Annotated in this window: 56 protein-coding genes and 1 tRNA gene (1 of these 57 running past the window's edge); 34 read left to right on the top strand and 23 right to left on the bottom strand. The window is 57.3% G+C overall.

Going from position 1 to position 56,462, the window contains the following annotated elements:
• Positions 1-283: 283 nt before the first annotated feature.
• The 5 genes from rplI to ACQZ5M_RS14765 form a co-directional block, all read right to left on the bottom strand.
• Positions 284-859 carry a 50S ribosomal protein L9 gene (rplI, locus tag ACQZ5M_RS14745; RefSeq protein WP_296019410.1) on the bottom strand — a complete coding sequence of 192 codons (576 nt, stop codon included), beginning with the start codon at positions 857-859 and terminating at the stop codon, positions 284-286.
• A gap of 15 nt (positions 860-874) precedes the next feature.
• Positions 875-1,852, bottom strand: coding sequence for a DUF2232 domain-containing protein (locus ACQZ5M_RS14750; RefSeq protein WP_296040015.1), 978 nt, complete (start codon positions 1,850-1,852; stop codon positions 875-877).
• Positions 1,853-2,033: 181 nt separating this feature from the next.
• Positions 2,034-2,282: a 30S ribosomal protein S18 gene (gene rpsR / locus ACQZ5M_RS14755; RefSeq protein WP_003502063.1), complete on the bottom strand. Its 249-nt coding sequence runs from the start codon at positions 2,280-2,282 to the stop codon at positions 2,034-2,036.
• A gap of 12 nt (positions 2,283-2,294) precedes the next feature.
• The gene (gene rpsF, locus ACQZ5M_RS14760; RefSeq protein ID WP_296019404.1) at positions 2,295-2,738 is read right to left on the bottom strand and encodes a 30S ribosomal protein S6; all 444 of its coding nucleotides are present in this window, start codon (positions 2,736-2,738) and stop codon (positions 2,295-2,297) included.
• Between the two features lie 288 nt (positions 2,739-3,026).
• On the bottom strand, positions 3,027-4,070 hold the full coding sequence (locus tag ACQZ5M_RS14765) for an aldo/keto reductase (RefSeq protein ID WP_296078347.1): 1,044 nt from the start codon (positions 4,068-4,070) through the stop codon (positions 3,027-3,029).
• A 225-nt stretch (positions 4,071-4,295) separates the two neighbouring features.
• Here ACQZ5M_RS14765 and fabD point away from each other — a divergent pair, with 225 nt between their 5' ends.
• The 7 genes from fabD to gmk all read left to right on the top strand — a co-directional run bounded on the left by fabD (position 4,296) and on the right by gmk (position 11,289).
• Positions 4,296-5,240, top strand: coding sequence for an ACP S-malonyltransferase (gene fabD / locus ACQZ5M_RS14770; RefSeq protein ID WP_296078345.1), 945 nt, complete (start codon positions 4,296-4,298; stop codon positions 5,238-5,240).
• 30 nt (positions 5,241-5,270) lie between these two features.
• Entirely contained in the window at positions 5,271-6,008 is a 738-nt protein-coding gene (fabG, locus tag ACQZ5M_RS14775; protein ID WP_296019395.1) for a 3-oxoacyl-[acyl-carrier-protein] reductase, read from the top strand.
• 381 nt (positions 6,009-6,389) lie between these two features.
• Positions 6,390-6,626: an acyl carrier protein gene (locus tag ACQZ5M_RS14780; protein ID WP_027675866.1), complete on the top strand. Its 237-nt coding sequence runs from the start codon at positions 6,390-6,392 to the stop codon at positions 6,624-6,626.
• A 260-nt stretch (positions 6,627-6,886) separates the two neighbouring features.
• Entirely contained in the window at positions 6,887-8,149 is a 1,263-nt protein-coding gene (gene fabF, locus ACQZ5M_RS14785; protein ID WP_296040073.1) for a beta-ketoacyl-ACP synthase II, read from the top strand.
• A gap of 327 nt (positions 8,150-8,476) precedes the next feature.
• Complete coding sequence (gene mltG, locus ACQZ5M_RS14790) at positions 8,477-9,670, top strand: endolytic transglycosylase MltG (protein ID WP_449080244.1); 1,194 nt, start codon at positions 8,477-8,479, stop codon at positions 9,668-9,670.
• A 63-nt stretch (positions 9,671-9,733) separates the two neighbouring features.
• Complete coding sequence (locus ACQZ5M_RS14795; RefSeq protein ID WP_296078343.1) at positions 9,734-10,621, top strand: YicC/YloC family endoribonuclease; 888 nt, start codon at positions 9,734-9,736, stop codon at positions 10,619-10,621.
• Between the two features lie 5 nt (positions 10,622-10,626).
• The gene (gene gmk / locus ACQZ5M_RS14800; protein WP_296019377.1) at positions 10,627-11,289 is read left to right on the top strand and encodes a guanylate kinase; all 663 of its coding nucleotides are present in this window, start codon (positions 10,627-10,629) and stop codon (positions 11,287-11,289) included.
• Positions 11,290-11,726: 437 nt separating this feature from the next.
• On the opposite strand, the gene rsmA is transcribed toward gmk, so the two are convergent.
• The 7 genes from rsmA to ACQZ5M_RS14835 form a co-directional block, all read right to left on the bottom strand.
• Complete coding sequence (rsmA, locus tag ACQZ5M_RS14805; RefSeq protein WP_296078341.1) at positions 11,727-12,557, bottom strand: 16S rRNA (adenine(1518)-N(6)/adenine(1519)-N(6))-dimethyltransferase RsmA; 831 nt, start codon at positions 12,555-12,557, stop codon at positions 11,727-11,729.
• The gene (gene pdxA, locus ACQZ5M_RS14810; RefSeq protein ID WP_449080151.1) at positions 12,557-13,573 is read right to left on the bottom strand and encodes a 4-hydroxythreonine-4-phosphate dehydrogenase PdxA; all 1,017 of its coding nucleotides are present in this window, start codon (positions 13,571-13,573) and stop codon (positions 12,557-12,559) included. Before pdxA ends, rsmA begins: the two co-directional genes overlap by 1 nt.
• 106 nt (positions 13,574-13,679) lie before the next feature.
• A complete protein-coding gene (locus tag ACQZ5M_RS14815; RefSeq protein ID WP_449080152.1) occupies positions 13,680-14,621 on the bottom strand; it encodes a SurA N-terminal domain-containing protein in 942 nt (313 codons plus the stop codon).
• Between the two features lie 389 nt (positions 14,622-15,010).
• The gene (locus ACQZ5M_RS14820; protein WP_296081433.1) at positions 15,011-17,371 is read right to left on the bottom strand and encodes an LPS-assembly protein LptD; all 2,361 of its coding nucleotides are present in this window, start codon (positions 17,369-17,371) and stop codon (positions 15,011-15,013) included.
• Positions 17,371-18,459 (bottom strand): LPS export ABC transporter permease LptG, encoded by a 1,089-nt coding sequence (gene lptG / locus ACQZ5M_RS14825; protein WP_296019367.1) that lies wholly within the window; start codon positions 18,457-18,459, stop codon positions 17,371-17,373. The genes ACQZ5M_RS14820 and lptG overlap by 1 nt, the downstream gene beginning before the upstream one ends.
• The gene (lptF, locus tag ACQZ5M_RS14830) at positions 18,456-19,625 is read right to left on the bottom strand and encodes an LPS export ABC transporter permease LptF (RefSeq protein WP_449080153.1); all 1,170 of its coding nucleotides are present in this window, start codon (positions 19,623-19,625) and stop codon (positions 18,456-18,458) included. The genes lptG and lptF overlap by 4 nt, the downstream gene beginning before the upstream one ends.
• Positions 19,626-19,877, bottom strand: coding sequence for a hypothetical protein (locus tag ACQZ5M_RS14835; RefSeq protein ID WP_296081436.1), 252 nt, complete (start codon positions 19,875-19,877; stop codon positions 19,626-19,628).
• A gap of 41 nt (positions 19,878-19,918) precedes the next feature.
• On the opposite strand from ACQZ5M_RS14835, the gene ACQZ5M_RS14840 reads away from it, so the two are divergent.
• Positions 19,919-21,409, top strand: coding sequence for a leucyl aminopeptidase (locus tag ACQZ5M_RS14840; RefSeq protein ID WP_449080245.1), 1,491 nt, complete (start codon positions 19,919-19,921; stop codon positions 21,407-21,409).
• A gap of 29 nt (positions 21,410-21,438) precedes the next feature.
• Positions 21,439-21,888: a DNA polymerase III subunit chi gene (locus ACQZ5M_RS14845; RefSeq protein ID WP_449080155.1), complete on the top strand. Its 450-nt coding sequence runs from the start codon at positions 21,439-21,441 to the stop codon at positions 21,886-21,888.
• A 14-nt stretch (positions 21,889-21,902) separates the two neighbouring features.
• Here the strand turns inward: ACQZ5M_RS14845 and ACQZ5M_RS14850 are convergent, their stop codons facing one another.
• The gene (locus ACQZ5M_RS14850; protein ID WP_449080156.1) at positions 21,903-22,829 is read right to left on the bottom strand and encodes an SMP-30/gluconolactonase/LRE family protein; all 927 of its coding nucleotides are present in this window, start codon (positions 22,827-22,829) and stop codon (positions 21,903-21,905) included.
• A 33-nt stretch (positions 22,830-22,862) separates the two neighbouring features.
• Positions 22,863-23,576, bottom strand: a complete 714-nt coding sequence (locus tag ACQZ5M_RS14855) for a GntR family transcriptional regulator (protein ID WP_296019358.1) — start codon at positions 23,574-23,576, stop codon at positions 22,863-22,865.
• A gap of 104 nt (positions 23,577-23,680) precedes the next feature.
• On the opposite strand from ACQZ5M_RS14855, the gene ACQZ5M_RS14860 reads away from it, so the two are divergent.
• The 10 genes from ACQZ5M_RS14860 (at position 23,681) to ACQZ5M_RS14905 (ending at position 34,659) form a co-directional block, all read left to right on the top strand.
• Positions 23,681-24,730 carry a Gfo/Idh/MocA family protein gene (locus ACQZ5M_RS14860; protein ID WP_449080157.1) on the top strand — a complete coding sequence of 350 codons (1,050 nt, stop codon included), beginning with the start codon at positions 23,681-23,683 and terminating at the stop codon, positions 24,728-24,730.
• Positions 24,727-25,743, top strand: coding sequence for a Gfo/Idh/MocA family protein (locus ACQZ5M_RS14865; RefSeq protein ID WP_296040040.1), 1,017 nt, complete (start codon positions 24,727-24,729; stop codon positions 25,741-25,743). The genes ACQZ5M_RS14860 and ACQZ5M_RS14865 overlap by 4 nt, the downstream gene beginning before the upstream one ends.
• On the top strand, positions 25,740-26,819 hold the full coding sequence (locus ACQZ5M_RS14870) for a Gfo/Idh/MocA family protein (protein ID WP_296040042.1): 1,080 nt from the start codon (positions 25,740-25,742) through the stop codon (positions 26,817-26,819). The genes ACQZ5M_RS14865 and ACQZ5M_RS14870 overlap by 4 nt, the downstream gene beginning before the upstream one ends.
• 116 nt (positions 26,820-26,935) lie before the next feature.
• Positions 26,936-28,210, top strand: a complete 1,275-nt coding sequence (locus ACQZ5M_RS14875; protein ID WP_449080158.1) for an ABC transporter substrate-binding protein — start codon at positions 26,936-26,938, stop codon at positions 28,208-28,210.
• 57 nt (positions 28,211-28,267) lie between these two features.
• Complete coding sequence (locus ACQZ5M_RS14880) at positions 28,268-29,236, top strand: carbohydrate ABC transporter permease (protein WP_449080159.1); 969 nt, start codon at positions 28,268-28,270, stop codon at positions 29,234-29,236.
• Positions 29,229-30,272 carry a carbohydrate ABC transporter permease gene (locus ACQZ5M_RS14885; protein WP_296104116.1) on the top strand — a complete coding sequence of 348 codons (1,044 nt, stop codon included), beginning with the start codon at positions 29,229-29,231 and terminating at the stop codon, positions 30,270-30,272. Before ACQZ5M_RS14880 ends, ACQZ5M_RS14885 begins: the two co-directional genes overlap by 8 nt.
• Before the next feature lie 21 nt (positions 30,273-30,293).
• The gene (locus tag ACQZ5M_RS14890) at positions 30,294-31,376 is read left to right on the top strand and encodes an ABC transporter ATP-binding protein (protein WP_449080160.1); all 1,083 of its coding nucleotides are present in this window, start codon (positions 30,294-30,296) and stop codon (positions 31,374-31,376) included.
• Between the two features lies 1 nt (position 31,377).
• A complete protein-coding gene (gene araD, locus ACQZ5M_RS14895; protein ID WP_449080161.1) occupies positions 31,378-33,102 on the top strand; it encodes an L-arabinonate dehydratase in 1,725 nt (574 codons plus the stop codon).
• Positions 33,103-33,114: 12 nt separating this feature from the next.
• The gene (locus tag ACQZ5M_RS14900) at positions 33,115-33,915 is read left to right on the top strand and encodes an NAD-dependent epimerase/dehydratase family protein (protein ID WP_449080162.1); all 801 of its coding nucleotides are present in this window, start codon (positions 33,115-33,117) and stop codon (positions 33,913-33,915) included.
• Between the two features lie 33 nt (positions 33,916-33,948).
• Positions 33,949-34,659, top strand: a complete 711-nt coding sequence (locus tag ACQZ5M_RS14905) for a ribonuclease activity regulator RraA (RefSeq protein WP_449080163.1) — start codon at positions 33,949-33,951, stop codon at positions 34,657-34,659.
• Positions 34,660-34,756: 97 nt separating this feature from the next.
• Here the strand turns inward: ACQZ5M_RS14905 and ACQZ5M_RS14910 are convergent, their stop codons facing one another.
• The 3 genes from ACQZ5M_RS14910 to abc-f all read right to left on the bottom strand — a co-directional run bounded on the left by ACQZ5M_RS14910 (position 34,757) and on the right by abc-f (position 38,604).
• The gene (locus ACQZ5M_RS14910; RefSeq protein WP_296075103.1) at positions 34,757-35,683 is read right to left on the bottom strand and encodes a Gfo/Idh/MocA family protein; all 927 of its coding nucleotides are present in this window, start codon (positions 35,681-35,683) and stop codon (positions 34,757-34,759) included.
• 98 nt (positions 35,684-35,781) lie between these two features.
• The gene (locus ACQZ5M_RS14915) at positions 35,782-36,624 is read right to left on the bottom strand and encodes a polysaccharide deacetylase family protein (RefSeq protein WP_296075105.1); all 843 of its coding nucleotides are present in this window, start codon (positions 36,622-36,624) and stop codon (positions 35,782-35,784) included.
• Positions 36,625-36,720: 96 nt separating this feature from the next.
• Positions 36,721-38,604 carry a ribosomal protection-like ABC-F family protein gene (gene abc-f / locus ACQZ5M_RS14920; protein ID WP_449080246.1) on the bottom strand — a complete coding sequence of 628 codons (1,884 nt, stop codon included), beginning with the start codon at positions 38,602-38,604 and terminating at the stop codon, positions 36,721-36,723.
• A 114-nt stretch (positions 38,605-38,718) separates the two neighbouring features.
• Here abc-f and ACQZ5M_RS14925 point away from each other — a divergent pair, with 114 nt between their 5' ends.
• The 3 genes from ACQZ5M_RS14925 to ndk all read left to right on the top strand — a co-directional run bounded on the left by ACQZ5M_RS14925 (position 38,719) and on the right by ndk (position 40,808).
• Positions 38,719-39,477 (top strand): class I SAM-dependent methyltransferase, encoded by a 759-nt coding sequence (locus ACQZ5M_RS14925; protein ID WP_296073779.1) that lies wholly within the window; start codon positions 38,719-38,721, stop codon positions 39,475-39,477.
• A gap of 116 nt (positions 39,478-39,593) precedes the next feature.
• Complete coding sequence (locus ACQZ5M_RS14930) at positions 39,594-40,283, top strand: glutathione S-transferase family protein (protein WP_296073781.1); 690 nt, start codon at positions 39,594-39,596, stop codon at positions 40,281-40,283.
• Positions 40,284-40,385: 102 nt separating this feature from the next.
• Entirely contained in the window at positions 40,386-40,808 is a 423-nt protein-coding gene (ndk, locus tag ACQZ5M_RS14935) for a nucleoside-diphosphate kinase (protein ID WP_062425595.1), read from the top strand.
• Between the two features lie 203 nt (positions 40,809-41,011).
• On the opposite strand, the gene ACQZ5M_RS14940 is transcribed toward ndk, so the two are convergent.
• Positions 41,012-41,542 carry an outer membrane protein assembly factor BamE gene (locus tag ACQZ5M_RS14940; protein ID WP_296022251.1) on the bottom strand — a complete coding sequence of 177 codons (531 nt, stop codon included), beginning with the start codon at positions 41,540-41,542 and terminating at the stop codon, positions 41,012-41,014.
• A gap of 274 nt (positions 41,543-41,816) precedes the next feature.
• On the opposite strand from ACQZ5M_RS14940, the gene ACQZ5M_RS14945 reads away from it, so the two are divergent.
• From ACQZ5M_RS14945 to ACQZ5M_RS14980, 8 genes are all read left to right on the top strand, one after another.
• The gene (locus ACQZ5M_RS14945) at positions 41,817-42,356 is read left to right on the top strand and encodes a ubiquinol-cytochrome C chaperone family protein (RefSeq protein ID WP_449080164.1); all 540 of its coding nucleotides are present in this window, start codon (positions 41,817-41,819) and stop codon (positions 42,354-42,356) included.
• Positions 42,357-42,364: 8 nt separating this feature from the next.
• Positions 42,365-42,928, top strand: a complete 564-nt coding sequence (locus tag ACQZ5M_RS14950) for a YceD family protein (protein WP_296022245.1) — start codon at positions 42,365-42,367, stop codon at positions 42,926-42,928.
• A 99-nt stretch (positions 42,929-43,027) separates the two neighbouring features.
• The gene (gene plsX, locus ACQZ5M_RS14955) at positions 43,028-44,089 is read left to right on the top strand and encodes a phosphate acyltransferase PlsX (protein ID WP_296022243.1); all 1,062 of its coding nucleotides are present in this window, start codon (positions 43,028-43,030) and stop codon (positions 44,087-44,089) included.
• Positions 44,090-44,092: 3 nt separating this feature from the next.
• Entirely contained in the window at positions 44,093-45,064 is a 972-nt protein-coding gene (locus ACQZ5M_RS14960) for a beta-ketoacyl-ACP synthase III (protein ID WP_296022240.1), read from the top strand.
• A gap of 145 nt (positions 45,065-45,209) precedes the next feature.
• Positions 45,210-45,548, top strand: coding sequence for an integration host factor subunit alpha (locus ACQZ5M_RS14965; RefSeq protein WP_296022238.1), 339 nt, complete (start codon positions 45,210-45,212; stop codon positions 45,546-45,548).
• 164 nt (positions 45,549-45,712) lie between these two features.
• Positions 45,713-46,252: a MerR family transcriptional regulator gene (locus ACQZ5M_RS14970; protein ID WP_296022236.1), complete on the top strand. Its 540-nt coding sequence runs from the start codon at positions 45,713-45,715 to the stop codon at positions 46,250-46,252.
• A gap of 153 nt (positions 46,253-46,405) precedes the next feature.
• Positions 46,406-47,116, top strand: a complete 711-nt coding sequence (locus ACQZ5M_RS14975) for a nuclease (RefSeq protein WP_296022233.1) — start codon at positions 46,406-46,408, stop codon at positions 47,114-47,116.
• Positions 47,117-47,179: 63 nt separating this feature from the next.
• Positions 47,180-47,261 (top strand) — tRNA-Leu (locus ACQZ5M_RS14980).
• Between the two features lie 5 nt (positions 47,262-47,266).
• On the opposite strand, the gene ACQZ5M_RS14985 is transcribed toward ACQZ5M_RS14980, so the two are convergent.
• Positions 47,267-48,727 (bottom strand): TrkH family potassium uptake protein, encoded by a 1,461-nt coding sequence (locus ACQZ5M_RS14985; RefSeq protein ID WP_296022231.1) that lies wholly within the window; start codon positions 48,725-48,727, stop codon positions 47,267-47,269.
• Positions 48,728-48,841: 114 nt separating this feature from the next.
• On the opposite strand from ACQZ5M_RS14985, the gene ilvA reads away from it, so the two are divergent.
• A complete protein-coding gene (gene ilvA / locus ACQZ5M_RS14990) occupies positions 48,842-50,092 on the top strand; it encodes a threonine ammonia-lyase (protein ID WP_449080165.1) in 1,251 nt (416 codons plus the stop codon).
• Positions 50,093-50,156: 64 nt separating this feature from the next.
• Complete coding sequence (locus ACQZ5M_RS14995) at positions 50,157-50,465, top strand: HlyU family transcriptional regulator (protein WP_449080166.1); 309 nt, start codon at positions 50,157-50,159, stop codon at positions 50,463-50,465.
• Positions 50,466-50,527: 62 nt separating this feature from the next.
• Here ACQZ5M_RS14995 and ACQZ5M_RS15000 read toward each other — a convergent pair whose 3' ends face one another.
• The gene (locus tag ACQZ5M_RS15000; protein ID WP_296081477.1) at positions 50,528-51,142 is read right to left on the bottom strand and encodes an FMN-dependent NADH-azoreductase; all 615 of its coding nucleotides are present in this window, start codon (positions 51,140-51,142) and stop codon (positions 50,528-50,530) included.
• A gap of 134 nt (positions 51,143-51,276) precedes the next feature.
• Here ACQZ5M_RS15000 and ACQZ5M_RS15005 point away from each other — a divergent pair, with 134 nt between their 5' ends.
• Positions 51,277-52,233, top strand: coding sequence for a LysR family transcriptional regulator (locus ACQZ5M_RS15005; protein WP_449080167.1), 957 nt, complete (start codon positions 51,277-51,279; stop codon positions 52,231-52,233).
• 76 nt (positions 52,234-52,309) lie between these two features.
• Here ACQZ5M_RS15005 and ACQZ5M_RS15010 read toward each other — a convergent pair whose 3' ends face one another.
• Both ACQZ5M_RS15010 and ACQZ5M_RS15015 read right to left on the bottom strand, forming a co-directional pair.
• Positions 52,310-54,301, bottom strand: coding sequence for a bifunctional 2',3'-cyclic-nucleotide 2'-phosphodiesterase/3'-nucleotidase (locus ACQZ5M_RS15010; protein WP_296022217.1), 1,992 nt, complete (start codon positions 54,299-54,301; stop codon positions 52,310-52,312).
• A 163-nt stretch (positions 54,302-54,464) separates the two neighbouring features.
• Positions 54,465-54,932 carry a DUF1203 domain-containing protein gene (locus ACQZ5M_RS15015; protein ID WP_449080168.1) on the bottom strand — a complete coding sequence of 156 codons (468 nt, stop codon included), beginning with the start codon at positions 54,930-54,932 and terminating at the stop codon, positions 54,465-54,467.
• A gap of 161 nt (positions 54,933-55,093) precedes the next feature.
• On the opposite strand from ACQZ5M_RS15015, the gene ACQZ5M_RS15020 reads away from it, so the two are divergent.
• Positions 55,094-55,978, top strand: a complete 885-nt coding sequence (locus ACQZ5M_RS15020; RefSeq protein WP_296100984.1) for a DUF4344 domain-containing metallopeptidase — start codon at positions 55,094-55,096, stop codon at positions 55,976-55,978.
• 40 nt (positions 55,979-56,018) lie between these two features.
• Here ACQZ5M_RS15020 and sseA read toward each other — a convergent pair whose 3' ends face one another.
• Positions 56,019-56,462: the final stretch of a 3-mercaptopyruvate sulfurtransferase gene (gene sseA / locus ACQZ5M_RS15025; protein WP_449080169.1), read on the bottom strand. The gene runs 978 nt beyond the window's last position; the window shows 444 of its 1,422 coding nt (coding positions 979-1,422); its start codon lies off the right edge, out of view — the gene reads right to left on this strand; it ends in the stop codon at positions 56,019-56,021.

Genomic DNA, 56,462 nt, shown 5'->3' on the forward strand with positions numbered 1-56,462 from the left:
CGCTTCCGTGGCCTGATCAAGGTCAGATGGCAGTGCCTCATCGCCGCAGCGGCACAAAACATCAAGAAGATCGCAATGGCGGTGACCAAAACACCTAAAGCTGCGTGGGGATGAGGCGATCAGCCTCAACTTGTCTCCCATTCCCCGTCGCACACGCAGATCAACAAACAGCATCATCCTAAAACAGAAAAACCCGCCGAAAAATCGACGGGTTTGTCAGCGGTCTGACCCCGGATGTCACCATCCGGGGTTTTGTCTTTGAGCCTTAAAACGCTCGCAGAAATCAGTCGTCGTCGCCGTCGCGGTCAGCTTCAGGATCGAAGAAGTCTTCCGGACGCAGTGCGTCTTCGTCAACGCCGTAGATGGCGTCAGCGGAGGTGAGGCTTTCACCCTTGGCCTGACGCTCAGCTTCTTCAGCCGAACGGGCAACGTTCAGTTCAACCTGAAGCTCGACTTCCGAGTGCAGGTGAAGCGTGACGTTGTGCAGACCGATGGTCTTGATCGGCGTGTTGAGTTCGACCTGGTTACGGCCAACGTTGAAGCCTTCGGCGCCGAGGATCTCGACGACGTCACGGGCAGCAACAGAACCGTAGAGCTGACCGGTTTCGCCAGCGGAGCGAACAACGATGAAGCTCTTGCCTTCAAGTGCGTCTGCAACCTTCTGGGCTTCGGACTTACGCTCGAGGTTACGGGCTTCGAGCGTTGCGCGCTCGTTTTCGAAACGTGCCTTGTTGGCAGCGTTGGCGCGCAGCGCCTTGCCCTGCGGCAGCAGGAAGTTACGTGCGTAGCCATCGCGAACCTTTACGGTTTCGCCCATCTGGCCAAGCTTTGCGATGCGCTCGAGAAGAATGACTTGCATCTTCTTGATCCTTTCTCAATTGGAGTTGGTTTCGTTAGTTTGATCGGAGTTCCGCGCAGGAGTGAGTGAAATCGTGCTGCGCACGTCGCTCAATCCCAGGAGGAGTATGAAGAACAGCGGAAACATGAAGACCGCTGATAGGTATGCGAGGACGAGAACCGGCAGGCGCCAATCCTTACCCTTGGAACGGTGATGCAGCGAAGCGTAGCCCGCCATGATGAATCCCGCACCGAACGTGCCGCAGACAACCGCACCGATCATGGCGGGAACGCCGCCAAAAAAGGTGAGGACGATGCCTGCGAGAAAAATGAAGATCGCATTGCGATGCATACGAAGCGCCGCTGCGATATCTTCGCGTGGGCGTAGGCCCTTGCCGAAGGAGCGGACCATGCGGCTTGCAAAATAGTAGGCTGCAAACAAGAGCATCACCCACAGACCGCCCTGGATCATCGGCAGCATCAAAACCAGAAGCGACTTCGTCTGCGCAAGCGCTGTCGGGTCTGGCTTGAAAGAAGCTTCGCTGGCCTGCACGGACGCCATCATCAGATCGACGATTTGGGAGACGAGATCCGGGCCATAGCCGATCATGACGCCGAGGACGACGACGGATACCGTGATCAGGCCGCAAAGATGCAGCACGATGCCGGACAGCGGATACCAAGCCATCAGGTCTTTCGGCCCGCCGATTTCGGTTGCAGGCCGTGCGAGATTGGCAAGATGAGAGAGCCAGCCAGCCGGGATAAGCGTAAAGATTGAAATCGTCACCGCAAAGAGCGGGGAAACCGCAAGTGCACCGAGAAAGGCAGCTGAAACGATGGCAACGATGGCGGCAGCATTGCCCCAGCCCAGGCCGGCGACGAGAACCGGCATGGCAGACGCGGCATAAAGCAGGAACGACATCGACGATTGTGCCGTTGCGCCAAGCGTCAGAAACGCGGCGCATATGCCGGCAAGAATGCCGGTGATCAGCACTGTCTGGTTCAACTGTCTCAACGTCGCTGTCCTGCTTGTTTTCAGCAGTTAGAGGACCGTTCATCTGAACATCGTCCCCAACATGGGATTTGGTCTTTGTCGATCCGCGCCCGACGCGGAAGGAATTGAGAGCTCCTGAAATGCCATACGGGCAGAGCAGGAAGGACCGAGGCCGCGCACGGCGCGACCTCGAAACTTTAAATTACGCTACGACGTAAGGCAGCAGGCCGAGGAAGCGTGCACGCTTGATCGCCTGAGCGAGTTCGCGCTGCTTCTTCTGGGAAACGGCGGTGATGCGCGAAGGAACGATCTTGCCGCGCTCGGAAATGTAGCGCTGCAGGAGACGAACGTCCTTGTAGTCGATCTTCGGAGCATTTGCGCCGGAGAAGGGGCACGTCTTGCGACGGCGATGGAACGGGCGGCGTGCCTGGGAAGAGGATGCGTCAGCCATTATTGTTTCTCCTTATGCACGGTCTTCGCGCGGACGGCGCGGACGGTCTTCGCGGTCGCCACGCGGACGGTCGCCAAAGCCACCTTCACGGGGGCCACGATCGGGACGGTCGCCACGCGGACGGTCGTCGCGGTCACGCTTCTGCAACATGGCAGACGGGCCTTCTTCGTGGGCTTCCACAGCGATGGTCATGTAACGAAGAACGTCTTCGTTGATGCGCATCTGGCGCTCGACTTCGTGGATGGCAGCCGCCGGAGCGTCGATGTCCATCAGAGCGTAGTGAGCCTTGCGGTTCTTCTTGATGCGGTAGGTGAGGGACTTCAGACCCCAGTTTTCGATGCGTCCGACTTTGCCGCCGAACGATTCGATAACGCCCTTGTACTGTTCGACAAGTGCGTCGACCTGCTGGGCAGTGATATCCTGCCGGGCAAGGAAGATGTGTTCGTAAAGAGCCATTTAAGCTTTGCCTTTCTTGCGTTTCATTCATCACCCGGCAACGGCGCTAAGCCTCAACGACTGCTCTTGATCGGAAAACCGGAGGCAAGAAAAGCGTTGTTCGAGACGGTCGAGAGCGGAGACACGGGAGGCCGGAAAAACCTTATGGTTCCTGCTGTTTCGAAATCGAAACCAGCCCTCCGTTCAGCCACCAGCCATAAGACCGGGTGTTGTGAACAGCGCGCTTATACTGAATTTCGCTGCGAATGCAAGCGCGCCGCTCCAAAAAGCCTGGTGAACGGGCTTCGATTAGATCGGCATTGGGTATTGCCGGTGGATGTCCGCAATGCTTTTGAGCGTTTCATCGGACAAGGTGACGTCCGCTGCGGCGATATCGGTCTTCAACTGCTCCATAGTTGTCGCACCGATGATGACGGACGCCATGAAGGGGCGAGTAAGGCAAAAGGCAATGGCGAGCTGTGCGGGATCGATGCCGAGTTCGTATGCCAGTTCCAGATAGGCCTTGACCGGAGCTTCCTGCAAAGGCTGCAGCCGTCCACCGATATCGTGATTGATCGACCCGCGCGATCCTTCCGGGCGCGCACCGTTCTGGTACTTGCCGGTCAAGATGCCGCCTGCAAGCGGCGAATAGGCAAGCAGGCCCACATCCTCGTGATGTGCCACTTCCGCAAGATCGAGATCGAAGCTGCGATAGAGAAGATTATACTCGTTCTGAATCGAGGCGACGCGTGGCAGCCCCTTGGCCTCGGCGATATCGATGTATTTCTGCGTACCCCAAGCACTTTCGTTGGAAAGTCCGATGGCGCGAATTTTTCCGGCCTTCACCAGTTCACTGAGTGTCTCGAGCTTCTCGTTGAACTCTTCGAGGGTCTTTTCTTTGTTCTGCTTGGAGGCATCGAAGCTCCACGCGCCGCGGAAATGGTAAGTGCCACGGTTCGGCCAATGGATCTGGTAGAGATCGATGTAATCGGTCTTCAGACGCGTGAGGCTGGTGTCGACCGCTTCACGAATGGCTGCCGCGTCGATATCGCGCCCGCCGCGAATGTAATCACGACCAGAACCCGCAACCTTGGTGGCCAGGACCACCTCGCTACGCTTGCCGCTCTTCTGGAACCAGGTTCCGATATAGTCTTCCGTGCGCCCTTGTGTTTCGGCAGAGACCGGCGTCGTCGGGTAGAGCTCCGCGGTATCAAAAAAGTTCACGCCATTCTCGAGTGCGTAGTCCATCTGCTCATGGGCTTCGGACTCGGTATTCTGCGTACCCCATGTCATCGTGCCAAGGCAGATTTCCGACACGGAAATGCCCGTGCGTCCCAACGTGTTGTGTTTCATGGAAGTGTCTCGTTTTGCTTGGAAGGTTGGCAGAAAGTAATGCGGAATTGCCGCAGTGCAAGAAAAATATTGCTCTTCAATCTCTGTGGAAGAGGGCGGTCAAACAAGGCGCAAGCGGCCGTCAAACGGCGCAAAGCCTTGACTTTGCGGGCCGAACTGTGAATGGAAAGCGCCAGAATGGAAGTGAAGGCCCAAAAACAGGCCAAAAAAGAAGGACCGCATTCCATGGCTATCGCATTCACATTTCCAGGTCAGGGCAGCCAGGCCGTCGGCATGGGCAAGGATCTGGCAGAGAACTTCGCAGAAGCCCGCGCGGTTTTCGATGAAGTCGACGAAGCGCTGGGACAGAAGCTGTCCGACATCATGTGGAACGGTCCGGAAGAGACGCTGACGCTGACCGCCAATGCCCAGCCGGCGTTGATGGCCGTATCCGTCGCCGTGATGCGCGTGCTGGAAGCGCGCGGCTTGGATCTGGCGGAAAAAGTATCCTATGTCGCGGGCCATTCGCTTGGCGAATATTCAGCGCTTTGTGCTGCCGGCACGTTCTCGCTTGCCGATACCGCCCGTCTCCTGCGCATCCGCGGCGATGCCATGCAAGCTGCTGTTCCGGTCGGTGAGGGAGCCATGGCAGCCATCATCGGTCTTGAGCATGGCGATGTGGAAGCCATTTGCCGCGAAGCTGCAAACGGTGGCATCTGCCAGATCGCCAACGACAATGGTGGCGGACAGTTGGTGATTTCCGGCGCGAAGGCACCAGTGGAAAAGGCGGCGGCCCTGGCTACGGAAAAGGGCGCCAAGCGCGCGATCATGTTGCCGGTGTCAGCACCATTCCATTCAGCCTTGATGGCGCCCGCCGCCGAAGCGATGCGTGAGGCACTGGCCTCGGTCAAGAAGAACAATCCGGTCGTGCCGGTGGTTGCTAACGTGCGGGCTGCCCCAGTCTCCGATGCTGATGAGATTGCATCGCTCCTAGTTGAGCAGGTGACCGGGCAGGTTCGCTGGCGCGAGACGGTCGAGTGGTTTGCCGCAAATGACGTGACCATGCTTTATGAAATCGGCTCGGGCAAGGTTTTGACTGGGCTCGCCCGCCGCATCGACAAGACGGTGACCGGCGTTGCCGTCAACACGCCTGCGGATATTGATGCCGCACTGCAGACGCTTCTCGGCTGAGTTCACAAGATACAACAAAGGACGAACAGAATGTTTGATCTGACTGGCCGCAAGGCTCTCATCACCGGCGCGACCGGCGGCATCGGCGAAGAAATCGCCCGCCTTCTTCATGCGCAGGGCGCAATCGTCGGTCTCCACGGCACCCGTGTCGAAAAGCTTGACGCACTTGCGTCTGAGCTCGGCGAACGCGTGAAGATCTTCCCGGCCAATCTGGCCGATCGCGCAGAGGTCAAGGCGCTCGGCGAGAAGGCGGAAGCCGAACTCGAAGGCGTCGATATTCTCGTCAATAATGCCGGCATCACCAAGGACGGGCTGTTTGTCCGCATGAGCGACGAGGACTGGGACAATGTTATCGAGGTCAATTTGACCGCAATGTTCCGCCTTACGCGTGAGCTGACTCATCCTATGATGCGCCGTCGTTTCGGTCGCATCATCAACATCACCTCCATCGTCGGTGTCACCGGAAATCCCGGTCAGGCGAATTATTGCGCTTCGAAAGCCGGCATGATCGGTTTCTCCAAGTCGCTCGCCCAGGAAATCGCCACACGCAACGTCACCGTCAATTGCGTGGCGCCAGGCTTCATCGAAAGCGCGATGACCGGCAAGCTGAATGACAAGCAGAAAGAAGCGATCATGGGAGCGATCCCTATGAAGCGCATGGGAACGGGCGCAGAAATCGCATCTGCCGTGCTCTATCTCGCCTCCAACGAGGCCGGATACATGACCGGACAAACGCTGCACGTCAACGGCGGTATGGCGATGATCTAATGCATCATGCCGTTAACCCGCGGGTAACTTCGGGCGGCATGATGGGAAGAGACAACAGGTGAAAGCGCCTACCGCCTTTTCAAGATGGCGCTTTCACAGCCTGGCTTTTGATGAGTGGAAACAAGAAAATTGCCTGTAGAGCGCGTGTGTTAGCGTTATTTTAAGGCTTTTTTCCCGCTGGAAACCGTGTTAAGCGGGCGAAGACTGTGAACAGTCGTCCCGGAGTGACAGGCAGCCGTTGCGATTTCTTGCGACGATGTTAGCTTGGCCGGGTTGAACGGGTTTGCCCACGGTGCCTGCCTTGAAAGGCGCTTGGGGGTTTTAACAGGGCAGGGTGCCTGAAGGGGCATTCCTTTCAAAGTAAAGGTCGAGGAAACCGACATGAGCGATATCGCAGAACGCGTAAAGAAAATTGTAGTTGATCATCTTGGCGTTGACGCCGACAAAGTCGTTGAAGGCGCAAGCTTCATCGACGACCTGGGCGCTGACTCGCTCGACACCGTTGAACTGGTTATGGCGTTCGAAGAAGAATTCGGCGTTGAGATTCCAGACGACGCAGCTGACTCGATCCTGACTGTTGGCGACGCTGTCAAGTTCATCGAAAAGGCTCAGGCCTAATCATTGAATGGATCTAGGGAAGGCCGCGATGCCTTCCCGATGTGGCCCGGCCTGTCCGGGCCAATATTTTATCATGCGGCCGTTTTCGGCTGGATGAGGCGTGAATGACGCTGAGCCAGACACCTGGAGCAATTTCGGTGAACAAGGGTTCACCCATACTGCTCTAACTCTTTGTTGTGATGTATTTCCGTATGCAAAAAGCCAACATGCTTTGGCCGGAAATGCTCGAATGATCGGATTATGAGGGCGCAAAGTTGACGTTGAGACGTGTCGTTATCACAGGTACCGGCATGGTATCTCCCCTTGGTTGTGGAACGGAAGTGACCTGGGAGCGGCTTTTGGCCGGTCAGAATGGCGCTCGCCTCGTCACGGAATTCGAAGTTGACGATCTACCGGCAAAAATCGCCTGCCGGATTCCTGTTGGGGATGGTACCGATGGCACTTTCAATCCTGACGACTGGATGGAACAGAAGGAACAGCGCAAGGTCGATCCGTTCATCATTTACGGTATCGCCGCCGCCGACATGGCGCTGAACGACGCCAACTGGCATCCGCAGACGGACGAAGAGCAGATCATGACCGGCGTGCTGATCGGCTCCGGTATCGGCGGTCTGGAAGGTATCGTCGAGGCTGGCTATACCCTTCGCGATAAAGGTCCGCGCCGCGTTTCACCATTTTTTATTCCCGGTCGGCTGATCAATCTTGTCTCCGGCCAGGTCTCCATCAAGCATAAGCTTCGTGGCCCAAACCATGCGGTCGTTACCGCCTGCTCCACCGGCGCGCACGCCATTGGTGACGCAGCCCGTCTGATTGCGCTCGGCGACGCCGACGTGATGGTCGCAGGAGGTGCGGAGTCGCCGGTTTGCCGTATCGCGCTTGCCGGTTTTGCTGCCTGCAAAGCGCTGTCCACCCAGCATAATGATGATCCACAGAAGGCTTCGCGCCCCTATGACCGTGACCGCGATGGTTTCGTCATGGGTGAAGGTGCGGGCATCGTCGTTCTGGAAGAGCTGGAACATGCCAAGGCCCGTGGCGCGAAGATCTATGCCGAAGTCGTCGGCTATGGTCTTTCCGGCGACGCCTTCCACATCACGGCTCCGTCCGAGGATGGCGAAGGTGCCTATCGCTGCATGTCCATGGCGCTGAAGCGTGCAGGGCTGACGCCTGCAGATATCGACTATATCAACGCCCATGGCACCTCCACCATGGCAGACACGATCGAACTCGGTGCCGTCGAGCGACTGGTGGGGGACTCTGCCTCAAAGATTTCCATGTCGTCCACCAAGTCGGCGACAGGACATCTTCTTGGAGCAGCAGGCGCTATCGAAGCGATCTTCGCCACGCTGGCCATCCGTGACAACATTGTCCCGCCGACACTCAATCTCGATAATCCTGACGTCGAGACTGAGATCGATCTCGTGCCGCACAAGGCGCGCAAGCGCGACGTCAATGTGGCGCTGTCGAATTCCTTCGGTTTCGGTGGGACCAACGCGTCTCTGGTACTGCGCCGCTACGAAGGCTGAGGTTGGGATAACCCAACCCAATTCAGGAAGGAGCGGCCCCTTGCCGCCCTTCCAAGAATCGATCAGAACGCTGTCAGCATTCCCGGTCGTGATCCGGGATGACTGATCGACCAGTCCTTTAGAAATGAAGATGCGCAAGCATTCTTTTTAAAGAACTGGATCCTTGGAGTATCCTGTCTTCGTCCACGAAGATGTGTTCGATCCCTCCAGCCTGAGAGAGTGCAGAATAGCCTGCCGAACCTGTTTTTGCCGCATTGCCTGCTCAAATAAGCCGTTGTAATGCCGAACTGAAAAGGACCGCCGGTGAGCGATAATAGAGAGAACAATCTGCCACCCTATGATCGCGACAGCTCCTATGAGAGCAAGGGTGGACCGATCATTCCAAAATCGCCGACCGAGGCTTTGAGACCTGAAAAAGTTCCTGAGCCGCCGAAGCGTTCGCGCAAGGCCCACAGCCAGGCAGTGATCTTTCTGAATTTTCTGATGACACTGATCGTTGCCGTCACGGTCGTGGGTGTCGCTGGCTTCTATTACATGATCCATGCGTTCCACGAGCCGGGCCCGTTGCAGACCAACACCACGATCACGGTGCGCAACGGCGCCGGTCTTGCGGAAATTGCCAACACGCTGGAGCGCAGCGAAGCGATTTCCAACGGCCGCATCTTCCGTCTCATGGCAGATCGCTACATGGCCGCCGGCCAGACACCGAAGCCCGGCGAATATGAAATTAAGGCACATGCCTCGATGAAGGATATTCTGTCTCTGCTAGAATCGGGCAAGTCTATTCTCTATACCGTCTCCTTCCCGGAAGGCCTGACGGTCAAGCAGATGTTTGCGCGGCTTGCTACCGATCCGGTTCTGGAGGGTGACTTGCCGAGCGAACTGCCGCCCGAGGGCAGTCTGCGTCCTGATACTTATCCCTTTACCCGCGGTACCAAGCGTGACGAAATCGTTCGCCAGATGCGCGCAGCCCAGACCAAGCTCGTGGAGATGCTCTGGGAGCGCCGCGATCCGAACCTTCCACTGAAGACGATCGAGGAATTCATCACGCTTGCCTCCATCGTTGAAAAGGAGACCGGCAAGGATGATGAGCGCGGTCATGTCGCTTCGGTGTTCTACAATCGGATGAAGAAGAACATGCGACTGCAATCCGATCCGACCATCATCTACGGTCTGTTCGGTGGCGAGGGTAAACCGTCCGATAGGCCGATTTATCAATCGGATCTTCAGAAAGAAACGCCCTTCAATACCTACATCATCCGCGGTCTGCCGCCTCATCCGATTGCAAATCCTGGCCGTGCGGCGCTGGAGGCAACTGCCAACCCATGGCGGACAGATGATCTCTACTTCGTGGCCGATGGCACGGGTGGGCACGTCTTTGCCAAGACGCTGGACGAGCACAACAGCAATGTGCGTCGCTGGCGCAAGATCGAGGCTGAAAAGGCCGCAAATGGGACCGCGTCCGATACGGTTGTCGATGGTCAACCCGGCGGCAATCAAGCAGAAAAACCTGCCAATTGATGAGACTGGCTTTGTTGCGGTCGCGCTTTGCGTGACCGCATAGAGTTTCTGGGGGACAATCGCATGACATTGCAATCCATGACGGGTTTCGCGCGCAGCGAAGGGACCTCCGGGCGGTACCGCTGGGCATGGGAGTTACGCTCCGTAAACGGCAAGGGACTGGATCTGCGTCTGCGTCTGCCGTCAGGCATGGAGGCACTTGAGACGGCGTTTCGCGACATCGCATCGCAAAGCCTGTCTCGAGGTAACATTCAAGCGGGCCTTTCGCTGTCAGCCTTCGAAACCAAGCTTGAGGCTGTTGTCAACCGTGACGCACTGGATGCGGTCCTTGCCCTTAAGCAGGAATTGGGCAGTGCGATCAGCGATGCGCCGCTCAGCTTCGACACGTTGCTGTCGGTGCGCGGTCTAGTGGAGTTTCGCGAGCCGGTGGAAACAGAAGAGGTTCAGAGCGCGCGCAATGCCGATATCGTTGCTGGCTTCTCGGCTGCCGTTGCGGCCCTGAGATCCATGCGTGAGCGCGAGGGGACATCTCTTTATGCGCTTCTGTCGACCCATATCGACCGGATCGAACAACTGACGTCGGTCATCAATGCTGATCCGTCCCGCCAGCCGGAGCATATTCGCGCAAGGCTGGAAGCCCAGATCGCCCTGATCGGTGACGGCACCAGCGGACTGGATCGCGAGCGTCTTTATGCGGAAGCCGCATTGCTTGCGACCAAAGCCGATCTGCGTGAAGAGATCGACCGGCTGACCTCGCATGTTTCTGCCGCGAGGGAACTTCTTGCCACGGGCGGGCCGGTCGGACGAAAGCTCGATTTTCTTGCACAGGAATTTAACCGCGAGTCGAATACGATCTGTTCCAAATCCAATGCCAGTGCTGTAACCGCTGCTGGTATCGAATTGAAGGTCGTGATCGATCAGTTCCGCGAACAGGTTCAAAATCTGGAGTAGGCTCTATGGTGCCAGCGAATAGCTCTCCCGTCCATATCGCCCGCAGGGGTCTGATGCTGGTCATGTCCTCGCCATCCGGCGCAGGCAAATCCACTATTGCTCGAAACCTGCTGGAGAGGGATAAGAACATAAGCCTTTCTGTGAGCGTCACCACGCGCCAGCGCAGGCAAAGCGAAATCGAAGGCATTCACTATCACTTCATCACCAAGCGCGAATTCGAGGGACTGCGCGACAGCGATCAGCTTCTGGAATGGGCTGAGGTGCATGGCAATTTCTACGGGACGCCGCGTGCGCCCGTGGAACAGGCAATGTCTGAAGGTCGCGACATGCTGTTCGATATCGACTGGCAGGGCGCCGAACAGCTTCAGGACAAGATGAAGGCAGACGTCGTTTCGATATTCATCCTGCCGCCGACGATGACCGAACTCCAATCGCGCTTGCATCGGCGTGCCGAAGACACCGAAGAAGTCATCCGCACACGCCTTGCCAACTCGCGCGCCGAAATAGAGCACTGGCGCGATTATGACTATGTCATCCTCAACGATGACCTCCAGGCGGCGTTCTCGGCGGTTGAAGCCATCGTGAAGGCCGAACGTGTCCGCCGCGACCGACGCCACGGCATGTTCGATTTTGTCAGAGGCTTGCTCGAAGAAGAGCCGCAGCTTTAATCAGCAAAGACGCAGGTCGCCAGCTCTTTATCCGAAGGTTTGTCATCGGTGGCGTCTTTCACCCAAAGGCGACTGCTGTGCGGCTTTCCACTTGAGTGCATCGTTCTAATGGTGGCGGGGCATCGTGCGCGGCAGGAAGCGGCATGACGGGAAAGCCGTAGAGGCTCGGGCGCTCTCGATGTCTTCTGGGGCACAGCCAAGGCAACCGGATTGGTCCTCCCGCAGAACCGCAATTCAGACAAGCCGGCTTAGCTGGCGATCATTGGTCGATTCGAGGAATGGGCCAGAACCAGTGTCTGGCTTGTCTGCTGGATGACACAGTGCGTGGTGCCTGAAGAGTGATCACGCCTGTGTTTAAAACCGGCGCTGTTCAGGACGTCATTATCGGCGCGACTCGACGCGAGATGGATGCCGATCAAGTTGTCGCTCAGCAATAATTACAAGCTGTTTGCCAACCGTACGAACTCTTCGACTGAAAGCGTCTCGGCGCGTCGTGTGGGGTCAATGCCAGCCTTTTCAAGCAGCGCTTCGCCACCAATGCTCTTTACACTCTGGCGCAGCATCTTTCGTCGCTGACCGAAGGCGGCTTCCGTAACCTTCTCAAGCTTCTCCACGTCGCAGGACATTGGCTTTGCCTTCGGCAACAGATGCACGACAGTCGAGGTGACTTTGGGCGGCGGGCTGAAGGCTTGCGGTGGCACGTCAAATGCCATTTCCGGCACTGTGCGCCATCCGGCGAGCACGCCCAGGCGACCGTAGTGATTATCGCCTTCCTCGGCAACGATCCTCTGCCCGACTTCCTTCTGGAACATCAGCGTCATGGACAGCCAGAATGGTGGCCATTCTTTCGGCAAAAGCCAGTTCACCAGAAGCTGCGTGCCGACATTATAGGGAAGGTTGGCGATGATACGGATCGGTTCGCCCTTGGGAACCAACATCTCGAAATCAGTCTTGAGAGCATCGCCCTTGATGACCTCAAGCCTTCCGGGATAATGATCTGCGATCTCCGCAAGCGCTGGCAGGCAACGGCTGTCGCGTTCGACTGCTATCACCTTTTTCGCTCCAAGAGAAAGGATGGCCCGCGTCAAGCCGCCAGGCCCTGGACCAACCTCGAAAACAGTCACGCCGTCGAGCGGGCCCGCGGTGCGCGCGATCTTCTGGGTAAGATTAAGGTCGAAGAGGAAGTTCTGGCCCAGCGATTTTTTCGCGTCGAGACCATGGCGCTGGATGACGTCGCGCAGAGGCGGAAGACCATCGATGGCTGCCATCACGAGGCCTGTCGCTCGGCGATCTGTGCCGCCATCGTCAGCGCTGCGATGAGACTGGACGGATTGGCGATACCCTGTCCAGCAATGCCGAAGGCTGTGCCGTGGTCGGGTGAAGTCCGGATGAAGGGCAGGCCAAGCGTGACATTGACCGAATCATCGAAGCCGAGCGCTTTTGCCGGTATCAGACCTTGATCGTGGTACATGCAGATGGCGACATCGTAACGCTTGCGCGCTGCATCATGGAACATCGTATCGGCGGGCAGCGGGCCGAATGCATCGATACCATCCTTGCGCAGTTGCATGGTCGCCGGATGGATGATGTCGCGATCTTCCAGGCCGATAGCGCCGTCCTCTCCCGCATGAGGATTAAGCCCGGCCACCGCCAGCCGCGGAGCATCCATACCGAACTTGCTCTTCAGATCGTTGGCAACGATGCGGCAGGTGTCGATGATCAAGTCTTGGGTCAAAGCCGACGCGACGTCCTTCAGTGGAATATGAATGGTCACAGGCACGACCCGCAGCTTTGGGCCAGCAATCATCATGACCGGCCTTGCTGCCTGGCCTGTATGCTTCAATGCCAGATCGGCAAGAAATTCCGTGTGGCCTGGAAACCCGAACCCGGCCTCGTAAAGTACGGATTTGGCGATGGGATTTGTAACGACGGCCGCAGTCTTGTTCTCCATCGTGAGCGAAACTGCGATCTCGATGGCTTTTACGGTCGAATGGGCAGCCCCTACATGCGGCTGTCCAGCCTGAACGTCAAAGCCGACGGGAACGGCAAGAACGGGAAGGGCGGACGAAAAGGCAGAGAACGCCTCTTCTGCTTCGCACGTCACCACGCTGACGGGCATGCCGAGTATATTCGCTCTGCTCGTCAGGACTTCTGGATCGCCGATGAACAGGAACGGTGGAACGTCAAGTTCCGCGCGCTTCGCCCAGGCTGCGAGTGCGATATCGGGACCGATTCCAGCGGGGTCGCCTTGGGTAAGAGCAAGAGGCAGCTTGAGCGAAGACAATGCGTTGGAGCTTTCACCTGTTATGCCGTAACCGGCAGGGAGATCCTGCCGACGGTAGCATCTATGTCAATAGAGGGGCGCAGCAGTAAGGAGCGCCGCACTTCACTCACGTTCTGGTAATCTGCGCCTTGCTGCGAAGCTCGTCCAGATACTTCTTTTCATTCGGGTTTTCACCCTTCTCGGCCTTGGTCAGGTCCTCGGCCCGGAAAACGATTTCCGCTGCATAATCGTCGGACACTTGTTGCTTCTTGCAGACCGCGAGATATTCCACGCCCTTGTCGGTCACGAGGGTGCCGGTGGTGCCGCCCACAGGCGCCTTGATGACCATGTCTTTCCATTCTGCCGGCAGTTCCGGTTCAAGAATACGACCGAGATCCTTGATCGACACATCCAGCATCGTCGCTGCGAAAGTCTTTGCCTGTTCGCAGCCGGGGTAACGCTTGCGAGAGGCTTCCGCTTCGCTCTTGCGCTTGCCAACGATGGACTTCTTCGACTGCGGCACCACGAAGATAACCTGTTGAAGGAAATACTCCGTCGTGACGGGCTTTTGCCCGCGTTCCTTGAGCCTCGTGACGAAATCTTGAGTCGACATGCGGTTCTTGCCGCCATAGCGCGCGTTTACAAGGCGCGGCCAGCTCATCTGGATGGCGATAAACGACTTGAAGTGGTCAGCGCCAACGCCTGCCTGGGCCAATACTTTGGTCAATTGGTCTTTCGTCATCTTGTTCGTGGCAGCAAAGCGCGCGAAAGCTGCATCCACATCCGCAGTGCTGACAGACGCCTTGACGCGGGCGATCTCGTCGCGCTTCAGCGCCTCATCGATCAACTGCTCACGCGCCTTGTCGTTGAGATTACCGGATTGGCGCTGTAGTTTCAGGAAAGCGACGCGGCGCGCTATGTCGTCGGAGGTGATTGGCGTCTTGTTGACGACGATCTTAACCGCGCTATCGGCAAAAGCACGATTTGCCTGTGGTGCGACAATCATGGGAACTGCGAAGATCGCAAAGGCAAACGCGACGCTACGCATCGCCTTCTTTCCGAAGTTCATCCTGTTCTCTCCCTCTCGGCATGACGTGGGACGAGTGCCCAGACAGTGCTCTTGAAACTCCCGCTGCATGAAGGTTACAGCCGTACCTTGCGGCGTTGTCTGTCCTTACGCTGCGAACCTAAATATGAACGTGCCCGTGTATATCACTGGAATGATTGCTACGGCAATCGTTCGCCGATACGAGATCGTCGATATCTGCGGCAAAAGCGTGACGAAAGCCTTGGCTGAGAGGGCGTGACCCGTTTTAACGAGAAATCGTCAATCCCGTGGTCCAGCAGGCGCTCTCACACGCATAATCTTTGCTTATCTCTGCTCGCGACTGACGTTTCGGCCATCAAACGAAAACGGCGGGAAAATCCCGCCGCATCCCGATCATTTTCAGCAGTCGATCAGTAAGTGTTCGGTTGCCAGCCAATGTCTGCCTTGCTCCAATCCTCTGCGGCGGAGCCGACGCTGATATCGCCGAGCGTACGGAAGGCGATGCGGGCATTGATCGACCAGTCGTTGGCCGCTTCACGCACCGTGCTCAGATTGCCTTCATCGGAATAGCTGACGGTAAAGATGGTGCATTCGTCCTGATACAGAACACCGATACGACGTTCGCTGGAGAACTTATTATTCAGATCGTAGTTGATCGCCCCGAACAGCGCCCAGTTGTCATTGAGACGAAGCTTGCCGGAGGTCTGGATGATGTCACGATCACGATCATAGCCGTAATTCGGCTGTGCCTTGACCTGCGTGTAGCTGACCTTCCCGGTGAAACGGTTGTCCGCGTAGTGAACACTATTCTCCATGCGGTTGATCTCGAAATTATCCTTGTCGAGACGCAAGCTGTTGGAGAAGGACAGGCCAATCGGTGCATCGATTGCTGCCATGGTCACGTAGTCGGATCGATCAGACTCAAGTCCGGAGTCGGCGCCGACATTGACCAGATCCGTGGATGCGAAAGAATTTTCGCCCGCTAGGTGGTAGGACTGACCCACAATCGCACGAATGCCATAGCCGTTATTGAAGGTACCGTTGTAGCGGAAACCAAGATTGGCGCGTGTGCCGCCTTCGATCCGGTCAAAGCCGGTGAACTTGTCGCGTTCAAAGAGATTGGTCGCGTCAAAAACGAAGGCCTGAGAATCCTCGTTTGGAAGCTGGCCTGCATATTGCTCGTCCGGACGCACGAACAATTGTGCAATCGGCTCGATGACATGGTTGCTGTTCTGAGCAGTGAACAGGATCGGGTAGCGCGCCTCTAGGCCGAATGTGGCCATGCCGCGGAACGCCGCATCGTCGTTGATCATGCTGTTATAAGCAAAACCCTGTGTGCTCATGTCGGTGGAGAAGATGTCTCCCCGAAGCGCTGCAAGCGGTGTCAACTGGACGCCGCTGTCAAATGTATAGGTTCTCTTCCACTCCGCTTCGGTAGATAGTCGCGTATAGGTTCCCTCGAGGCCTGGGAATCGGTTGGATGTTCCAAGCGCATAGGCATCCTGATCACGCCTTGTCAGGCTCGTCAGATTGGTCGTCAGCGAAAGCTCGCCGCCGTAAACCGGGTCCGGTACGAAGTAGCGATAGTCGATGGCCGGGTGAACCATTGCCTGTCGGCGTTCCTCGGCTTCGAAGTCGTCCTTGTCCTGAACGTTGAAGTAGTAGGCATTGGCATCGAAGCTGTTACGGTCACCGAGACCGGAGAGGTAAAGCTTGTTGGTCTGCGTTTCGCTCTTGTAGCCTTTGAGGTCGTAGGTGCGTGCGAAGTTATTGTCCGATTGCACCATGACATCCCAGCCGAAGGACCAGCGAGGATTGATCTTGAAGTCACCCTTGCTGGCTACCATGCCACGACGGTCGTTCAGCGAGTCACTGGTGCCTGCATCGAAGCGGGAAGGGTCCTTTTGATCGATGCCGGCAAATGTGAGCGTGTGCGTTCCCATTTCGAAACGCTGACGCAACTCGCCGTGCAGCAGAAGGCCCTGGGCCGTGTAGTAGGTGGGCGTGACGGTCAGATCGGCGCTATCGCCGAGGATCTGATAGTAGGGAACGCCAATCCCGAAGCCGAGCTTGTCCGTTATGCTCATTTGCGGGAACAAAAAGCCCGACTTGCGCTTTACCCGGTTATCGGGAACCGTGATGAAAGGAAGATAGGCGATCGGCTTGCCAAACAGCTCAAAACGCGCCTTTTCAAGTCGCACGGTCTGGCTCTTGCCGTCCTGGATCACGCGCTCGGCTCTGACCTGCCACAATGGCGGCTTATCCGGTCGTTCGGAGCAGGGAAGACATGCCGTGTAGACGCCGTTGTTGAGGATCATGACATCCTCATTGACGCGCTCGGCGCTTTCGCCTGCTATGCGGGTATTGTCAGTCGTTTCCACCCGCAAGGCATTGACGAAGCCCTGAGAGAAGTTGTCGGTGACATCCAGCTCGTCGGCATAGATACGGTTTCCACCGGGCTCGATCAACTCGATATCGCCGCGAGCAACCACCCGGCCAGTGCCCTGGTTGTATTCGACCCTCTGGGCCACCATGCGGTAGCCCGAATATTTCATGCGCACGCCACCCGTTGCGATCACTTGTTCAGCGTCGCGATTATAGGTGAGTTCATTTGCTGTAAGCAGGAGTTTTGATTGGTCTTGAGCGTCGCCGACCATTACGCCGTCATCAGCAAAAGCGCTGGATGCGGTCGCAACGTATGCGCACACAGAAGCCCCTGTCAGAAGGGCTGCCGCAAGCCGTCTGATATTCCCGCGGTCAAATACCGCCACTAGCCGTCCTCCTGATGAAGCAGAATGGTTGCCCCTAATGCCAACGCTACGATGACTGGAATCCAGACCGCAACGAAGGGCGGAACAACGCCGCTACTCCCGAATGCCCTTACAAGCACGGTTACCACATAAAGCACGAAGCCGGAAAGGATTCCACCGAGAATCACGGAACGAGACTGTGCAAAACGGCTGAACTTTAGAGAAACAGTCGCTGCAATCAAGGTCATCGCTACGAGCAGAAACGGCATCGAGAGCATGAAATGATACTGGGTCTCAAGCGCCTTCGATGACAGGCCAAATGATTTTGCCACTTCGATCTTTCTGGAAAGATCAAAGAAAGCAACGGTTTCCGGCTGCGTCAAACGCTCCTGAACGAATTCCTGTCTCAAATTGGTACTGATTCTCGCTGTTGCCTGATGCGTGGGCACGTGGCCCGGTCGAATCTCTGAAACGTCGTTAAGAAGCCAGTAACCATCTTCCAATTTCGCAGAGCTTGCGTCCTGCCGGAAAAGGATATTGCCGCTCTTATCGAGGTGAATGAGCACCACATCTTTCAACAGCGTGCCGTTGTCCTCGAAGCTCTTGGCGCCGATGATCGTATCCTGGCCGCCGCTGCTTTGACGCAACCAGGGAATGACCTGTTGCTGGCGGGGCCCGCTGCCATCGTTGCGCCATCCTGCTTCAACCGAAAGCGATTTGCTTTCTCCCCACGCCGCTAGAGGATTGAGCGCTGTGATGGACAGAATGCCGAGCAGGATCGCTCCGGTAATAAAGGGGAGCATGAACTGCCAGACGGAGATACCGGCTGCGCGAGTCACGACCAGCTCGTAACGGCGATTGAGCGAAATCAGCGTCGTCATGCCGACGAAAAGTGCGACAAATGGGACGGTCTGCTGCAGAATAAGAGGCAGCCTGAGCGCTGTCAGGCCGAGCGCGGCAGGCACGGAATAGCCGGGAAGAGCCGACATGCGGCGTGCCGTTTCGCTGAAATCGGCCAGAAAAATGATCGAGGAGACGCCGAGCAAAAACCAGAAGGTCGTCACGGCATAGCGGCGAAGAAAGTAACGGGCAAGCGTTCCGAAGATCATGCGCCTTGTCCTCCATTGCCGCTAGCCTTTGGAGGGCTGATACGGCGTTGAAGCATTCTGCTCGCGTGCTGGATGAAGGCTGGCATATGAAGTTTCCGGCCTGTCGCGAGCAGATAGGCGGCAATAAGCCCGCTCACCACCGGTACGGCATAGACAAGCGGTATGAAAACGGCGCTCTGCTTGACCTGATTGGTAAAATAGAAGCCAAGCCAGCGCAGCATGAAGGCGGTCACCAACGCGACCACCATCGGGTGCAGTCGCGCCTCGCGATGGGAGCGCGCATCACCCGCGACGACCAGCGAGATCAGTGCAAAGACAAAGGGAAACATCCAGTCGACGAGACGCCGGTGCAATTCCGATCGGAACGTGCCGGGGTTCTTTTTGTAGCTGTCCAGATCCTGATCGGGCGAGAGCAGGAAGGAGAGGCTGGCATCACTGGCAGAAAGCGACGGCTCCTTGTCGGATTTCTCGGACATGGTTGATAGATCGAAGGCATAGGACAGGAATTTGACGACGGAAACCTTCCCGTCTGGTGTCTTCTGCTGGACCTCTCCGTCGCGCATGGTCAGCGATGTACCGCCTTCGTCAATCATGCCTTCCTTTGCATAATAGATGAGGTCGTAATTCGGATCGCGTCGGTCAGCCACGAAAAGACCGCGCAAGATGCGGCCCTGACGCTGGCCGATCTGCACGTAGAGTCCATCCTGGATCGTGCGGAAAGTCTTTTCTTCGATGACGGAAGACAACAGATCTGCATAGGCCTCCGCCACCATTTGCCGCGCCGCGGCGCGAGCAGGCGGTTCGGCGAAATTGGTGATGCCGAAGGAGACGAGACTCAACACCGCACCGAGAATGAGGACGGGCTTGTATATGATGGTGCGACGAGCGCCGGATGCATCGATGATCGCCAGTTCGGAATCGGTATTCATTGCCGTCAGCGTCTGCGTCACGCCGATGACCAGCGCGAATGGCAAGACGACCGGTATGAGCGTCGGCAACAGCATCGTCGCAAGCGTCATGAATGAGCCCATGGACTGGCCGCTATCGGTGACGAGGTTGATTCTTTGCAGAACCTGGATCGTCCAGATGATAGCCAGCACAGGCATGAGCGCGACGAGAACCATCTGCGTCGTGCGTCGCAATATGTAGCGTTCGAGAAGCGCCATTTAGTCCCTGGTCACATTTTTCATTCTTTTCCCCTCGCAGGGATTTGGCCCTATGTAATCGTATGGATCACGCTTGGCGACTCCGCACCCGCCACAAATTTCTTCTGCACCGTCATTTTTCCTGTCGCTGTGGCTTTTTGTGGAGAGGGGCGAGAAAAACTTTTTCGTCAGTTCCAGGCCACCGCTCTCCATCCACAAATTTGACACTGCAACGCGCCATGCCGGGGTTGCGTCACGGGCGGAAAGGCTCATGATCCGCGCACCCCTTAAAAAACAGCAAGATGAGCATCAAGATGTCCGCCAGTTTCGATATTTCCTTCGCCGCTTCTGCCTCATGTGAGAATGCCACCGCCATTCTTCTTCGCGCGTCCGGAGAAGACGGGGCGGCAGGCCAAGCGCATGTCGATCCTGCTGGCGTGCTGGAAAAGGCCGCGAAGGTATCGGGCTTTGCGGCAAAGTCTATGAGCGTTCTCGACGTGCTCGCACCACAGGGATCCGAAGCCGATCGCATCGTCGTCATCGGTCTTGGCAAGGCAACGAAGCTGACAGCCCATGATTGGCTGAGAGCCGGTGGTAGCGCTGCTGCAAATTTCAAGAAGGCGGAAAAGGTTGTCGTCTATCTCGATGTTCCGGGCCTCGATGTAAAAGGCAAGACCGCTGCCGATTTCGCGCTTGGACTTCTGCTGCGTGCCTATAGCTTTGATACTTACAAGACCAAGAAGTCCTCCGACGAGGAAAAGAAGCCGAAGCGGGTCGATGTGACGATCGTGACGGTTGCCCATGAAGAGGCGAAGAAGGCGTTCGACGCCGCTCAGGCTGTTGCCGACGGCGTGATTCTGGCGCGCGATCTCGTCAATCTGCCGCCGAATGTGCTAGGGCCCGTCGAGTTTGCCGAGAAAGCTGAAAGCTTGAGGAAACTCGGCGTTGAGGTCGAAATCCTTGGCGAAAAAGAAATGAAGAAGCTTGGCATGGGCGCTCTTCTCGGGGTCGCGCAGGGCTCGGTTCGCCCGCCGCGGCTTGCCATCATGCAGTGGAATGGCGGCTCCAAGAAAGATGAGCCGATTGCCTTCATCGGCAAGGGCGTTGTCTTCGACACCGGCGGGATCTCGCTGAAGCCCGGCGCCGGTATGGAAGACATGAAGGGCGATATGGGTGGCGCGGCTGCGGTGACGGGCCTTATGCATACGCTGGCTGCGCGCAAAGCCAAGGCCAATGTCATCGGCGTCATCGGGCTGGTGGAAAATATGCCGGATGGCAACGCGCAGCGCCCCGGCGACATCGTCACTTCCATGTCCGGCCAAACAATCGAGATCATCAATACCGACGCCGAGGGCCGTCTCGTTCTGGCGGATGCGCTCTGGTATACAAACGACCGTTTCAAGCCGAAATTCATGATCAATCTTGCCACACTGACCGGTGCGATCACGGTGGCGCTGGGCAATCTTCAGGCGGGCCTGTTCTGCAATGACGATGAACTGGCCGGTCAACTGATTAGCGCCGGTGAAACCACGCAGGAGAGACTGTGGCGCATGCCGCTCGGCAAGGATTACGACAAGATTATCGATTCGAAATTTGCTGACATGAAGAACAGCGCCGGTCGCCTGGCCGGTTCGGTCACAGCCGCGCAATTCCTCAAACGCTTCGTCGGTGATACCCCGTGGGCACATCTGGATATTGCCGGAACAGCTATGGGTTCGCCTTTGACCGAGATCAACCAGTCCTGGGGCTCCGGCTATGGCGTGCGCCTTCTGGACGAGTTGGTCCGCGCACACTACGAGGATTGAGATAGAAGCATGAAGGTGGCGATCCCCCGATGACGGAAGTTCTGTTTTATCATCTAACGGAATCCAAGCTGGAGGATGCTTTGCCGCCGCTTCTGGAGAAATCGCTGGAACGCGGCTGGAAGGTCGCGGTCCAGACGGGAAGCGATGAGAAGTGCGATGCGCTCGACGTGCTTCTGTGGACATTTCGCGACGACAGCTTTCTGCCGCACGCCACCGATGCCGCCGCAAATTCGTCCGATCAGCCGGTGCTGCTCACCTCAAGCGACGGCAACGTCAATCAGGCAACGGTCCGGTTTCTTGTCGATGGCGCAGAGCCGCCAGCGCTTGAGCCTTACGAGCGAATCGTCTTCATGTTCGATGGCTATGACGCCGGACAGTTGGAGGCGGCGAGGGCACAGTGGAAGAAGCTGAAAGGTGAGGGGCACGCTCTTACTTACTGGCAGCAATCACCGGAAGGCCGCTGGCAGAAAAAGGCGTAGACGCCTGAACCCGTTCAACGACGGAAGCGAAACCCGGCAAAACCGGTCGTGGTTGTCGGAATGACCCACACGCCGCCGGATAATGGCGCCTTTTGCAGCCGTTCGTAAGACATGTTGTGACGGTGCGAAGTCAGGAAAAACGTGCTGAAATCGGGCCCACCGAAGCAGCCCATGGTCGGGTGCGGGACGGGCGCCGCAGTCGCGCCGAGATGCGTGCCGTCGGGCGAAAACGCATTGATAAGCCCAGCGGACACGCCCGAACTCCAATAAATGCCAGAACTATCGACGCAGCCACCATCGGGCCTGCCCGTTTCCTCGGTCATCTGCGCAACCAGTATACCCTCGTCGAAGGTGCCGCCGCTCTTGTCGAAGACGCGGCGCCGGATCCACCGCTGAATGGAATCGCTCTGCCACATCACCGAACCATCTTCAGAGAAGGCAAGGCCGTTGGGGCAGGTCAGGCCGGTTTGCATGCGCTCTGCTCCACTTGCCGTCACCCGCCAAAGTTCGCCGCGTGGCTCCATCTGCGCAAGCGGCACATTGTGCATGGTGCCGACCCAAAAGGCACCATCGGGGCCGATGCGTCCGTCGTTCAGTCGGAAAGGAGCGTCTTCCGGCGAAGGAATGCTGCACAGCGGACTGATGGCACCGCTATCTGGATCGAGGACAACAATGTCCATGCCGCAAGCGATGATGAGGTCGCCATCGTCGCAAAGTCCGAGGCTAGACACCGTGCTTGGGAAAGACCATTCGCGATACTGGCCATGTGTGAGCGCAGCCGATCGCACTGTCTTGCCGAGAATGTCGCACCAGAACAGGACCTGGCGCTTCTCATCCCAGACAGGGGATTCCGCCAGTGTGCTGATCGTGTCGCAGAGCAGTCTTGCCTGTGACATGGCAAGTGTCTCGGCAGGAAGCTGTCCGTAGGGTGCAGTCGTCATGATCATTTATCCAGTGTCGGTGGCGGCGCAGGGTTACTCGAAATAGTCCTGATGGTTGGCAAAGACCTGCGCCAGAATGCCGAGCACGCGTCGCAGATGCTTGCGCAATTCCTCTGCCGCAAGCGCTTCATTGCCGTCCTGGACCGCTCCGTAGACAGCCTCGTGCTCGCTCAGCAGCCCGGCCATATGCGCCTCGTCGGTAATGGCGAGAGCACGCAGGCGATCAAGGCCTGCCTTTTCGCGGATCAGCAGCGTTTCAAGCCTCTCCATGCCTGTGGCTGCCGCAAGTGCGCTATGAAACTGATCGTCATGCATACGAAACGCCTTGCGATCGCCGCGTTGCATCGCTTTGCGTTGACCGTTCAGCGCATGCTCGATCTCTTGCTCCGCCTCGGCTGACAGGCCGATGTGGCACAGTTTCTCGACGGCCGCGACCTCAAGCGCCTCGCGGATGAACTGCGAGCTGCGGATATTCTTCTCCGAAAGTTTGGAGACATAGGTACCACGGCTGGGAAGCGTGACGATCAAACCGTCGTCTCTAAGGCGGCTCAATGCCTCGCGCACCGGCGTGCGGCTTGAATTGAAGGACTGGCCAATCTCATTTTCGGATACCGCCTGACCTGGGAAAAGCTCGCGCGACAGGATGGCGGACTTCAGTGCGGAGTAGATCTGATCCACCACGGGGCGGTTCAGATCCAGCCTCTCCATGGTCGGTACAGAGCCGCTTGTCATCGGAATTTTGGGCATTTTCACTCCAGCGATTTTTAACCGGTATACCGGAACACAAGTGAGTTGACAACCGGCATACCGGTATGCAAATTACGCCGCAATGGGAAGGGAGGCTCCCTAAAATGCAGAATATCAAGACCTGCGTCATAATCGGCGCCGGAATGGTGGCGAAGACGCATGTGCTCGCCTGTGCAGGAAGTTCTGACAAAATCAGGCTGAAGGGTATTGTCGATAGCGGTTCCGGTCGCGCTAAAACGCTGGCTGAAGAGGCCACTGAGAGCGCGGGCTATGACGTTAAAGTCTACTCTTCGGTAGGCGAGGCGGCTGCTGACCAGGACGTTGATTTTGCCATCATCGCGACGCCACCGAATGCGCGCCTGGATATTGTTGAAGCCTTCGCACGCGCCGGCAAGCACATCCTCATGGAAAAGCCAGTTGCCCGTAACACGGACGAGGCTGAGCATCTGGTGCGGCTTTGCCGTGATGCCGGCATCACGCTCGGTATCATCTTCCAGCACCGCATGCGGGCTGCGTCGCAGAAGGCGCGCGAGCTCGTTGAAGGCGGTACGCTTGGGGAGCTCGGTCTCTGCGAGATTTCCGTGCCATGGTGGCGCGCCCAATCCTATTACGATGAGCCCGGTCGCGGCACTCTGGCGCGTGACGGCGGCGGTGTTCTGATTTCTCAGGCCATTCATACCATCGATCTTGCGCTGAGCCTGACGGGTCCCGTATCCCGCGTTCAGGCCATGGCGGCGACGACCCGTTTCCACCGGATGGAAACGGAAGATTACGTTTCTGCGGGCCTTCGCTTTGTAAGCGGCGCGGTTGGTTCGCTGGTTGCGAGCACCGCGAGCTTTCCAGGTTCGGCGGAATCGATCCTCCTGCATTTCGATAACGCCAGCCTCCGGCTCGCTTCCGGTCTGCTGCATCTCGACTGGCGCGATGGACGACAGGAAATATTTGGCGGCGCAGCCGCTGGCACCGGCGGCGGCGCCGATCCGATGGCCTTCACCCATGAATGGCATCAGGGCGTGTTCGAGGATTTCGCAGACGCCCTCGATGAAGCGCGCCCGCCGGTCGTGACGGGTGAAGCGGCTCTTTTATCTCACAGACTGATCGACGCGATCATCAACTCGGCCGAAACCGGCAAGGAAGTGGAACTGCAACGATGACTAAAGCAATCAAATTCGTGGCTCTCGGCATAGAGCACCGCCACATTTTTGGCATGGCACAGAACCTGATGGATGCCGGCGCGGAGTTTGTCGGCTGGTGGACGGAAGGCGAGCCTGACGTGGTCGAAGGCTTCGTCAAGCGTTTCCCCGACGTACCGCGTGCGGCCACCAAGGAAGCGCTTCTGGCGGACGACAGCGTCGATCTCGTCGTGATCGCCGATATCCCCTCCAAGCGCGCAGACCTTGCCGTCGCTTCGATGGAAGCTGGCAAGGATGTCATGACCGACAAGCCGGGCTGCACTACATTCGAGCAACTCGAGCGCATCCGTCAGACAGTGAAGAAGACCAATCGCATCTGGACCGTCGATTTCTCCGAGCGCTTCGAAGTGCCAAGTGTCACCAAGGCTGCCGAATTGGTCGCCGCTGGCGCCATCGGTCGCGTCATCCAGACCATCGGCATGGGCCCGCACCGTCTGAACCGTCAGATTCGTCCGACGTGGTTCTTCGAGCGCGAAGCCTATGGCGGCATCATCACCGATATTGCCAGCCACCAGATCGACCAGTTCATGTTCTTCACCGGCTCCACTGAAGTGGAAGTCGTGTCTGCCACGGTCGCAAACTACGCCAACCCGGGCGATCCGGGCCTGCAGGACTTCGGCGAAGTGCTGCTGCGCGGTGACAAGGGCCACGGCTACATCCGCGTCGACTGGTATACGCCGGATGCGCTGCCCACCTGGGGTGACGGTCGCCTGACGATCTTGGGAACCGACGGCTATATCGAGCTGCGCAAATATGTCGATATCGGTAACAGCGAAGGCACCGACCGTCTCATTCTCGTCAACGGCGATCGCTGCGAATATATCGATGCCTCCGACGCCGGCCTCCCATATTTCGGACGCGTATGCGACGACATTCGCAACCGCACCGAAACGGCAATGACGCATGAACACGTCTTTAAGGTTTGCGAACTGTCGCTCCAGGCTCAAGCCAAGGCCGAAGGAGCAAAGGCATGATTGGCGTCGCCATTGTTGGCGCCGGTATCGGTGCCGAGCATATGAAGGGGTATCTCGCTCTACCCGAGCGCTTTACCGTCAAGGCGATCTGCGATCTCGATGTGGAGCGCGCGCGCGGTGTTGCTAATGGCACGTCTATCCACGTTACGGCGGATCTGGACGAGGTTCTGGCGGATGAGAGTATTCAGCTGATCGACGTCTGCCTGCCGCCGCACTTGCACTTTCCAATCACGCTGAAGGCTCACGCCGCCGGCAAGGATGTCGTCTGTGAAAAGCCGCTTGTCCGTTCGCTGGAAGAGGCGAATGCGCTTCTCGATTCCGTCAAGACGACAGGCCGCAGCATCTTCCCGGTCTTCCAGTATCGTTTCGGCCCGGCGATGCGTCAGCTTTGCGCGCTGATCGATGCCGGCCTTGCCGGCAAGGCCTATGTTGCAAGCTCGGAAGTCCACTGGAATCGCGGCAAGGGCTATTATGACATCCCTTGGCGCGGCACGTGGAAAGGCGAATGCGGCGGCGCGATCCTCGGTCACGCGATCCATGCGCATGACTTGATCTGCCACGTGCTGGGTCCGGTCGAGGAAGTTTTCACCATGGCCGATACGCGCGTCAACACGATCGAGACGGAAGACTGCGCAGCCTTGAGCTTCCGTATGAAGAACGGCGCGCTGGCCACCAGTTCGGTGACGCTTGGTGCGGCGGAAGATACATCGCGTCTGCGCTTCTGCTTTGAAGGCTTTACTGCCGAAAGCGGTTCGCTGCCCTACCGCCCGGCAGAAGACAAGTGGCGCTTCATAGCACGTGCACCAACGACCCAAGATCAGATCGATGCGGTTCTTGCCACAGTCGGCGAAGGCGAAAACGGTTTCACCGGTTTCGTCGAGGCCATCGCCGACGCCATGGAGGGGCGCGGCGGTAAGGAAGTCACCGTCAATGACGGTCTGCAATCCATCGAACTGGTGACAGCCATCTATCGCTCGGCGCGGGAGGGCAGGCCCGTGCGGCTGGCAGAGGCGGCGGAAGGTCAGTGGATCAAGGGTTGGGCTCCACGGCCGGTAGACGCCAACGCATCGGCCTGAAAACCGGAATCGATTTTTCAGAAACCACGATGCGTAGACTCAAAGCAGTAGAGCGTCATGCGGCCCAAAGGAAGCACGACGCTCTAAAGCATAATCATCTAACGGGAGGAAACCAGATGATCAGTCAATACAAGATCGCATTTGCAGCGTTAGCCCTGGGGACGGCGTCTTTTGCCGGTGGCGCTCAGGCCGCGCAGGAAGTCCGCTTCACCTGCGCCTATGATGGCAATGGCTGCGAAATCCTGAAGGACATTCTCGCGCGCTACGAAAAGCAGCATCCGGATGTGAAGATCGTCACCGACGTCGTGCCCTACAAGGCATTGTTGGAAGGTCTGCCGGTTCAGCTCGCCGGTGGTAGCGGCCCTGACTTCGCAACCGTCACCGACCTTGGCGGCCTCAACCGCTATTATCTCGATCTGACGCCCTACGTGGACGCGAAGAACTGGGAAGACAATTTCTCCAACGTGCTAAAATGGTATCGCAGCGGCCCTGACGACAAGGGTATCTACGGCATGCATACCCAGCTGACCATCACTGGCGCCTTCATCAACCGCACGCTCTTCGATCAGGCCAATGTTGCCGTGCCCGGCAAGGACGCGACGATGGATGATTGGGCAAAGGCTGCGACTGCCGTTGCCAAGGCCACCAGCACGCCTTACCCGATGGCGATCGACCGTTCCGGCCACCGTATCGCCGGTCCGGCCATTTCCTACGGCGCCAAGATTTTTGACGCGGAAGGCAAACCGATCTTGGTCGATGAAGGCTTTACGACATTCGTGAAGAAGTTCGTCGAGTGGAACAAGGACGGCACCATGGCGCGTGACGTCTGGGCAGGCCAAGGGGGCAATACCTATCGCGACGCCGGTCAGGAATTCATCAACGGCCAGCTCGCTTACTACTATTCCGGCAGCTGGCAGACAGCACGCTTCGACAGTCAGGTGGGCGACGCCTTCGACTGGGAAGTTGTTCCGCAGCCTTGCGGTGGTGCAGCCTGCACCGGCATGCCTGGTGGGACCGGCATCGTCGGCTTCAAGCAGACCAAGAACCCGAAGATTGTTGCCGATATTCTGAACTTCCTGGCTGAAGACGAAAATTACCTCGACTTCACTGTGCGTACCCGCAACGTTCCGGCCAAGAAGTCAGTCGCGGACAAGGGCGTGACCTATACCGGCGCTACCCCTTCGACGCAGAGGGCCATGAATGCCTGGCTCGATCAGATCCCCGGCATCAGCCCGATTGCCTATACCTATCAGGGCTACAAGAACAATCGCGCCATGTTCAACATCTCTGTCCAGCGCGTCACCCAGGCCATCGTCGGTGAGCTCACTGTCGATGAAGCCATGGCCCGCGCCAAGACGGACGTTGAGGAAATGTTGAAGCAGGCGAAGTGATCCAACGCCTTCCGGCGCGGCCGATACCGCGCCGCGCCGGATCGAAGGAGGAGCCCCATGTATAAATTGATTGCGCCAGTGATGGGCATTGTCGAACTTCCGTTCTCCTTCTTGCAGAAGGTTCTCGGACATCTACGGATTGCCTGGGTGTTTCTCACCCCCAACCTAATCCTCTTCGCCATCTTCGCGTTTCTGCCGATCCTGCTGAACGTCGCCTATTCGGTTACCGGCACCGAGCAGATCATGCTTGCCGATCGGCCTTTCGTCGGTGGCGGGAATTTCTCCGCGCTGATGTCCTGCGGCAATTATCTCGATCCCAATTCCTGTCAGCAGGATCTCTTCTGGCGCTCGGTGTGGAACACGCTGTTCTTCGTCGTGCTTCAGGTGGGCTTCATGGTCGGATTCTCGCTGATAACCGCCATTATTCTCAACCGCGATATCCGCGCTCGTGGTTTCTTCCGCGCCGTGTTCTTCTTCCCGGTTCTTTTGTCGCCCGTGGTCGTGGCGCTGATCTGGAAGTGGATTTTGCAGCGCTTCGGCGTGCTGAACGCCGCGATGGAATCCATGGGTCTGAGTTCGGTAGATTGGCTTCTGGAAGCAAACCTTGCCTTCGGCTGGTCCGTCTTCCTCTCGGTCTGGGCGCATATGGGCTTCTACACGCTGATCCTGCTTGCCGGATTGCAGGCGATCCCGCGTGACGTTTACGAGGCAGCCGAACTCGACAAGGCCAACCCTTGGCGCATCTTCCGCCGCATCACCATGCCGCTTCTGGCGCCGACGATGCTAGTGGTTCTGGTTCTATCGCTGATAAAGGGCGTCCAGACCTTCGACGAAATCTTCGCCTTCACTGGCGGCGGTCCAGGCTCTGCGACGACCTTCATCATTCAATACATCTATCAGACCGGTTTTGCCGGCACGCCCCGCAACTTCGGCCTTGCAGCTGCAGCTTCGCTGCTTCTCGCCGTCGTTCTCGTGGTGCTGACTGCGCTGCAATTCCGGGCAAACAGGAGCAAGGTCGATGGCTAGGATCGTTGCATTTCTGACCCGCACACGCGGTCGCAATGGCAAGCTGCATTGGACCGACTGGCTATCCTACGCCTATCTTGGTCTCGCTGTGATACTGATGTTCGGCCCAGTGGTTTGGCTTGTTCTCTCGTCCTTCAAGACGGAGGCTGATCTCCAGCGCTTTCCGCCACGTCTTCTGCCCTATACGCAGGAGACCCTTGTGGTGGACGGGCAGGCAGCACCGCTGCCCGCCTATACCGATAAGGATGGCAAGACCTACGGCATGATCCGCCGCATCGGGCTTGTCGCGCAGGTCATCGACCCGGCAAAACCGGCAGAAGTCGTGAAGATGCCGTTCAACGAGCTGAAGCCGGCAGAGCGTGTATCGCTGGCGACGGAAAACTACACGGAGCTTTTCCAGCGTTTCAACTTCCCACTCTACTTCTGGAACTCGGTCTTCATCACCGTGACATCGACCGTGATCATGCTGATCGTCAACTCTATGGCAGCGTTTGCCCTGTCGAAATACCAGTTCAAGGGCAGGGGTGCGGTATTGGCGATGGTCGTCGGTACCTTGATGATCCCGCAGACGGTCGTGCTCGTGCCGCTCTTTCTCATCACCAGCCAGCTTGGCATGATCAACAGTCTGTGGGGCGTTATCATTCCGGGGGCGGCGACACCGACAGGCGTGTTCCTTCTGCGCCAATATATGCTGACCATTCCGGATGAGATTCTCGATGCGGCACGCATGGACAAGGCGAGCGAGTGGAAAATCTATTGGCGCATCATCCTGCCGCTCTCTGCTCCGGCCCTTGCGGTTCTGGCAATCCTTGCGGTCATGTGGCGCTGGAACGACTTCCTATGGCCGCTCATCGTATTGACCCGCAACGACAACTTTACACTGCAACTGGCGCTCAATTCCTTCCAGGGAGAGATGACGACGGAATGGAGCAATCTGCTTGCCATGACCGTGCTGACGCTCGCTCCGATCGCGCTGGTCTTCATGTTCCTGCAAAAATACATCGCCACCGGCATTGCGTCGACAGGCGGCAAATAAGCTTCGGGAGGAGACACGACAATGGCAAGTATTGAGCTTCGTCAGGTCAAAAAGACATATGGCGCGCTGGATGTGATCAAGGGGATCGATCTCGATATCAAGCATGGCGAATTCTGCGTGTTCGTTGGGCCTTCCGGCTGTGGCAAGTCGACGCTTCTGCGCATGATTTCCGGCCTGGAAGCCTTGAGCGGCGGCGATATCGTCATCGGCGGCGATGTCGTCAACACCGTGCCGGCGGCAGACCGCGGTCTTGCCATGGTGTTTCAGTCATATGCGCTTTATCCACATATGACGGTGCGCGAAAATCTCTCCTTTGGTTTGGAAAATATCGGCACGCCCAAAAAGGAGATCGTCGAAAAGATCGCCCAGGTGTCCAAGATGCTGCAGATCGATCAGTTGCTGGAGCGCCGTCCCAAGGATCTCTCGGGTGGCCAGCGCCAGCGTGTTGCGATCGGTCGCGCCGTGGTGCGCGAACCGCGCGTTTTTCTCTTCGATGAACCGCTGTCCAACCTTGACGCTGAACTGCGCGTCGATATGCGCGGTGAAATCTCCGCCCTGCACAAGCGGCTTGGCAACACCATGATCTACGTGACCCACGATCAGGTCGAAGCCATGACCATGGCTGACAAGATCGCTGTTCTGCGCGCTGGCAAGCTCGAGCAGTTTGGCGTCCCGCTCGATCTTTATAATCGCCCAGCCAACCTCTTCGTCGCCGGTTTTATCGGCTCGCCGAAAATGAATTTCTTCGCCGGTGAGGTGATCTCTGGGCCGACACCGCAGCTGAAGATCGCGACGGGTGAACTCATTCCGCTGCCGCAGACCGGCTTTGGCTATGCGCCTGGCCAGAAAGTGACACTTGGTATTCGTCCTAACCATGTGAAGCACGGCAGCGAGGGCTCGCTCACAATGTCGGTACGCACAGCCGAGCAACTGGGCGGCGAATCCTATCTCTACGGTAATCTGGGCGATGGTACGCCTGTGACGCTACACCTATCCGGTCAGACTTCGGTCTCCCCTGGAGAAGTGATCCGCATGTCGGCATCAATCGAACACGTTCATCTTTTCGATACGACGAGCGGGCTGACGCTCAGGCAGGATGTTTGACATGACTGAGAAAAAACTCCGTTCCGCTCGTTGGTTCGCGCCCGACGATCTGCGCAGCTTTGGTCACCGCTCCCGCATGATGCAGCTCGGCTACTCCGAAGAGGATTTTGCCGGCAAGCCGGTCATTGGCATTCTCAACACGTGGTCGGAGCTTAACACCTGTCATTCGCATTTTCCCGAACGGGTGAAGGATGTGAAGCGCGGCGTGCTCCAGGCCGGTGGCTTTCCCGTCGAGATGCCGTCGCTCTCCGTCGATGAGAGCTTCACCAAGCCAACATCCATGCTCTACCGCAACATGCTCGCGATGGAGACGGAAGAGATGATCCGTTCCCATCCTCTCGATGGCGTGGTGCTGATGGGTGGCTGCGACAAGACGACACCCGGCCTTGTGCTGGGAGCCATCTCCGCTGGCGTGCCGATGATCTATTTGCCCGCAGGTCCGATGTTGAGCGGCAACTATGCCGGCAAGACGCTCGGCTCCGGCTCCGACGCCTGGAAATACTGGGACGAGCGGCGCGCAGGCAACGTGACCGATGAGGAGTGGCGCGGCGTTCAAGGCGGTATCGCGCGCTCGGCCGGTGTCTGCATGACCATGGGCACAGCCTCCACCATGACGGCGATCACTGATGCTCTCGGTCTGACACTGCCCGGTGCCTCATCGATCCCTGCCGTCGACTCAGGTCATCAGCGCATGTCCGCCGCTTGCGGTCGCCGCATCGTCGAGATGGTTGACGAGAATCTGACGCCTGACCGCATCTTGAGCCCAGCGGCCTTCCGCAATGCGGCGATCGTTGCCATGGCAACCGGGTGCTCCACAAATGCCGTCGTGCACCTGATCGCCATGGCCCGCCGCGCAGGCGTACCCATGACGCTGGACGAGCTGGATGCACTCGGTCGCGTCACCCCGTTGATTGCCAATGTCCGTCCTTCGGGCAAGGACTATCTGATGGAGGATTTTTATTACGCCGGCGGCCTTCGCGCGCTGATGAAGCAGCTGGAAAGCCGCCTCGATTGTTCGGTGCTGACGGTCACTGGGCGGAGCATGGGTGAAAACCTGGAAGGCGCCAAAGTCTATAATGACGACGTCATCCGCTCGCTCGACAACCCGGTCTATGCCGAAGGCTCTCTTGCCGTTTTGCGCGGTAATCTCTGCCCGGATGGTGCGGTGATCAAGCCTGCGGCCAGCGATCCCAAACTCCATGTCCATGAAGGTCCGGCGCTTGTCTTCGACAGCTACCCCGACATGAAGGCCGCGATCGACGATGAGAATCTCGATGTCACCCCCGATCACGTTCTGGTGTTGCGCAATGCAGGCCCGCTCGGCGGACCGGGCTTTCCGGAATGGGGAATGCTGCCGATCCCCAAGGCCCTGATCAAGAAGGGCCACCGTGACATGGTGCGCATCTCCGACGCGCGTATGTCCGGCACCTCCTACGGGGCCTGCGTGCTGCATGTCGCGCCGGAGAGTTTTGTCGGCGGTCCGCTAGCACTGTTGAAAACCGGAGACATCGTTCGCCTCGATCTGCCGGCGCGTCGCCTCGACATGCTGGTTAGCGAAGAAGAGATTGCCAGCCGGCGCGCCGCATGGCAGCCACCGGCGCCTCGCTACGAGCGTGGCTACGGCTATCTTTTCGCCAAGCACGTGACCCAGGCCGACAAGGGCTGCGACTTCGATTTTCTCCAGACGGATTTCGGCCGCAGCGCTGGCGAGCCGGATATCTTTTAAAGGATTGGGTCGATGATGAAGCGTTTGCTGATCACAGGTGCGGGCGGCCAGCTGGGCAGAATGCTGCGCGGACGCCTCGGTCATGTTGCCGAAGTTGTCCGCCTGTCGGATGTGGTTGAGATTGCCGCACCGGCCGGGCCGCATGAGGAAGTAATGCGCTGCGCGCTGGAGGATGCTGAAGCTGTCCATGAGCTGGTGAAAGATTGCGATGGCATCGTTCACCTGGGTGGCATTTCGGTTGAGAAGGCCTATGATCCGATCGAAGACGCCAATTTACGTGGGGTCTACAATCTCTATGAAGCGGCGCGAGCCAACGGAAAGCCACGCATCCTCTTCGCCTCCACCAATCACACGATTGGCTATTATCCGCAGGGCACGCAACTGACCCCGGAGATGCCCTTCTTGCCCGATGGTCTTTACGGCGTGTCGAAGATTTTCGGCGAGGCGATGGCGAGCCTCTATCACTCCAAGTTCTGTCAGGAGACGGCGATTGTCCGCATCGGTTCCTGTACCGAAAAGCCAATGGATTGGCGAATGCTTTCCACCTGGCTCAGCCATGACGATTTCGTCTCGCTGATCGAGGCGGTCTTCCGCGTGCGAAAGCTTGGTTGCCCCATCATCTGGGGCGTGTCTGCCAACGACGATTCCTGGTGGGACAATTTCCATGTCGATTTTCTCCGCTGGGAGCGCCGCGACAATGCCGCGCGCTTCCGTGAGGAAATCGAACGGATCGTGCCGCGGCCCGATCCGCAAGCGGCCATCGCAAAATATCAGGGTGGCATCTTCATCGATGAACCCATTCACAAGGCGTGAAATGCCTTTATCCATCACGACGAGGACACAACCATGAACAGCGAAACCCGCGAGAAACTATCGACGATTTCCGTCGCGACGCTGGCCACAGCGCTTTACAAGCGCGGCCTGCGCAACCAGGTCATTCAGGGGGTTCGCCCGCTTGGCTACAAGGGCAAGAGCATGGTGGGCCCGGCCTTTACCCTTCGTTACATGCCAGCGCGCGAAGACAGAAATCAGCTTGTTGAGTTCCGCAACCCCGCCCATCCGCAGCGCGTGGCAATCGAGACATGCCCTCCCGGTCACGTGCTGGTCATGGATAGCCGCAAGGATGCGAGTGCTGCCTCCGCCGGCGATATTCTGGTTACCCGCCTGATGGTGCGCGGCGGTGCCGGTATCGTCTCCGATGGCGGCTTTCGTGATGCGGCAACGATTGCCGAGCTGGATATCCCGGCTTATCACACCCGTCCATCCAGCCCGACGAACCTCACCAAGCATGAGGCGATCGAGATCAACGGCCCCATCGGCTGCGGTGACGCGCCGGTCTTTCCTGGCGACATCATCGTCGGCGATGCCGATTGCGTGATTGTCATCCCCGCCGACATTGCCGACGAAGTGGCCAACGAGGCGGTCGAAATGACGGCTTATGAGGATTTCGTCGTGGAGCGCGTGAAGGCGGGCGAGACGATCATCGGTCTTTACCCCTGCACCAAGGATGAGCATCAGACGGCCTTCGCTGCGTGGCGCAAGGCCAATGGCCGCTGACAATCAGCCATCTCTTTGAGAAGATTGCGTCAAGGAAAATGGCCGGGGTCTTCCCCGGTCATTTGTTTATCAGCAAAATCTGTCGATGACCTTGTGATCAGTCGTAGAAGGAATCCACGAACTTGTGACGACCGAGCAGGAATGCATCGGCGACGTGAGTCAGCGGTGCAAGATCGACATCGGATGTCTTCGCTTTGATGATTTCGGCAAATCGCTCGTAAAGGGCAGGATATTCACGCTCAGGCTGGGCGAATTTCAGTTCGCCATTGATAGAGAGCTTTGCGCCGCCTTCGGACAGGACCATTTGACCTGCCCCTGTTTCGGCGACAATATCCCAGCTCTGCTTGCCCGTCTGGCGCCAGTCGAATTCGGCATGAACCGGCATCTTCGTCACGTCAGAGAAATGAATGTCGGCTGCAATCGGCGCATCGCGGTTTTCCGGGAATTCCAACGTCGCCTTGGTGATGAAGAGCGCGCGCGGCAGGATATGGGTGATGATGGAGAGCGCATTGATACCGGGGTCGAAAACACCAAGACCGCCGGCCTGCCAGATCCATTCCTGGTTTGGATGCCACTGGCGCACATCTTCTTTCCAGATGACATGAACGCTGTTGATCTTGGTGGAGGCCAGGAAGCTCTTTGCTGCTTCGACGGCGGGCGCATAACGCGAATGCCAGCTGGCAAAGAGCGAAAGGCCCTTTGAGTCTGCTAGGCGAACCAGATCCTGTACTTCTGAAAGGGTTGCGCCCGGTGGCTTTTCGAGGAAGACATGCTTGCCAGCGTTGAGCGCCGCATAGGCAGCCTCGTAACGATATTGCGGCGGCATGCAGAGCGACACGGCTGTGACGTCAGGTACGGCTGCGATCAATTCCTCGATCGTGTGGTAAGAGGGCACGCCTTCCACCGTACCGTGGCGGCTAGCCGTCGCAATGAGGTCGAAATCCGCATTGGCGGCAATGGCTGGAAGATGCTGGTCGCGAACGATTTTGCCGACGCCGACGATGGCAAGCTTGATGGCTGACATGCTTTTAAGACCCGTATGATGCTCTAAAAATAATACTTTATTACTTGTATCAGAAACCGCCGTTCGGGCAAGCTGTTGCTCGATGCTGTCACCGCAAATCAGTTGATGGATGCAACCAGCAACGGCTTCTGAGCGGGTTTTTTGTAGACCAGATGCACCACCTTGTAGCCTTCCGCTTTCAACTGGGTCAGCAGCGCTGGCAGCATGGTGGCAGTGCGCTTGTGAATGTCGTGCATCAGGATAATCCCGCTGCCGCGGTGACGAAGGGCCGCAATCGTGCGTGACGCGACGAGGGCTGGCGTGTCGGTGAAGTAATCCTTGGAATCGACCTGGACATCCATGATGACGAGCCCGCGCTCGGATACCATGCGTCGAAGGTTGTTATTGTCTGCGAGATAGGGGAAGCGGAAGAACATCACGTCAGTATCAGTTGCTTTCGACACGGCTCTTTCACCCTTGGCAATCTCCGCCACTGCGCGGTCGAATGCGAGGCTGCGCAGATTGGGGTGGCTGAATGTGTGGCTACCGATCGTGTGTCCTTCGGCAACGACCTTCTTGGCAATGGCCGGATGCGCCTGCGCCATTTCGCCAACCATCAGGAAGGTAGCCTTCACGCCAAAGTCGTTAAGTGTCGCGAGGATCCGCTCTGTCTTTCCGGGGACTGGGCCATCATCGAAGCTGAGCACGACTTCCTTATTGGCAAGAGCGATATCTTTTAAGGACGACACCTCAATGTCGCGACCGGCAAGCCCCATAGGGTTGCGTGGACGCATCCATGCCGCCGGCGACAGTGCGACAGGATCATGTGCACCTGCAGTTGGCTTGTCGGGCATCGTGGCGGCAAAGGCGCTTTTTAGCGACCCGTCGGCCTGCGGCTTGCCTGCGCAACTGGAAAGGCACAGCGCAATGGCTGCGGACACGAAGAGTGAGGAGAAGCGCATGAAAAGCTCGGCAAATCAGGGATGACGTTTCTGCCGAGCTTTCTCTCATTATGGTTAACGGTGCGTTACTTTCCCGCTGGGGAAGTAACGTTTCATTTATCCACCCATCGCGTCTTCATATTCACTGGACAAGAGCAGCCATTGTTCTTCCGCTGCAGAAAGTTTGGCGGCCGCTTCTCCGCGCTGCTTGACCTTTTCTGCTGCCTTGGCCGGCGCCTTTTCATACAGCGTCGGATCGGCAAGCTCCGTGTCGAGCGTTTGAATCTGTTTCTCAAGCTTCGCCGTCAAGGATTCGATTTCGTTGATCTTTTTCTTCAGCGGCGCAAGTTGCGCGCGCTTTTCGGCGTTGGCTTTGCGCTGATCGGCCTTGGATGCCTGGTCCCCAGCGACCTCGACCTTCTCGTCCTTCTTCTTGCCAGACGCGATGACGATGTCCCGATACTCTTCCATATCGCCTTCGAAGCTCGTGACCGTACCATTGTTCACTAGCCATAGGCGGTCGACGGTTGCCTCTATCAGGTGTCTGTCATGCGAGATCAGGATCACGGCGCCATTATAATCGTTCAGCGCCTCGATCAGTGCGCGGCGGCTGTCGATGTCAAGATGGTTGGTCGGTTCGTCGAGGATAAGGAGGTTCGGCGCATGAAACGCGGCGAGTCCCATCAGCAGACGGGCTTTCTCGCCGCCTGACAAATCCTTGGCAGCGGTTGACATTTTTTCCGTCGCAAGTCCCATCTGTGCCACGCGTGAACGCACCTGTGCTTCCGCCGCCTGCGGCATCAACTTGCGCACATGCTCGACCGGCGTTTCATTCGGCATCAGATCATCTAATTGATGCTGAGCGAAGAAGCCGATCTTCAGACCTGGGGCCAAACGCAAATCCCCCGCTTGCGCGGGAAGACGTCCAGAAATGAATTTGGCAAAAGTGGATTTACCGTTGCCGTTGGAGCCTAGCAGCGCGATCCGATCGTCGTTGTCTATGCGCAGATTCAAGCCTTTAAGGATCGGCTTGCCCGGCTCATAGCCGACGACCCCGCTCTGGATGGCGACGATCGGCGAGGCGGGTTGCTTTTCCGGCTCGGGGAAGGTGATCGGCTGGACGTGATCTTCGATGACGGCAGCAACAGTACCCATGCGTTCCAACGCTTTGATACGGCTTTGCGCCTGCTTGGCTTTGGAGGCCTTGTAGCGGAAGCGGTCGATGTAGCTCTGCAAGTGCTTGCGCGCTGCATCGCTCTTCACTTTAGCCTTCATCTGCAATTCGTCGGCTTCCGCCTTCTGCCGCTCGAAGGAGTCATAGCCGCCGCGATAGAAGGTGAGCTTCTTCTGGTCCAGATGGATGATCGAATTGACAGCGTTGTTCAAAAGATCGCGGTCATGGCTGATGATAATGACGGTGTGCGGGTAGCGGCGGATATAATCTTCCAGCCAAAGCGTGCCTTCGAGATCGAGATAGTTGGTAGGTTCGTCGAGCAGCAGTAGGTCGGGCTCGGCGAAGAGCACCGAGGCAAGCGCTACGCGCATGCGCCAGCCGCCGGAAAATGAAGAGGCGGGGCGCAACTGCGCATCCTGATCAAAACCGAGACCTGCGAGAATGGCTGAGGCGCGCGCTTCCGCCGAATGCGCATCGATATCGACGAGCCGCATCTGTATGTCAGCGATCCGGTTCGGGTCGGTCGCCGTTTCCGCTTCCTGCAACAGGGCCGCCCGTTCTTTGTCGGCGGCAAGCACGATAGAGATCAGCGAATCTTCGGTGCCTGGCGCTTCCTGCGCCACCTGACCGATGCGCGCATGCTTGGGAATGGTGACGGTGCCGCTTTCCGATGCCAGATCGCCAGTGATGACGCGAAACAGTGTCGATTTTCCCGCGCCATTGCGCCCCACAAGACCCGCTTTGACGCCATCAGGCAGCGAGACGCTGGCATTGTCGAGAAGCAGGCGGCCTGCGATACGGGCTGAAAGGTCGGTAATCGTAATCATGCCAGCCTTTTGGCCGAGTTTACGGGAGCTTGCAAGATGGAGAAGCGGCAAGCCCCGCGCCATCGTGAGCTTCTACAGGGTAGGGGGTGTGATGCCGTCAAAAAGAACCCGCCCATGAGCCGTATTCTCCAGCCGATATTTAACCTCCTCAGGCTCGTTCTCTCCCAGGCGATCGTGCTCGGCGGCTTCGTGATCGTTCAGCGCATGGGCTGGCGGCTGCCACTCGGTCTTTTCGAAATCCTGCTGATACAGGGTGTGTTCTCAGCGCTTATCGGTCGTCTTCTTGGACTCTGGTGGTTCTGGGTGCCGGTGCAAATCCTGCTTCCCTTCGCGGTCGTCTATAATGAAGTCGTGCCGGCCTGGGCCTATGGTCTGGCCTTCATCGCCTGCGTGCTGGTCTTCTGGAACGGTGCCAAGGAGCAGGTGCCGTTTTATATGACAAACCGGCAGACCTGGAACGCGATTAGCGGTCTGGTATCCCGGGAAAATGCGAAATCCTGTGCCGATCTCGGAAGCGGTACGGGGGGTATCGTCATCTATCTGGCAAAGGCTCACCCGGGTGTCCGGGTCGATGGCTATGAGACGGCGCCGCTTCTGACGTTGATCTCCAAGCTTCTGGTTGCGATGAACCGTCGCCCCAATTCGGCGATCCGCTATAAAAGTCTCTGGGATGCCGAGCTGTCTCAATATGATCTGGTCTATTGCTTCCTGTCGCCGGTGCCGATGCCCGGCCTTTACGAAAAGGCCAAGGCTGAGATGCGTAAAGGAACGTTGCTTGTCTCCAATAGCTTCGAGATTCCCGGTGTCACTCCGCTTGATGTTCTGGAAGTGCATGACGCCCGTCAAACGAAGTTGTTTCTCTATCGCTTCTAACTCCGTCTCACCGCTGGTCGTCTCACTTCAAACTCTGTGATGGCAGATATGAAGACTGGTGGTTTGATTTTCGCAGCATCAGCCTGTTCAATGGTGTTGAAAAAACAGGAGTGACCATGTCGATTACGCTTTACACGCTCTGCGGCCGTGACATCAGCCGTCCGTTCTCGCCCCATTGCTGGAAAACCGTTCTGTCGCTGGCGCATAAAGGGCTGGATTTCGAAGAGCGCCCGCTTGCTTTCACCGCGATCCCCGGCATCGAAAACGGCTTTTCGAAAACGGTGCCGGTTTTGCGTGATGGCGACAGGCTGGTAAAGGACAGCTTCGACATCGCGGTCTATCTCGATGAGGCCTATCCGGATCAGCCGTCGCTGTTTAACGGGGAGGGCGGCAAGGCGCTCTCACGCTTTGTCGAAAGCTGGTCGCAGACGCAGCTCCATCCGGCCATCGTCCGGATCGCGCTTCTTGATATTCATGACATGCTGGATGATCAGGACCAAGCTTATTTCCGCGAAAGCCGAACGAAGGCGCTCGGTGCTGCACTGGAAGACGTCATTGCTGAACGTAATGCGGAGATTGCCGCTTTTCCCACTCGTTTGGAGCCCATCCGCAAGATGCTCAGCCGTCAGCCGTTTCTCGGTGGCGAAAGCCCGCTCTTCGCCGACTATATCGTCTTCGGAGCGCTTCAGTGGTCGAGGGTCGCCAGCGGCGTCGATCTCTTTGCTGCCAAGGATCCTGTTCGAGACTGGTTCGAGCGCTGCCTCGATCTGCATGGCGCGAAGGGGCGCAGTGTGACAGCGGCGTGAAATGTCACGCAGCTTCTGCCAATTACGGAAAGCCCCCTTGTTTTCGGGCGTTTGGGCGGGTAAACACCGCCCACTTTCTTTCTATGACAAGGAACCGCAATAATGGCGATTGAACGCACATTCTCGATGATCAAGCCGGACGCAACCAAGCGTAATCTCACTGGCGCCATCACCAAGGTTTTTGAAGAAAACGGCCTGCGCGTTATCGCATCCAAGCGCGTCTGGATGAGCAAGCGCGAAGCAGAAGGCTTCTACGCCGTTCACAAGGAACGTCCTTTCTTCGGCGAACTGGTTGAGGGCATGACCTCCGGCCCGACCATCGTTCAGGTTCTGGAAGGCGAAAACGCCATCCTCAAGAACCGCGAAATCATGGGTGCAACCAACCCTGCCCAGGCTGCCGAAGGCACCATCCGCAAGACCTTTGCTCTCTCCATCGGCGAGAACTCGGTTCACGGCTCCGATGCCCCGGAAACTGCTGCTCAGGAAATCGCCTACTGGTTCGCTGAAACCGAAATCGTCGGCTGATCTGTCGGCTACACCATCGGCTCGAAAATCGGATTCGATTTTCGCAAAAGCGCGATGAGTGGGCTAAAGACACAGAGCAAGATTGAAAAAACGGGGCCGGTAACGGTCCCGTTTTTGTTTGCGCGCAAATGCGAGCTCTTCAAACACAAAAAAACCGGGCATCGCGACGATACCCGGTTTCCGAATTGGGACGAGCGCCTTGCTCAGTAGCTGTTGTTGTTGCCGCCCAGAATGCTCTTGGCGATGCCGGCACCCGCAGGACCACCGGAGAGCAGCTGCTGAAGGAACGTAAGGTCCTTGCCGCCTGTCGGCGTGGTACGAGAAATCGTGTCGAAGACCTTGCCGTCCTGAAGCGTGTAGTTCGCCTTCTGTGTCACGACGCCATTCTTGTCGAAATAGATGGCCAGGATGTTCTGCTCAACCAGCTGCGGTTTCATGAAGGCGGCTTTGCGAACGCGCTTCTGCGAGATGTAATAGAAAACCTCATTGCCAAAGGTTGCCGTGGTCGATGGCGTTCCCATGGTCAGCAGCACCTGCTCACGGCTGGAGCCGACCGGTATCAATTGCAGGGACTGCTCGTCCAGCACATAGCCATTGTGGAAAACGTCCGTCGTGCTGGAGCAGGCCGCAAGCAGGCTCGAAGCAATGACGACGGCGATGGCGGTTTTGCTCAGAAATTTGGTTTTTCCGCCCGACTTCTGCTTGCTCACCTGCGTTTCCCCGACTGCGATCATGAATGGCACCTTCCGGCATTGCGTGTCGTACCGCTTCTGTACACACGATTATGTCAATCCGGGGACAGGAATTCCCCGTTTCACCATGGAATGCAACATGTTTCGGAGACGGCTGCCGTTTGCCAGCGCTTTTCCGTTACTGTTTCAGCACGATGATGAACGTGACTGACCCGGCATTGCAATTCTCGGATGCTTCGGTAAACCAGCTTTCACGATCATGCAACAAGTGCGATGGGCGGGACGCGATTTCGTCGATCGATATTCGGATTTTTCGATGGTTTTTGGGATTTTCAAGAAGAAAAACAACAATCGCGCCATCGTTGACCGTCAATATGCGATATTGACGCAAGCCGCGCGTCAGCCGGGTTTTTATCTCCACATGGATGTGCCCGACACGGTGATGGGGCGCTTCGAGATGCTGGCAATCGTCATGATTCTGTATTTCCATCGCACCAAGGACGCATCCATCAGCGGACAGGAGATCGCTCAGGAAATCGTCGACGCCTTCTTTCAGGACCTCGATCACTCCATGCGCGAACTCGGCATCGGCGACCAGGGCGTGCCGAAACGGATGAAGAAATTTGCAGGCATGTTCTATGGCCGACTGGAATCCTACGCGGCCGCACTCGATGGCGCGGATGCCGATGCTCTTGCGGCAGCGCTGCGTCGCAATATATATCCGCAGGCAGACGAGACCGCGCCAGACATGTGCGCTCTCGCGCAATGGATGATGATGGCGTCTGAAACGCTGTCTTCGCAGTCGGAAGATGCGGTCGTGACGGGAAGCGCCACGCTGCCTTCACCGGATTTTTGAGGTTTTCAATGAAATCGCCCCATGCGGCAAATGATGACGCGCCCTTTTCCTATCTCGTCAAGGTAGGCCATATTTCTGCCAATCCGGTCAGGATTGGTCTGGAGGCGAGCCCGGAAGAACTGGCTGCGCTTGCGAAATTCTGGGATGTTCTCTCCGTCGATTATCTGAGGAGCGAATTGCAGGTAACGCGTTGGAAGAGGGACGGCATCAGAATCAAAGGTCAGGTGCAGGCCGGAGTGACACAGGCCTGCGTTGTAACGCTGGAACCTGTCTCCAGCGTGATCGATGAAAAGGTAGAGCAGATTTTCGTTCCGGAAGGTTCGAAGCTCGCGCGACTGACGACGAATGAAGATGGCGAGATCGTGCTTGATCCCGACGGGCCGGATATTCCCGATCAGTTTGTCGGTGACACGATCGATGTAGGCGTTGTGGTCGCCGAGTTTGCCGCGCTTGCTATCGATCCCTATCCGCGAAAGGCGGGGGTCGATTTTGATGGATTTGGCGACAAGACCCCAATGGATGATAAAAAACCATCGCCCTTTGCGGTGTTGCAAGATTGGAAAAAAGACTGAACGCCTTCGTAAGAAGAGAACAATTCAGTTGTAAGCGTGGGCGGAAACGGTATTTTCGCCCGAAAAATACCGCCATGCGGTCAGAAGGATCAGGGACGAGTGATCAGAATAGCAATTGACGTCATGGGCGGGGACCACGGCCCTGATGTTGTCATACCCGGTGTTGCAAAGGCGCTTGAGCGGCACAACGACGTGACATTTCTGCTTTATGGGCAGAAGGACAAGTGCGATCATATTCTGGCGCAACATCCCCAGCTTCTCGCAAAATCGGAATTCTTCGACTGTGAAGTCTCCGTAGGGATGGATGAAAAACCGAGCCAGGCGCTGCGCCGTGGCCGTTACGTGTCCAGCATGTGGCGTGCGATCGAAGCGGTGAAGGTGGGCGAGGCGGATGTGGCCGTGTCTGCTGGCAACACCGGCGCGCTGATGGCCATGGCCAAGTTCTGTTTGCGCACCATGGCGCGCATCGAGCGCCCGGCGATTGCAGGCATCTGGCCGACACTGCGTGGCGAAAGCATCGTTCTCGATATCGGTGCGACGATCGGCGCAGATTCGCAGCAGCTTCTCGACTTCGCCCTTATGGGTGGCGCAATGGCAAGGGCGCTGTTTGATGTGGATCGCCCGACTGTCGGTCTGCTCAATGTCGGTGTCGAAGAAGTGAAGGGCCAGGAAGAAGTCCGAGAAGCCGGTCGCCTTATCCGTGAGGCGGACCTCGCCACCATCGATTATCGCGGCTTCGTCGAAGGTGACGATATCGGCAAGGGCACGGTGGACGTGGTCGTCACCGAAGGCTTCACCGGCAATATCGCACTGAAGGCTGCAGAAGGCACGGCACGCCAAATCACCACTTTGCTGCGCGAAGCGATTTCCCGCAGTTTCTTTGCCAAGATCGGCTATCTTCTCGCTAAAAGCGCATTCGATGTGCTGCGTGAAAAGATGGATCCGCGTAAGGTCAACGGCGGCGTTTTCCTGGGATTGAATGGCATCGTCATCAAGAGCCATGGCAGCACGGACGCGCTTGGTTTCGCCTCTGCCATCGATGTCGGTTACGACATGGTGCATAACGGTCTGACCGCCAAGATCGAAAATGATTTGAAAGCTTACCACGCAAGAAGACTTCCGCCTCCCGCGCCTGAAGCTCTCGTGGTCGATGAGGAATAATCAATGATCCGCTCTATTGTACGTGGCTTCGGAGCGGCGCTCCCGAAGAGGGTTGTGACCAACCAGGAAATCGAGGGCATCGTCGAAACCTCGGACGAATGGATCGTTCAGCGCACCGGCATCAAACAGCGCTACATCGCCGGCGAGGGTGAGACCTCTGCATCGCTGGGTGAGGCCGCGGCCCGCGCAGCCCTGGAAAATGGCGGTCTGAAGCCGGAAGATATCGATCTCATCATCGTTGCAACATCTACGCCCGACAACACTTTTCCGGCAACTGCAGTCAACATTCAGAACCGTCTCGGTATCACGGGCGGTTTTGCTTTCGACGTTCAGGCCGTTTGCTCTGGTTTCGTTTATGCGATGGCGACGGCCGACCTCTACATTCGTGGCGGCATGGCAAAGCGCGTGTTGGTCATCGGCGCGGAAACCTTCTCGCGAATTCTCGACTGGAAGGATCGCACCACTTGCGTTCTCTTCGGTGATGGTGCTGGCGCTGTCATCCTGGAAGCAGGAGAGGGTGAAGGCAAGACGTCTGACCGTGGCGTGCTGACCTCCAATCTGCGCTCGGACGGTTCGCACAAGGAAAAGCTCTATGTCGATGGCGGGCCATCGACGACAGGGACGGTCGGTCATCTGCGCATGGAAGGTCGCGAAGTCTTCAAGCATGCTGTCGGCATGATCACCGACGTGATCGAGGCAGCGTTCGAGGCAACCGGCACGACCGCGGACGATCTGGACTGGCTCGTTCCACACCAGGCGAACCGCCGCATTATTGACGGCTCCGCGAAGAAGCTCGGCATTCCCTTGGAGAAGGTAGTCGTTACGGTCGATCTACACGGAAACACATCTGCGGCCTCCATTCCGCTCGCTCTCGCAACCGCTGCGGCAGACGGGCGTATCAAGCAGGGCGATCTAGTCATGTTGGAAGCAATGGGCGGTGGCTTCACCTGGGGCGCAGTGCTTCTGCGCTGGTAAACTGTAGGTTACGGTACTCACGTAACCCCTTGCCATCATTGCCGTAAATCCCTAAACGATTCTGGAAACATTTCTTGACCGTTGCCATCAACGGCAATAGTCTCGGGCAGTTTCCAGAACACAACAGAGATAAGCGCGGGGAAAAATGGCCGGTAAAACTGTGACACGTGCGGATTTGGCCGAGTCTGTGTTCCGCAAAGTGGGTTTGTCCCGAACCGAATCCGCCGAGCTGGTCGAAACCGTCATCGACGAAATCTGCAACGCCATCACCCGCGGTGAGGTTGTAAAGCTTTCCTCCTTTGCAACCTTCCAAATTCGTGAAAAAAACGAGCGTATCGGTCGCAACCCCAAGACCGGTGAAGAAGTTCCGATCTCGCCGCGCCGCGTCATGACCTTCAAGGCCTCGAACGTTCTAAAACAACGCATCCTCAAAGCCCATGCGTCACGCAAGGCAAAGCAGAAGACCCCGAAGCCCGGTTCCTGAAGCGGCTTCTTTCGGCAGCATTAGCTCCATTTCGATACCTCACTCCTCTTCTTCCTGTGAACACACTTGAATTTCAACCTTCAAACCGTTGAAATAAAGACGATTCGCATCGTACCTTGTCATGGATTTTGCAAACCTGTCATTTCGCCGGGTGGGAGTTAAGCGTGGATAAGAGTCCGGACGCCTTTAGAACGATCAGCGAAGTTGCGGACGAGCTCGATCTCCCGCAGCATGTGCTGCGTTTCTGGGAAACCCGCTTTCCCCAGATTAAGCCGATGAAGCGTGGGGGCGGACGTCGTTATTATCGTCCGGACGATGTCGATTTGCTGAAAGGCATCCGCCACCTGCTTTACGATCACGGTTATACGATCAAGGGCGTTCAGAAGCTCCTTAAGACCAACGGCAACCGTTTCGTTGCGGCCATCGCTTCGGGCGACATGGCCACGATGGAAGCCATCATGGCTGCTAGCGGTGAAAAGCAGACTGCCGAACCACGGGTGACGCCATCGGACGACGATGAAGTTGTCGGACGCCCAAAGGCCAGGCCCAGCGGTCGTTTCTTTGGCTTTGGCGGAGGAAGTTCCGACGACACACCGGAAATTTCGATCGGCAAATCCAGTATCAGCAAAGACGATCGTGCCCTGCTGCAGGAGGCGTTGTTCGACCTTCTGGAATGCAAACGCCTGCTCGATCAGGTGCGTTAACCGACGGGTGGCCTCGCAAACATCTCGCTCTTCTGCCGACGAGAGAGTTGTGGATAACGCGGCGCTTCGCCAGCGCCCGTCGAATTTATCTCAAATGCCAACCTTTCGGAAACTCCTTCAGCGGATAATGCCGGCCTGAAAAGGAGTTGTACTGTGAGCAAGAGAAAGCCTTCAAGCCGCCGTGCGTCGTCCAAGTCTAAGGGTGGCAGCGTCTGGTCCTGGTTGATCCTGTTTGGTGTCGCAATAGGCGGCATTCAGGTCTATGAGCACCGCGACACTCTGTTACCAAAGATGAGGGGCGTTGTTGCATCCGCGTCCAAACCGTCAGCACCCGCGATGCGTGAGGCGAGTGCGCCCAAGCAGGTCGCAGCTCTAAAGCCCTCCCAGACAGTCGGCCTGCCAACGACCGGCGCGCCTATTCCGCCACGCTCTATCGCTTCTGCAGGATCTGCGTTGAGCACTGGTCAACTGCCACCAGCGACTTTGCCATCGCAAAGGCCACAGGTGGAAAATGTTTCGCTCGGCGCCAAGCCCGGCACATTTGCCTTTTGTGGGCGCTCCGGCCTGAACAATTGCGTGATGGACGGCAACACCTTCTGGATGAAGGGCGTAAGGATGAAGCTTGCTGGCATCGAGGTCCCGCAAACGGATCAGGCGCGCTGCATGGAAGAACGTGCGCGCGGCTTCACCGCCAAGGTGCGTCTGCGCGACATGCTGAACTCCGGCGGCGTCAAGGTTGCAGCCGGAGGGCAGGGCTCAGAAGTAAAAGCCCTGTCCAGGTCAGGAGTTTCTTTTGCCGATCAGTTGATCCGAGAGGGACTTGCACGCCGTGCTGGTTCCGCAAGCCCATCCTGGTGTGGGTAATACGCTTGAAGAAACTCTTGCAGTTGACCGGAAGCGGTCGCGCTGTGTAGATGGGAAATGCATGCGGGCGTGATGGAATGGTAGACATACCGGACTTAAAATCCGGAGCGAAAGCGTGCGGGTTCGAGTCCCGCCGCCCGTACCAAATCTTCAACCTCTCCAGAATAGTGGCATCAGCAGCACGAGCACGGTCAGGATTTCCAGACGGCCGAGCAGCATCATAATCGACAGCAGATAGAGCGCTGGATCGCTGATGGTGGAGAAATTGCCCGCAGGCCCGATGATCGGGCCGACGCCGGGACCGACATTGGCAAGCGATGTGGCAACACCGGATGCCGCGGTGAGAAAGTCGTAGCCCATGGCGCTCATCAACAGGCTGCCGCCGATCCACAGAGCAATGAAACAACTGATGAACAAGAAGACGTTGCGAATGGTTTCGGCATCGACGACCTGCGCGCCGTAACGCACAGGATAGACGGCATCGGGATAGATAAGCTTCCGCAAGCCGGTTTTCACCACATTATAGACGATCACAAAACGGTAGGCTTTGATGCCGCCCGCGGTCGAGCCTGAGCAGCCGCCCATAAACGTAGCGAAGAAGGCGACTACCACGACGAAAGGCCCCCAAAGCGTATAGTCGTCGCTGGCAAAGCCACCTGTCGAAAGAATCGACGTCATATTGAAGAAGGAATGGCTGAGCGCAACATGAAGCGCCACGCCATTGTTGATGTGGTGATAGATGCCGACGGCGAGCGAGATGGCGCACAGATAGCCTATAAACACCCGGATTTGAGGATCGTAGAGAATATCCATGCGTCGGCGCACGGCGAGCAGGATCATGACCGAGAAGGGCAGGCTGCCGAGAATCAGAAAGAAAGTTGCGATCCACAACAGCGCGACATTATCCCCGAAATAACCGAACGAGGCGTCATGGGTGGAGAAGCCTCCTGTCGCGATCGCCGACATGGCGTGGTTCACGGCATCGAAATGCGTCATCCCGGCGAAATCGAAGGCGATGGCGCAGGCAATCGTCATCAGGACGTAAATACCGACGAAAGCGCGGGTGAAACTGGCGAGACGCGCAAATGGCCTGTCGCTCGCCGTATCGGAGGATTCCATTCTGAAGAACGTCATCCCGCCGACACGCAATAGCGGCAGAACGAACAGACCCAGCGCCACGATGCCGATGCCTCCGAGCCAGCATAGAAGCGAACGCCATATCAAAAGCCCTTGCGGCGCATGGTCGAGACCGGAAATCACTGTGGAGCCGGTGGTGGTGATCGCAGATATCGACTCAAACAGCGCCTGAGCGAAGGAAAGATCGAGTTCGGACAGGTAGAGAGGCACGGCGCCGATGAGCGAAAACGCCAGCCACAACACGTTCACCAGCAGGAAGCCGAAGCGCTTGTTGAAGGTCGGCATCGGTCCACGGGTTGCGAGCGCGCAGGCCAGCGCAAATCCCCCGCACATGAAACCGGAAGCGGCGAAAACGATCCAGTCATTATTGCCGTAATAGAGGTCCGTCATGGCTGGCACGAACATTGACGTGGCCATGTAAAGGCCGAAGATCGACGTAATATAGACGACTGCGCGCAGGAGATTGGCGTTCAAAAAAATCAAACCTTGATCGAGTAACGCGTACCGAAGTGGCGCAAAGAGTCTTTGTGTCGAGCCTGTTCCTATGGCATAGCGGGTGCCATCGTGAATTTCAATGGATTGAAAATCGTGGACAAACTGCTTGTAGAAGCCGCACGGCGCGAAGTTCGGGAAATCTTTCCCGAAACGCCGTTGCAGTTGAATGAACATCTCAGCCGCCGGTATGGAGCCGAGATTTGGCTGAAGCGTGAAGATCTCACGCCTGTTCGTTCCTACAAGATTAGAGGCGCATTCAACTTTCTTCGCAAGGCTGTCTCAACCGCCGGCAAGGACAATATTTTCGTCTGCGCATCCGCTGGCAATCATGCTCAGGGCTTCGCTTTCGCCTGCCGCCATTTCGGCGTGAAGGGCGTGGTTTTCATGCCAGTCACAGCGCCGCAGCAGAAGATCGATAAGACCCGCATTTTCGGTGCGGAATTCATTTCCATCAAACTGGTAGGCGACATCTTCGACCAGTGCTACGCGGCTGCGCGTGCCTATGTCGAAGAAAACGGCGCCTATATGGTGCCGCCCTTCGACCATCAGGACATTATCGAAGGCCAGGCAACGGTTGCTGCGGAGATCATGGACCAGTTGCCTGACGGTGCTAGGCCGGATCTCGTGGTCATGCCGGTCGGCGGCGGCGGCCTCGCGGCCGGTCTCACGGGATACTTCGCTGGAACGGTGGCGAAAGAAAACTTTGTCTTCTGCGAGCCGGAGGGCGCGCCGAGCCTGAAAAAGAGCCTCGAGGCCGGAGTGTCAGTCACGTTGAACAAGGTCGACAATTTCGTCGATGGCGCCGCAGTGGCTCGCATCGGCGACCTCAATTTTCAGGCGCTCAAGAGTTTTTCCGCCGAGCAGGTCGAACTGGTTCCGGAAAACGCATTGTGCGTGACGATTATCGATATGCTCAATCTTGAAGGCGTGGTGCTGGAACCTGCCGGCGCGCTGTCAATTGCAACACTTGAGAAGCTCGGGCGTGAAAGGCTGGAAGGCAAGCGGGTCATCTGTGTGGTTTCCGGTGGCAACTTCGATTTCGAGCGTCTGCCGGACGTGAAGGAGCGCGCCATGCGCTTCACCGGGGTGAAAAAGTATTTCATCCTGCGCCTGCCACAGCGCCCTGGCGCGCTTCGCGACTTTCTTAATCTGCTTGGTCCTGACGACGATGTTGCCCGCTTCGAATATCTGAAGAAGTCGGCTCGCAACTTCGGTTCGATCCTGATCGGCATCGAGACGACCTCGCGTGAGAATTTCACCGGCCTGTTCGAGCGTTTCGAAGCGGCAGGGCTCGGTTACGAAGATATTACCGAAAACGATATCCTCGCGAACCTCATAATCTGATCTTACGCGTTAAGAAGCAGGACGGCGGCGGTCGCGCTGCAAAAGATAACAGGAAGGGTAAAGCATGGCCTCGTTCTTCTCGAAACTCTTTGGCGGCTTCGGCGCGTTGCAGTCGGATGCACCGAAGAAAACGGAAACGTCGGAACCGCATCAGCACGGCGAATACACCATCTATGCCACGCCGATGAAGGAAGGTGCGCAGTACCGCTTGGCAGGCCGTATCGAAAAGACGGTCGGCGATGAGTTGCTTGTTCACGAATTCGTTCGCGCAGATGTGTTTACCAGCATGGATGACGCGGTCGAATGCACCGTGAGAAAAGCCAAGCTTATTATCGACCAGAGCGGGCCGCATCTGTTTGCCGACAAAAAATAACGGCCGCGACAAGCGCGACCGTCGGCATTTTTGAAACGAAGCGGCCGGAATGGCCGCTTTTTTCATGCGGCCTTCGCAATTTCCTCGACCTTGGCATTTGCGGCAGCAATTGCCTTTTCAGCAGCTTCCGGACCGAACGCCAAGCCTTCGATGCGGATGACTTCTACGTTGGTCATGCCCATGAAGCCGAGTACGGTCTTGAGGTAAGGCACCGCATGCTCAAGAGAAGCAGCGGGACCTTCGGAGTACACGCCAGCAGCGGACAGAACGATGTAGACTTTCTTTCCGGTTGCCAGGCCGATCGGGCCGGATTCGGTGTATTTGAAGGTCATGCCTGCTCGAGCGATATTGTCGATCCAGGATTTCAGGCCGGAATAGATCGAGAAATTGATGAGGCCCGTTCCGATGATGACGGTGTCGGCGTCCATCAGTTCAGCGACGCGCTTGTCGGAATAGTCTGCGGCGGAAGCCTCTTCCGGCGTGCGCTGATCGGCTTGCTTGCGGATTGCGGAAGTCGTGACTGAATCGAGATGCGGGATTGGGTTCTGGCCGAGATCGAGATGGGTGATCGAGCCATTCGACTGTGCCTGGATCTTGGTAGCAAGCTCGGACGCGAACTTATTGGAAAGCGATTCGTCGCCGCGTGGGCTGGAGGTGACGAGAAGAATCTTCGACATTTGGGTGCCTCATTGTCAGTCTTGGGAAGATAGCAGCGGGACAGACCCGCTCTGTTGGCTGATGTATCGGCCAGTTTTACCATCAAGAAAACTGTGATAATCTGAAATGAAGCTATCGAAAAAATGGATGGGACATGGACGCGAACCCGACGCTCGACCAGTTGCAGGTCTTCCTGACCGTTGCCGAAAGCGGCAGCTTTTCAGCTGCTTCGCGTCTTCTCAACCGTGCCCAATCAGTCGTCAGCTACACCATCGCCAATCTTGAGGCGCAGCTTGAGGTCAGTCTGTTCGAGCGCAGCGGTCGCCAGTCCAAGCTGACGGATGAAGGCCGCGCCATGCTGGAAGATGCGCGCAGGATAGTGGCCGGTCTGCAAGAGATGCGTTCGCGCGCAAAGGGTTTGAAGCAGGGCCTGGAAGCCGAGGTTCCACTCGTCCTCAGCACGATCGTCCCGGCAGAAGCGGTGGTCGAGGTTCTGCGTGAATTCAGACGCGAATTTCCAACCGTGTCGCTGACGCTCAATGTGGGCGAACTCGGCATGGTGATGGATATGGTCAGGAGCCGCAAGGCACTGATCGGCATTGGTGGCGCTATCTCCCAGCAGGATGACGGCCTCGTCATCGAAAAGATTGGGCATTCTTTCATGGTGCCGGTCGCTGCAAGCGATCACCCCTTGGCGAGACTGAACCGCCCGGTGACACTCGCCGATGTACGCGAAGAGGTGCAGATGGTGGTGATGGATATGTCCGGCCTCACCAAGGGTCGCGATTTCAATGTTCTCTCGTATAAGACATGGCGCGTCAGTGACATCGCAACCAAGTATCAGTTGATCAAAGGTGGTCTCGGTTGGGGCGGATTGCCGGCATCGCTTGTTCGAGGCGACATCATGAACGGTAGTCTCAAGGTACTTGATCTCGATGCCTACGAACTCGGCGAGTATCCACTTTATTCGCTGCGCAGAGCCGACACGCCTGCGGGTCCGGCGAGCCAATGGCTAATCGACAATTTTCAGCAACGACTATCCAAATGCCCGGACAATAAGAGCTTTTTGAATGCCGTGCGTCCCATAACGCTTAAAGACGCTGCGGAATAAGATCTCTCTGACCAGCTAACGAGGGGTATCTATCGAGGTGTATGATGGCGGCGGCTTGAAGCCGCCGCCACGGCCATTATCCCAACATCAGGCGGAACTTCGCGAAGCCTTCGGCGCCGTCGCCCGCTTCCTCGATCTTGGCGCCCTTCACATCCTTGGCGTATTGGCGGCCTTTCGGGCCGGTTTCGAAAATGGCGGTGGTGTCGGAGACTGGTGCAAACGACCAGTTATCGTCAGCAGATGGATTGATCGTGCCCTGATCCATAATGTAGCGCACGATCACATCGCGGTTGGTATCGGGCGCGACGAAGATGATCTTGTCGCTACCGATGGCCGGGAACTTGCCGCCACCGCTGGCACGATAATTGTTGGTGGCGACAACGAACTTCTGCTCCGGATCGATCGGTTTGCCCTGGAACTGAAGATTGACGATGCGGCTGCTGTCCGGGTTGGCTGCCTTGCCATCCTTGTCGAACTTGGCAGGTTTCGAGACATCGATCTGATAGGTGACCCCATCGATGATGTCGAAATTATAGGATGGGAAATCATTGTTCAGCAGCGGCGCATCCTTGGATCCTGCCTTGACCGTGTTGAACATGCCGGCCGACATCTCCAGCCAGTCTTTCACCTGCGCGCCGTTGATGAGCACGGCCTGCACTGTGTTTGGATAGAGATAGAGGTCGGCGACGTTCTTGATCGCAATGTCACCGGCAGGGACATCCGTATAATAGTCAGCACCGCCACGACCGCCCGACTTGAACGGTGCTGCCGCAGAAAGCACCGGCAGGTCCTTGTACTGCCCGTCCTTCAGCATGTCCTTGATGTACCAAGTCTGAGCATTAGAGACGATCTGGACCGACGGATCATCGGCCACTAGCGCAAAATAGGAGTAGAGCGGCGCAGAGCTCTTGCCGACGGGACGGCGCACATAGGCAAGCGCTCCATCATGGTCCTTCTTGACCGCTTCGATGACCTCCGGCTTGTCCTTTACATCCGCAACGATCTTGCGGTTGTCGTCGCGGTGATAGATCGGTCGGGCTTCTGAGGTGAAGTCGACGATCTTCCAGCTCTTGCCGTCCTTTTCCAGCAGCAGATCGATGAGGCCCATATGCGAACCCCAGAAACCAGCCATTACGGCAGGCTTGCCCATCAATGTGCCCTTAACCGGATCGGCACCATCGATTCCATCCCACGTCTTGGGGCCAGGGAAAACCAGATGCTGGTGACCGGTAAATACCGCGTCGATGCCTTGGACGCCAGCGAGATAAAGCGAAGCATTTTCCATGCGTTCGCTCTGGCCCTTGCCGTCGATGCCGGAGTGGGAGAGTGCTATCACAATATCCGCGCCCTGTTCCTTCATGACCGGCACCCAGGCTTTGGCAGCGTCCACGATGTCGCGCGTCTGCGCTTTGCCTTCCAGGTTCTTGGCATCCCACATCATGATCTGCGGCGGCACAAAGCCGATGATGCCGACCTTGATGGGGCTTGTTGCGCCGGAGCCGTCACGGATCTGCTTTTCCAAAATCACATAGGGTTTGAAGAAAAGGTCGTCCTGCTTTGGGTCTGATGCGAGTTGACCCTTAGTCAGGTTGGCGCAGACATAAGGGAAGTTTGCGCCACCCAGTGTGTTGAACATGAAATCGAGCCCATAGTTGAACTCGTGGTTGCCGAGTGTGCCGCAATCGTAACCAAGCACATTCATGGCATTGATGACCGGATGTTTGTCGCCTGCCTTCATGCCGCGCTCATAGGCAATGTAATCGCCAAGCGGATTGCCTTGGAGGAAGTCGCCATTGTCGACCAGCATGGAGTTGCCAGCCTCTGCACGCACGGCGTCGATCAGCGATGCGGTACGGGCAAGGCCCAGCGTGTCGTTCGGCTTGTCGGCATAGTAATCGTAAGGAAAAACGTGGACGTGAATGTCGGTGGTTTCCATGATGCGAAGATGCGCCTGATTGCCCTGAGCGCGCGCCGCGAAGGGATGCAGCATGACAAGCGCCGAAGACGCCGCAATACCGCTGAGAAGGGAACGGCGGGTAATGGGGTGAAGGCCGATAAGGGAAGACATGGAAACTCCTGATGTGAAATACGATTGACCTGTCTCGACGCGGGACAAGGTAGAACGAATTGCAGAGGAGTCTATCAGCAAAATGACAGGTGTGTGACACGGCCCGCTCAGCAGGCCGCATAAGAAAAAATTAATATTCAATGCTACGACGTCGTTTTTGACGTCACGCCCTGTCGATGCGGCACTGGAAGCAGTTGTTTCGCGCCGAGCGAACATGCACATAGGCAATGTCTGGACTTTCAAGCAGTTCCTGTGAACGCACGACGATCTTGGCAGTCGGCGTCACGGCGCCAGTGCCATAGACAATGCGATCGCCTGCATCATAGCCCCGGACGATGTAGTCGGTGCTGTCGAGCATGATGGGCAGCACTTGAGCCGCCTCAAGGGGAGCGCAGGGCTCGGCATGAATGAAGATCGGTCCTGTCTCGGCGTAAGGCTGTAGGTGACGAAACGGACGGTAAGAGAGAAGTAGCATCGGCTCACCACGCTGTATCTGGCCAAGGCAAGCACGACAGGGAAAGTTGTCCATAGCGATTATCCGTTCCGGTGGCTGACCGTTCGAATCGGGCGCGCCACTGCGGATGGCGTGCGCATGGGCTGGAGGAATGGCGCGAAAGAGGATGGCGGTCATGGCTGCTCCTTGACGGTGATCTATCAGTTGCTTCTTTGCCGCTATGATCGCCAAACGGTCTGCTATCCACCCGTTTCTTGTCGGTAAGCGATACCAACCCATTGCGTGGGCCGTTCTGTTTAGCGATCTATGCTGCGTCTCGTTCTGGAAAGTTTACGTCAATGCTGCGCAGGTTTCGAACCGTTCTTTCGGTTGTTCTTCTATGTTCCGTCATGCCTGTGGCACAGGCGCAGGTTGCGCCGGCGCTGGACGATTTGTCCGACGAGCAATTGCAGCAGACCGTGAATTTCGTCATCGGTAATGCCGTTTTCGGCCTCTATCACGAAGCGTCAAAGATGCTGATCTCGGATTTTGCCCTATCCAGTCCGGGCGAAGGCAAGGATGCAGCGGACGAGCTGGCGGCAACGATCATGCTAGAGGCAAACCAGGAATGGTTGGATACCGCAATCGTCAACGCCACCGATAGTTGGTATCTGGCGCGGAGCGCGCAAACACTTCCAGAACACAATCCGCCTGTCTATACGGTGCTTGTTCCAAAAGTCGGGCGTGATCAGCAGATGGCCTGCCTTATGGTCGGTAAGGATGAAGCTGGATATGGCGATCTGGCCACGATGATGGGGCTGCCCAAAAACGAGTGGAAGGCCTGCGAAACGGCTTACCCGCAAACAGTTGCTCGCTGGACTGAGCTGCTCAAGCCGCATGCCAAGACGCCGGGAACAACGAAATTCGATATACGATACGAGCCTGCGCGCGACCCCTTCCTCGACATCTATGCAACGATGGTAAAGGAATCGAAGGTTCTCGATCTGATTGCCCGCGGCTTTAGTGCCTATGATCTCAAGGGTGAGGTGAAGCTGACGGCCAGAAGCTGCGGGAGGCCGGATACCTATTGGTCAGCAGAACGCCGCGAAATCACCTATTGCTACGAGCTTGCCAGGTTTCACGGCGAGCTGATTGCCGCACATCTTCTAGCAAGCAATGGCGATCGCGGCGATGCGCCGGCAAAGGAAATTCCGACAGCCGTCAATCTTGGTCAGGAATTGTAACGCTCCGCTTGGCTTGATCCACGCGGAGCGATGAGGGCCTTCAACTGCGACGTGAAATTTCCAGATACTCGCTGTCGGTCAATGGCTCTACCCAGGCCTCGTAGGTGCTGACCGGCGAAAAGCCCATCATCTGGTAAAGCTGCAATGCGCGGGGATGATCGAGCGTGTTGGTGGAGACGGTTACCTTTTTCGGATTGTCCTGCCAGATCGAATAGAGCGCCTGAAGCAGGAACCATTTGCCGACACCGGCGCCGATCGCTTCTTCCATGAGACCGAAATAGGAGAGTTCAGTGACCTCTCCATCGCCCTTGTTGAACTCGAAAAAGCCGGCTGGTGAACCGTTCAGATAAAGCACGGTCACACAGTTCTTGGGGTCGTTCAAGACGGCAGAAAGCTCAGGATCGCTCATTCGCATGCGCTTTTGCCAGTGCCAGCGCTTACCGACACGCCAGTAAAGATAGCGATAGAAATGCAACGGGATATT

The organism is Rhizobium sp. 22-785-1, assembly GCF_053521965.1.

Bases quoted from the DNA above. Each gene is read 5' to 3' on its own strand.
- lptF (WP_449080153.1), bottom strand. From the start codon at position 19,625: ATGGCGCTTCTCGAACGCTACATATTGCGACGCACGACGCAGATGGTT.
- ACQZ5M_RS14795 (WP_296078343.1), top strand. From the start codon at position 9,734: ATGACATTGCAATCCATGACGGGTTTCGCGCGCAGCGAAGGGACCTCC.
- ACQZ5M_RS14860 (WP_449080157.1), top strand. From the start codon at position 23,681: ATGCAGAATATCAAGACCTGCGTCATAATCGGCGCCGGAATGGTGGCG.
- ACQZ5M_RS14960 (WP_296022240.1), top strand. From the start codon at position 44,093: ATGATCCGCTCTATTGTACGTGGCTTCGGAGCGGCGCTCCCGAAGAGG.
- ACQZ5M_RS15015 (WP_449080168.1), bottom strand. From the start codon at position 54,932: ATGACCGCCATCCTCTTTCGCGCCATTCCTCCAGCCCATGCGCACGCC.
- ACQZ5M_RS14965 (WP_296022238.1), top strand. From the start codon at position 45,210: ATGGCCGGTAAAACTGTGACACGTGCGGATTTGGCCGAGTCTGTGTTC.
- araD (WP_449080161.1), top strand. From the start codon at position 31,378: ATGACTGAGAAAAAACTCCGTTCCGCTCGTTGGTTCGCGCCCGACGAT.
- ACQZ5M_RS14910 (WP_296075103.1), bottom strand. From the start codon at position 35,683: ATGTCAGCCATCAAGCTTGCCATCGTCGGCGTCGGCAAAATCGTTCGC.
- ACQZ5M_RS14875 (WP_449080158.1), top strand. From the start codon at position 26,936: ATGATCAGTCAATACAAGATCGCATTTGCAGCGTTAGCCCTGGGGACG.
- ACQZ5M_RS15005 (WP_449080167.1), top strand. From the start codon at position 51,277: ATGGACGCGAACCCGACGCTCGACCAGTTGCAGGTCTTCCTGACCGTT.
- ACQZ5M_RS14995 (WP_449080166.1), top strand. From the start codon at position 50,157: ATGGCCTCGTTCTTCTCGAAACTCTTTGGCGGCTTCGGCGCGTTGCAG.
- ACQZ5M_RS14880 (WP_449080159.1), top strand. From the start codon at position 28,268: ATGTATAAATTGATTGCGCCAGTGATGGGCATTGTCGAACTTCCGTTC.
- ACQZ5M_RS14780 (WP_027675866.1), top strand. From the start codon at position 6,390: ATGAGCGATATCGCAGAACGCGTAAAGAAAATTGTAGTTGATCATCTT.
- ACQZ5M_RS14765 (WP_296078347.1), bottom strand. From the start codon at position 4,070: ATGAAACACAACACGTTGGGACGCACGGGCATTTCCGTGTCGGAAATC.
- gmk (WP_296019377.1), top strand. From the start codon at position 10,627: ATGGTGCCAGCGAATAGCTCTCCCGTCCATATCGCCCGCAGGGGTCTG.
- ACQZ5M_RS14915 (WP_296075105.1), bottom strand. From the start codon at position 36,624: ATGCGCTTCTCCTCACTCTTCGTGTCCGCAGCCATTGCGCTGTGCCTT.
- ACQZ5M_RS14925 (WP_296073779.1), top strand. From the start codon at position 38,719: ATGAGCCGTATTCTCCAGCCGATATTTAACCTCCTCAGGCTCGTTCTC.
- ACQZ5M_RS14815 (WP_449080152.1), bottom strand. From the start codon at position 14,621: ATGAACTTCGGAAAGAAGGCGATGCGTAGCGTCGCGTTTGCCTTTGCG.
- ACQZ5M_RS14840 (WP_449080245.1), top strand. From the start codon at position 19,919: ATGTCCGCCAGTTTCGATATTTCCTTCGCCGCTTCTGCCTCATGTGAG.
- ACQZ5M_RS14890 (WP_449080160.1), top strand. From the start codon at position 30,294: ATGGCAAGTATTGAGCTTCGTCAGGTCAAAAAGACATATGGCGCGCTG.
- rpsF (WP_296019404.1), bottom strand. From the start codon at position 2,738: ATGGCTCTTTACGAACACATCTTCCTTGCCCGGCAGGATATCACTGCC.
- ACQZ5M_RS14950 (WP_296022245.1), top strand. From the start codon at position 42,365: ATGAAATCGCCCCATGCGGCAAATGATGACGCGCCCTTTTCCTATCTC.
- ACQZ5M_RS15010 (WP_296022217.1), bottom strand. From the start codon at position 54,301: ATGTCTTCCCTTATCGGCCTTCACCCCATTACCCGCCGTTCCCTTCTC.
- fabG (WP_296019395.1), top strand. From the start codon at position 5,271: ATGTTTGATCTGACTGGCCGCAAGGCTCTCATCACCGGCGCGACCGGC.
- ACQZ5M_RS14940 (WP_296022251.1), bottom strand. From the start codon at position 41,542: ATGATCGCAGTCGGGGAAACGCAGGTGAGCAAGCAGAAGTCGGGCGGA.
- lptG (WP_296019367.1), bottom strand. From the start codon at position 18,459: ATGATCTTCGGAACGCTTGCCCGTTACTTTCTTCGCCGCTATGCCGTG.
- ACQZ5M_RS14865 (WP_296040040.1), top strand. From the start codon at position 24,727: ATGACTAAAGCAATCAAATTCGTGGCTCTCGGCATAGAGCACCGCCAC.
- ACQZ5M_RS14885 (WP_296104116.1), top strand. From the start codon at position 29,229: ATGGCTAGGATCGTTGCATTTCTGACCCGCACACGCGGTCGCAATGGC.
- ACQZ5M_RS15020 (WP_296100984.1), top strand. From the start codon at position 55,094: ATGCTGCGCAGGTTTCGAACCGTTCTTTCGGTTGTTCTTCTATGTTCC.
- fabD (WP_296078345.1), top strand. From the start codon at position 4,296: ATGGCTATCGCATTCACATTTCCAGGTCAGGGCAGCCAGGCCGTCGGC.
- ndk (WP_062425595.1), top strand. From the start codon at position 40,386: ATGGCGATTGAACGCACATTCTCGATGATCAAGCCGGACGCAACCAAG.
- ACQZ5M_RS14845 (WP_449080155.1), top strand. From the start codon at position 21,439: ATGACGGAAGTTCTGTTTTATCATCTAACGGAATCCAAGCTGGAGGAT.
- ACQZ5M_RS14930 (WP_296073781.1), top strand. From the start codon at position 39,594: ATGTCGATTACGCTTTACACGCTCTGCGGCCGTGACATCAGCCGTCCG.
- ACQZ5M_RS14835 (WP_296081436.1), bottom strand. From the start codon at position 19,877: ATGAGCCTTTCCGCCCGTGACGCAACCCCGGCATGGCGCGTTGCAGTG.
- ACQZ5M_RS14850 (WP_449080156.1), bottom strand. From the start codon at position 22,829: ATGACGACTGCACCCTACGGACAGCTTCCTGCCGAGACACTTGCCATG.
- abc-f (WP_449080246.1), bottom strand. From the start codon at position 38,604: ATGATTACGATTACCGACCTTTCAGCCCGTATCGCAGGCCGCCTGCTT.
- rpsR (WP_003502063.1), bottom strand. From the start codon at position 2,282: ATGGCTGACGCATCCTCTTCCCAGGCACGCCGCCCGTTCCATCGCCGT.
- ACQZ5M_RS14870 (WP_296040042.1), top strand. From the start codon at position 25,740: ATGATTGGCGTCGCCATTGTTGGCGCCGGTATCGGTGCCGAGCATATG.
- ACQZ5M_RS14900 (WP_449080162.1), top strand. From the start codon at position 33,115: ATGATGAAGCGTTTGCTGATCACAGGTGCGGGCGGCCAGCTGGGCAGA.
- rsmA (WP_296078341.1), bottom strand. From the start codon at position 12,557: ATGGCAGCCATCGATGGTCTTCCGCCTCTGCGCGACGTCATCCAGCGC.
- ACQZ5M_RS14905 (WP_449080163.1), top strand. From the start codon at position 33,949: ATGAACAGCGAAACCCGCGAGAAACTATCGACGATTTCCGTCGCGACG.
- ACQZ5M_RS14945 (WP_449080164.1), top strand. From the start codon at position 41,817: ATGGTTTTTGGGATTTTCAAGAAGAAAAACAACAATCGCGCCATCGTT.
- ACQZ5M_RS14855 (WP_296019358.1), bottom strand. From the start codon at position 23,576: ATGCCCAAAATTCCGATGACAAGCGGCTCTGTACCGACCATGGAGAGG.
- rplI (WP_296019410.1), bottom strand. From the start codon at position 859: ATGCAAGTCATTCTTCTCGAGCGCATCGCAAAGCTTGGCCAGATGGGC.
- ACQZ5M_RS15000 (WP_296081477.1), bottom strand. From the start codon at position 51,142: ATGTCGAAGATTCTTCTCGTCACCTCCAGCCCACGCGGCGACGAATCG.